Raw genomic sequence first — 57,671 nt, forward strand, 5'->3', positions numbered from 1 at the left:
GCATGCCCGCGACCACGATCCCCACCGCCACCACCGACACGACCACCGTCACGTCCATCCAGATGCTCTTGCGCCATTTCGACTCGACCCGCTGGGTCATCGCACTCCCCCTCCACCCCGACCATGCACACGTTACCCATTCGGCAACTTGGGTATTGCCCGGTCCGGAATGGGTTGCTAGAGTCGAACATGCATTCGAATGACCTTGGGGGAGGTTGGCTGTGGGGGCATTACTTCTCGAGGAATTACGCGCATTCACGGCGCGGTTGCAATGTGCCGAGGCGGCGAGTGGCGATGCGGGATTGGGCATCGATCTGCTCGACGCGATCGAGACGTTGAAGTCGGTCGGGTGCGCGGCGCAGGCGGTGATCACCGACGACGTCGCCACGTCTATCCGCGCGGACCGCAAGGCTGCCGGGTTGCCGCGGGCGGATTGGGACCGCGGCATTACCTCGCAGATTGCGTTGGCGCGCAGGGAATCCCCGAACCGCGGCGGTCGGCATCTCGGGTTCGCGCAGGCGTTGGTGCACGAGATGCCGCACACCCTAGCCCTGTTGCAGACCGGCCGGCTGAACGAATGGCGAGCCACCCTGCTCGTGCGGGAGACGGCGTGCCTGTCGGCGACGGATCGGGGCATCGTGGACCGTCGGTTGTGTTCGGACCCGGCCACTCTCGACGGGGTCGGCGACCGGGGTCTGATCGCGCGGGCGAAAGCGTTGGCGGTCGAACTCGACGCCGCGGCGGTTGTAGCCCGGCATCGCAAGGCGGTGTCCGAGCGTCGGGTCACGACACGGCCTGCGCCGGATTCGATGGCCTACCTCAGTGTGTTGATGCCGGTGGAGCAAGCAGTGTGCCTCCAGGCCACGCTGGGTCGAGATGCCGACAGCCTGATTGCCACCGGGAACAGCGGCGGTCGGACTCGCAATCAGCTGATGGTGGACCTGTTGTTCGAGCGCGGCAGCGGAGCATCCGTAGCATCGGGTGTGCCGGTGGCGGTGAATCTGGTGCTCTCGGACGAGACACTCCTCGCCGGTGGGCACGAGGCCGCGCAGTTGCAGGGGTTCGGGCCGGTGCCGGCGGGGATTGCCCGGCAGCTGGTGGCCGAGGCCGTCGATCGTGGCACCGAGACGTCGCTGCGGCGGGTGTATTCGTGCCCCCAGTCGGGGGCGTTGACCGCGATGGAGTCCCGGTCGCGCACGTTCCCGAAGGGCCTGCGACAGCTGATCGACCTGCGGGATCGGACGTGCCGCACCCCGTGGTGTGATGCGCCGATCCGGCATCACGACCACATCCGCTCACGCCGAAAGCACGGGGCAACCAGCGTGCACAACGGGTCCGGGCTCTGCGTGGCCTGCAACTACGCGAAGGAAGCACCGGGTTGGACCGCCCGCCCGATACAGCGGCCCGGCGGCACCCACCTCCTCGACCTCGGCACCCCGACCGGGCACCACTACCGATCGGCGGCCCCGCCGCTCCCGTCCGCGGCACGACAGTCGGAGGTCGAGGCGGTACTGATCGCACGCCTGCGTGCGTCGTGACAGCGCGATCACGCCTGGACGACGCCGACCACCGGGGCGTAATCACATGGCGGCAATGCCCGGCTGGTGTTGTCGAGGATGCTCCCGAAGACGACGAACACGATTGTGCCCCTGCCTGTCTCGAGGGTATTGGACAGCGTGACGATGTAGTCGGCCGGCCGCTCCTGATACAGCGGCGCTCGCCCCGACTGCATGGTGGTGAGGTTCAGCCAGGCGACCTCGACGAGGTCGCCCTGCAGTGGCGACGACATTGCCGTGTTCATCCCGCTGAAGAAGACATTGACCTTCCCCGGCGGAATGACTGGGACAGGAAGGTTCTCGTCGACGGCGGGGCCTGCTATCGCGCGAGCGATACCGACCGAATCGTTCTGCTCACCGAAGCCGGCAGGGAGGCAGTCGGCTGCGGTGGTGTCGTACAGGAACGGCTGGGCGGTGCCCTCGACGAGATGAACCGATCGGGGGAAGTAGTTGTAGCGCGGTGTACCGGCGGCGATGCGCCCGATGGTGGTCGTGATCGACTGCGCGGTGCGGGTGCTGATCGGCAGGGCGGCCGATTGGAGGGCGGCTCGCACTGCCGCCACGTCGCCGAGCGGCGGGGGCACGGCGCGCGCTTCACCGGCCGCCATGGAGACGAGCACACCGACACACGCCGCAAGTCCTGCAATTCGTCCACGCATGAATGGATGCTAGCGGCCATAGGGACTTGCCGAATCAGCTTCGTGAACGCCCGGCAAGTGCCAGGCTTGAGGTCATGGACAGCATCAACTCGATGGGTGACCGGTAATGGCCCGCCCGGTACGCGTCGTCGTGCTCGGCGCCGGCTCGTGGGGGACGACGGTGGCAGGTCTCGCCGCCCACAACACACCGACCCTGCTGTGGGCGCGGAACTCGGATACGGCCGACGAGATCAACAACGAGCACCGCAACTCCCGCTACCTCGGCGACCGCCCGCTCCCCGACTCCATGCGCTCCACAGCCGACATCGTCGAAGCGGCCCATGAAGCCGACGTTCTCGTGGTTGGGGTGCCGTCGCACGCGGTCCGCAGCACCCTCGCCCAGATCGCCAACGAGGTGCGGGCGTGGGTGCCGGTGCTGTCGCTGGCGAAGGGGCTGGAGCCGGGAACACGGCTGCGACCCACCGAGGTGATCGCCGAGTGCCTGCCCGGGCATCCGGTCGGGCTTCTCGCGGGCCCGAATATTGCGCGGGAGATCGTGGACGGACTGGCGGCCGCGTCGGTCGTGGCCACCCAGGACGTTCGGGTGGCCACCGCGTTGCAGCCGTTGTTCGCGTCCGCCGTGTTCCGGGTGTACCGGAACACCGATGTGCTGGGCTGCGAACTCGGTGGCGTGCTGAAGAACATCGTGGCGATCGCCTCGGGAATGGCCGACGGGCTGGATGTCGGCGACAACACGCGCGCGATGGTCCTGGCGCGAGGGTTGGCCGAGATGACCCGGCTGGGTGAGGCGATGGGCGCGAACCCGCGGACGTTCGCGGGACTCACCGGGGTCGGAGACCTGATCGCCACCTGTATGAGCCCGAGTTCGCGTAACCGGCGGGTGGGCGAGTACATCGCCCGCGGCATGACGGTCGACGAGGCGGTCGCCAAGTTGGGGCAGGTGGCCGAGGGCGTGAAGACGGCCCCCACCGTGATGGAACTGGCCCGCGACTACAACGTGGAGATGCCCATTGCCGCCGAGGTCGAGGCGGTGGTCGCGGGTCGGCAGACGCCGGAAGGCGCCTATCGTGGCCTGCGGAAAGTCGCTGCCGGCGGAGAACACGAGGTGGCATGACCGCACGACTGCAACCGGCAGTAGCACTATCTAGACGTTTCTAAGCAATCTCCTAGAAAACTGGGGCAGACTCCTGAATGGAGGCACCCCAGCAAGCAGCGTCGTGCGGGGACGTATGCGTGAGAGAAGTCAGCATGAGTTCACCGACCTCGGTTGGTCCCGGAGACTCGTCGGCGCGCGCGTTCCCCCTGTCACCCGCGCAAGCGGGGATGTGGCTCGCGCAGCACGTCGATCCCGCAGTTCCGGTGTCGGTCGCCCAGTACGTCGACATCCACGGCGACCTGGACCGGAGCGCCCTGACAGACGCGTGTGTCCGCGCGGCCGCCGAATTCGAATCGTTTTTCCTGAAGGTCTCCGAGATCGACGGGCAACCGCTGCAATGGGTGGACCCGAGCCTGGACGCCTCCGTCGGCTACCTCGACTTCCGGGACACGCCGGACCCGGAGGCGTCGGCGCACGCGTGGATGCGCACCGAGACCGCCGATCCGATCGACATCCAGCGTGACCGTCTGACCGTCTCGTTCCTTCTCCACGTCGGACACGACCATTACTTCTGGTATTCGCGCGCCCACCACATCGCGATGGACGGTTTCGGGTCCGTCACGATGCTCTACCGGATCGCCGCGCTCTACACCGCCGCGGTGCACGGACTGCCACCACCCGCGAGCAGTCCGGTCGGTCTGCGGCGCATCCACGAACTCGAGACCGACTACCGCACCTCCGCCCGCCGGGAATCCGACCGGGACTACTGGACAGAAACGATGCGTGGTGTCACCCACGCGAGCACCCTCGCGCGCGGCTCCGCGCCGCCGACCGCCGGTTCCCGGCACGTCGGCGCAACGTTGACCACCGAGGTCGTCGATCAACTCGAGAAGAGCGCGGCAGCGCACGGCGTCAATCCTGCGACGCTCACCGTCTGTGCGGTCGCGGGCTATCTGGCGCGAATGACCGGCGAGGACGACGTCACGCTCAGCCTGCCGGTGTCCGCACGCACGACCGCGGCGCTGCGCCGGTCCGGCGGCATGGTGTCCAACGTGGTGCCGCTGCGCATCACGTCCGCGGGGACCGGGACTGTCGGCGATCTGGTGTCCCGCACGCGCCTCGTGATGTCGGGGGCCCTGCGGCATCAGCGGTACCGGCACGAGGACATTCGCGCAGACCTGGGAAGCGCACTGTCCGGGCCGCGACTGTTCGGCCCCGCCGTCAACATCATGCTGTTCCCCGAAGAGTTGGAACTCGGTTCGCTACGCAGCCAATTGCATGTGCTGTCTTCGGGTCCGATCGAAGACCTCCTGGTGAATCTGTACCGGTACGGTCCCCGCGGACGTGTGCACCTCGATTTCAAGGCGAACCCGAGACTGTATTCGCAGGACGAGCTCGAGGGGCACCATACGAGATTCCTGTGGTACTTCCGGCACTTCCTCGACGCCGATGCCGCCCACCCGATCGGTGAACTCCCGGTCCTCACGGAGAACGAAACCGCGGCACTGGTCCCCTTCCCCGGACCGCCCGACAGCGTGCCCGTCACGCTCGCCGACGTGTTTCGCGCCTCTGCGTCACAGCATCCGGACGCGACCGCCGTCGTCAGCGCCGGCCGCGAGATCACCTACCGCGAACTCGACGGGCGATCGGATCGGATCGCTGCGATGCTGGCACGGCTCGGCGTCGGGTCCGGCGACATGGTCGCGGTGGCTTTGCCGCGGTCCTCCGACTACGTCTGCGCGGTCTGGGCCGTCGCGAAGACGGGGGCGGCATTCCTGCCGGTGGATCCGACCTACCCGGTCGCCCGTGTTCGGCACATGCTCGACGACTCCCACGCGGCAGTCGGGTTGACGTCCACCGAATACACGAACACGCTGCCGGACAGCATCGAGTGGTTACTGCGCGACGAGTCGGGCGGCTCGACCGCCGACGATGTGCCCACGCCGACAACGCGACTCGACGACGCCGCCTACCTCATCTACACATCCGGATCCACCGGAGTTCCCAAGGGAGTCGTGGTCACCCACCGCGGGATCGCCAATCTGGTCTCCGCGCAGCGCACCCGACTCGACCTCGACAGCGCGGCAAGGGTTCTGCATGTCGCATCACCGAGCTTCGACGCCTCCGTCTTCGAGATGCTGATGGCCTTCGGCTCCGGTGCTGCGCTCGTCATCGCCTCACCCGCAGTGTTCGGTGGATCCCCTCTCGCACGGCTGATGACCACCGAACGCGTCACCCACGCGGTGATCACCCCGTCGGTCCTGGCGTCGATGGACCCCGGGGAGGTCGGAGGCCTGCGCACACTCGTCGTCGCGGGTGAGAAGTGTCCGCCGGAACTGGTGTCTCGGTGGGCATCCCGATGCCGGATGATCGACGCGTACGGTCCGGCGGAGACTACCGTCATGGCGACCGTCAGCAAACCCCTCGCCGATGAGGAACCCGTCACCATCGGCCGGCCGATCCGCGGAATAAGGGCCGTGGTCCTCGACCACCGGCTCCGCCCGGTCCCCGCCGGTGTGGTCGGCGAGCTGTACGTCGCGGGGACCGCCCTGGCCCGCGGGTACCACCGCAGGGTTCGGCGGACGTCGGAACGGTTCGTCGCCGACCCGTACGGACCAGCGGGCACCCGCATGTACCGCACCGGCGACACGGTCCGCTGGACCCGGGACCACGAACTCGAGTACCTCGGACGCAGCGACGAACAGGTGAACCTCCGGGGTCTGCGCGTCGAGCCCGGCGAGATCGACGCGACACTCCGCCGGCATCCGGCGGTTCGATTCGCCGTCACCGTGATTCGCTCGCAGACGGCCGGCGATCAGCTCGTGTCGTATGTGGTGGGCGCCGACACCCTGGCCGAGCAGGAGCTGCTGTCGTTCCTCACCGCCGAACTGCCACCGCATCTGGTGCCGGCCGTCGTCGTCGTGCTCCCCGACATTCCGTTGACCCCGTCGGGCAAGCTGGACCGCACTGCCCTCCCCGAGCACAGCCTCCCGTCACGTTCCCGGACCGCCCCCAGAAGCGAGCGCGAACGCACACTCCACGGCCTGTACGCCGACGTTCTCGGGACGTCCGATTTCGGTATGGACGAGTCGTTCTTCGCGCTCGGCGGCGACAGCATCATGGCGATCCAATTGGCCTCCCGGGCGAGGAGTGCGGGAATTTCGTTCACTCCGCGCGACGTTTTCGAGCAGCGCACGATCTCCCGTCTCGGCCACGTAGCGGGGAGCGACCTCGACAGACCGGTCATCGCGGAACTGCCGGGCGGCGGGGTCGGCGACATGCCGCTCACCCCGGCGGCCCGATTTCTCCTCGACCGGGCGGGCGTCATCGACCGGTACGCACAGGCGGTGGCGGTGGAACTGCCACGGGGCATGGACACGGAGAGGTTGCACACGGTGATCGGCGCCGTCGCCGACCGGCACGACGCACTGCGGGCGCGCCTCGTGCGCGGCTCGGACGGGACGGCGTTCCTCACCGTGAGCCCGGCAGGCGCACCGCTGCCGGCGGGCACGATCCTGCGGGTCCCGCTGCCCGACCACGCCGACCCGGCGCAGCGTACGCGGGACGAACACGAGGCCGCAGTCCGCCGGTTGAATCCTGCTGCGGGCGTGATGGTGCAGTGCGTCTGGCTCGATCCCGGACCGGAAGACACCACGCGCCGCGGGCGGCTCCTCCTCGTCGCCCATCACCTGGTGATCGACGGCGTCTCGTGGCGAATCCTGATCGGCGACCTCGCGGCAGCGTGGGCGCAGGTGGAGGCGGGGATATCGCCTACCCTGGCACCGATCGGCACCTCCCTGCGCCGGTGGTCGCACGGCCTGATCGAGGAGGCGCAGCGGCCGGGCCGCAGGTCCGAGCTGCCGTTCTGGCGTGAGATGACCGCGTACGAGGATTCGCCGCTCGGCACCCGCCCCCTCGACGCGCGGCGTGACGTGAATTCCACCGTGGATCGGGTCCACACGGAAGTGTCTGCGGACGTCACGCACTCGTTGCTCACCGGCCTCCCGGCCGCCTTCCGCTGTGAGGTCAACGACGCACTGCTCACCGCGCTCACCCTCGCCCTCGCGCAATGGCAGCGCCGGCGGGGACGACCGGCCACCGCGCCGGTGATCCGGCTCGAGGGGCACGGCCGCGAGGAAGCGGTGCTCCCCGGCGCCGACCTTTCCCGCACCGTCGGGTGGTTCACCAGCATCTTCCCGGTTCGCCTCGACCTCGGGGACGTCGACCTGGACGAGGCGTTCGCGGGCGGCCCTGCTGCAAGCACCGCGATCAAGTTGGTCAAGGAACAGTTGCGTGCGGTGCCCGACAAGGGCATCGGCTACGGGCTGTTGCGGTATCCGGGGGACGACCTCGGCCAGGTCGCCTTCAACTACCTCGGCCGGCTCGATAACGCTGAGACAGAACATGATTGGCGCCCGGTGCGGGATGACACCGCCGTGTTCTCGTCGGCGGAACCGTCGATGCCGGCCACCGCGCTGACCGACATCACCGCGTTCACCACCCACGGCGTCCTCGACGCCACTTTCGCATACCCGGCGGGTGCGATTGCGTCCGAGGACGTGCGGGCGCTGGCCGATCTGTGGGCGCAGGCGCTGACAGCCCTCGCCGCGGTGGCGCGTTCTCCGCACGCCGGTGGACTCACGCCGTCCGATCTGCCGCTCGTCGCCGTGGACCGCAACGACATCGACGAGTGGGAGCGGGACCATCCGGGTCTGCTCGACGTATGGCCGCTGACGCCGTTGCAGTCGGGCCTGCTGTTCCACGCGGCACTCGCGGGTACGGATGCCGATCCGTATGCGATGCAGGTGATCCTGACCCTGTCCGGACACCTCGATCAGGATCGGCTCCGGCGCGCATGCGGCGCGGTGCTCGCGGGGCACGCGAACCTGCGCACCGCGTTCGTGCGCGACAGTCGCGGCGTCCCGGTGCAACTCGTGCTCGACGACGTGCCGCTGCGGTGGCGGCACGTCGACCTCACGGGCGTCACAGAGGATCCCGAGGACATCCTGCGCGACGACCGCACCACCCGCTTCGACATGTCTGCCCCACCGCTGATTCGGTTCACCCTGCTGTCGCGAGGGCCTAACCGCGCCGACCTGGCGATCACCGCCCACCACATCGTGCTGGACGGCTGGTCCATGCCGTTGCTGGTGCGCGAACTCTTCACCGCCTACCAACGCGACGATGTCCGCACCGAGCCGCCGGATTCGAGCCCGTACCGCGACTACCTGGAATGGCTGGCGACGAAGGACACCGAGGCCTCGGCGCGGGCGTGGGTCGCGGCTCTCGACGGCATCACCGAGCCCGCCGCGTCGGCCGAACCCACCCCCACCACGTCCGAGGCGGTGCTGGAGCTGAGCGAGGAGGACACCCGAAAGCTGACCGCGCGAGCGACCGAGCTCGGCGTCACGCTGAGCACGATCGTGCAGGCGGCCTGGGGAATCGTTCTCGGGCAGGCGACCGCCCGGGACGACGTCGTGATCGGCGCGACCGTCTCCGGCAGGCCCGCGGACGTCGCCGGGGTGGAGAGTGCGGTGGGATTGTTCGTCAACACCGTGCCCGTGCGGATCCCGCTGGTCCCCGATACCGACACCGCCATGCTGCTCACCCGCCTGCAGGCCGACCATGTGCGCCTCCTGGACCATCACCATCTGGGCCTGGCGGACATCCAGCAGGCAGTCGGCGTGGCGCCGCTGTTCGACACGCTGGTCGCGTTCGAGTCGTACCCCGTGGACCGCACCGCGCTGCCGGAACCCGTCGACGGACTCACACTGGACGAGGTCCGCGCACACGATGCGTCGCACTACGCCGTGACGCTGGCGGTGACAGTCTCCCGGACCCTCCGGTTGACGGCGAAGTGCCGGTCACGCCGGTACGACGAGAAAGCCCTGCTCGCCCGCGTCGGGCGCGTCCTCGAGTGCATCAACGGGGATCCGCACGTCGTCCTCGGCAGGCTCGACCTCCTCGGCGATCAGGAGCGCGAGCGGGTGCTGCGCACCTGGAACGCGACGGACGCACCGGTACCCTCGCAGACCCTGGTGGACCTGTTCGACGCGCAGGCCGAGCGTTCCCCGGAGGCCGTCGCGGTGGTCTTCGGCCCGGATCGACTGACGTACGCGGAGTTCGACGCACGGGTGAATCGACTCGCCCGGTATCTCGTCGCGAAGGGAATCGGACCGGAAACCGTCGTCGGTGTCGCGGTACCCCGCTCGATCCAGCTTCTCGTGGCGCTGCACGCGGTATTGAAAGCCGGCGGCGCCTACCTGCCGATGGACCCCGAGCACCCGCTCGGACGAACGGCACTCGTCATCGACTCGGCCTCACCCGCGCTGGTCCTCACGTCCGATTCCCGCAATCGCACGGTCCCGGACGGAGTCGCCGTCGTGGATCTCGATCTGTTGGACCTCACCGGGTACGACCCCCGATCTATCACGGATTCCGAGCGACGCGCACCGCTGCATCCGGCGAACGCCGCGTACGTCATCTACACGTCCGGTTCCACGGGCCGGCCCAAGGGCGTGACGGTGACCCACGAGATGATGGTGAACCAGTTCCGCTGGGCGCAGACGCTGACACCGCTCGACGGTTCCGATGCGGTATTGCACAAGACGCCTCTCACGTTCGACATTTCCGCGTGGGAACTGCTGTGGCCCTTGCACACCGGTGCACGGGTGGTGATCGCCGCACCCGACGGTCACCGCGATCCCCGCTACCTCGCACGGATCGTCGCGCAGGAGTCGATCACGACTCTCCATGTCGTGCCGTCGATGCTCGACGCCTTTCTGGAGCAGTGCGGGCCGCGGGAACTCGCCCCGCTGCGCCGCGTGTACTCGGCGGGTGAACCCCTGTCCGCGGCGACGGCATCGCGATTCGAGGGACGCAGTCCCGCCGCGCTGTACAACTGGTACGGCCCGTGCGAGGCGGCGGCGGCGACCTCGGAGTCGGTCGACGGCAAGGAGTTCGGCACCGCGGTCGCCATCGGCCGTCCCATTCACAACATACGTACGTATGTACTCGACAGCCGGCTCCGGCCGGCGCCGATCGGGACAAGGGGCGAGTTGTACCTTGCCGGTGCGTACTTGGCGCGCGGGTATGCCGGACGCCCCGACCTGACCGCCGAACGCTTCGTCGCTGATCCCTTCGGCGGAACCGGTGGACGGATGTACCGCACCGGCGACGTGGTGCGGTGGAATCAGTCGGGCCGGCTCGAGTATCTCGGGCGCACCGACTTCCAGATCAAACTCCGCGGCCAGCGCATCGAACCCGGCGAGATCGAGTCCGCGCTCACGTCCGACCCGGCGGTGACTCACGCGGCGGTCACGGTGCACCGTGACGCGGAAGCGGGAGATCGGCTGATCGCCTATGTCGTAGCCGCGGACGGTGTGCCGCCGGATGAGCGCCGGATCGTCGACCGTCTCGCCGGTCTGCTCCCGGACTACATGATTCCCTCCGCCGTCGTCCCGCTCGCGGCACTACCACTCACCACCAGTGGAAAGCTGGATCGCGCCGCCCTACCGGAACCGACCTCCGCGACCTCCTCTTTCGACCCGCCCGTCACCCCCACCGAGGACGTGGTCGCGTTCGTGTTCGCGGAGGTCACCGGCACCGGCGGGGTGGGCAGGCACGACAACTTCTTTGCGGCGGGCGGAAACTCGCTGACCGCGGCGCAAGCCGTCGCCCGCGTCGGAGCGGCGCTGGGAATCTCCGTCGACGTCCGCGCACTGTTCGACCACCCGACGGTCGCGGACCTGTCGGAGTATCTCGCGAAGCGAAGGCACCAGACCGGGCGGGCGCCCCTCGTCCCCCGCGCCCCGACCGCCCACGTGCCGCTGTCCCTGGCACAGCAGCGACTGTGGTTCCTGAACCGGCTCGACGGACGCTCGGCGACCGACAGCATTCCCGTCGTGCTCCGCCTCACCGGCACGCTCGACGAATCGGCACTGTGTGCGGCGGTGGGTGACGTGATGGAACGACACGAACCCCTGCGCACCGTCTATCCCGAGCACGACGGGGTCCCCTGCCAGCATGTTCTCCCCACCTCCGCGGTGCCGCCGTGCACGGTGCGGACGACGACGGACCCGATCGGCCGGGTCCGCGGCCTGCTGTCGACCGGATTCGACCTCACCGCCGAACCCCCGGTTCGCACCGAACTTCTCGCGGTGAGCGCCGACGAATGGGTGCTGGCCCTCGTCGTCCATCACATCAGTGCGGACGGGTTCTCGCTGGGACCGCTCGCCCGGGATGTGATGGCCGCATATCGCGCCCGGGCGCAGGGCAACTCGCCGGTCTGGATGCCCCTTCCCGTCCGTTACGCCGACTACGCCCTCTGGCAGCGTGAACTGCAGGACGGGCAGCGCGGACTGGCGTATTGGACGCAGACCCTGTCCGGGTTGCCCGAACTGCTCCCCCTGCCGTTCGACCGTGCGCGCCCGCCCGTCACGACGCACCGGGGCGCGAGCATCGAGTTCATTCTCGACGCCGAGATTCATCGGCGGATTCGTGCTCTCGCGCGTACTCACGTCGCCACTCCGTTCATGGTGGTGCATGCGGCGCTGGCCGTCCTCGCGGCCAGACTCGGCGACACGTCGGACATCGTCGTCGGCACGCCGATCGCGGGTCGCGGGCCCCGCGCACTCGACGATCTCGTCGGGATGTTCGTCAATACACTGGTGCTCCGGACAGACGTCCCGCTGCACACCACGTTCGCCGACATGATCGGCCGCGTGCGGGACGTCGATCTGGCCGCGTACGCCCATGCGGACGTCTCGTTCGAGGAGGTTGTGCAGGCGGTCGCGCCCGCTCGGTCCCGCAGTCGTAATCCGCTGTTCCAGCTGGCGCTCGCCTATCACAACACGGCGCCGGTCGTGATCGACCTGCCGGAGATCTCCGCCGACATCGTCGAGATCGAGACGCACACCGCGAAATTCGACCTCCAGCTCACGGTAACCGAATCAGTGGACGACGCAGGCGCCCCGGGACCGATATCGTGCGTTTTCACCTACGCCACCGATCTGTTCGACGACGACACGGTCTCGGGAGTCGCGGACCGGTTCCAGCGCCTTCTGCGGGCCGCGCTCGCACACCCGTCCGCCGTGATCGGCGACATCGACGTGCGGGACGTCGCGGAACAGCAGGCGCAGCATCACGGACCGCCTTCGGTGCCTCAGCGCACCCTGCCCGACCTGATGTCCGCTGCCGCCCGGCAGAATCCGGGGGAATCGGCGCTGACGGCGGACGGCCGGTCGATGACGTATCGCGAACTCGACGCCGAATCGAATCGGCTCGCCCGCGCCCTGATGCGGCGCGGGGTGGGACCCGAGGCTCTCGTGGCCCTCGGGGTGCCGCGCTCGGTCCTGTCCGTCGTCTCCGTGTGGGCGGTCGCGAAGACGGGTGCCGCGTTCGTGCCCGTCGACCCGCACTACCCCGCCGCACGGGTCCGGTACCTGATGGACGACTCCGGCGCCGCCCTCGGGCTGACCACCGCCGCGGACCGCGAGGCCCTGTCGGACGGTGCGGACTGGCTGTTGCTCGACGACCCGGACTTCCGAACCGAATGTCGCGGCTACTCTTCGGCCCCGGTCACCGATGCCGACCGTGCTCGGCCGCTGGATGCGCGCCACCCCGCGTACGTGATCTACACATCCGGTTCGACGGGAAATCCCAAGGGAGTGGTGGTGACCCACACCGGTCTCGCCGACTTCACGGCGGAACAGCGGGAGCGGTATTCGGTGACGACGTCGTCGCGCACCCTGCACGCGTCGTCTCCCAGCTTCGACGGCTCGGTGCTGGAGATACTGCTCGCGCTCGGTGCGGGCGCCTGCATGGTGCTCGCACCACCGACAGTCCAGGCCGACGACCCGCTCACGGACCTGCTGGCCCGCGAGCGGGTCAGCCACGTGTTCACCACGCCGACGGTGCTGGCGACGGTCGACCCGCGCGGCCTGCACGACCTCCGGGTCGTCGTGGTGGGCGGCGAACCCTGCCCACCGGAACTCGTGGCGGTGTGGGCGGCGCAGGAGCAGATGTTCAACGGATACGGTCCGACCGAGACGACGGTCATGGCGAGTATCAGTGATCCCCTGGCGGCCGGCGGGCCGGTCACCATCGGCCGTCCGGTCCGCGGCGCCACCGTACTCCTGCTGGATTCGCGTCTGCATCCGGTTCCGACGGGAGTGGCCGGCGAACTCTACATCTGCGGTCCGGGCGTCGCCCGCGGCTATCATCGCAGGCCCGCGCTGACCGCCGCGCGCTTCGTCGCCTCCCCGTTCGGCACCTCCGGGGAGCGGATGTATCGGACGGGCGATGTCGGTCGGTGGCGTCGCGACGGGTCGATCGAGTATCTGCACCGCAACGACTCGCAGATCGAACTGCGCGGCGTCCGAATCGAACTCGGCGAGATCGAAGCCACCCTTCTCACCCATTCGACCGTGCGATTCGCGGCGACGGATGTGCGTGAACTGCGGGACGGCGTCGACGCACTCGTGTCGTACGTGATCCCGGCACGGAACGAGACGGTCGATCCGGATCAGCTGATCCGCTTCGCGGCGACGCGTCTGCCGACGACGCTGGTGCCCGCGATCGTGGTCGTGGTGGACGCCGTCCCGCTCACCGTGAACGGGAAACTGGACCGCTCGGCGCTGCCCGACCCCGTCCCTCCGGCGACCGAATTCGAGGCCCCGCACACGCCCGCCGAACGGGTGGTGGCCACAGTGTTCGCCGAGGTGCTCGGACTCGACCTCGTGGGTCGTGAGGCCAACTTCTTCGCCGTGGGCGGCAGTTCCCTGTCCGCCACGCGCGCCGCGTCCCGGATCGGTGCCGCACTGCACACGACGGTGCCGGTGCGCGCGGTGTTCGACTCGCCGACCGTCTCGGCGCTCGCGGCATCTGTCACCGAGCAGACCGACGGCGCGACGCACGTCGCACTCACCGTGCGTCCGCGCCCGGCCCGCGTGCCGCTGTCGCCTGCGCAGCAACGCCTGTGGTTCCTCGCCCGCCTCGCACCCGGCTCCCCCGAATACACCATCCCGATGGCGTTGCGGCTGACCGGGGCACTCGACGTCGCCGCGCTCACCGCGGCCGTCGCAGACGTGGTGGGCCGTCACGAACCGCTGCGCACCGTGTATCCCGACAGTGACGGCGTGGCCTATCAGCAGTTGATCCCGGTGTCGCGGGCCGCTCCCACACTCCGACCGATACCCGTGTCCCGCGGTGACGTCGCCGCGCGGGTTGCGACGTTCGCGTCGAAGGGTTTCGCCCTGGGCGCCGAACCGCCGATCCGTGCCCGGCTGTTCGCCCCGGCCCCCGACGAATGGGTGCTCGCCGTCATGGTCCATCACATCAGCACGGACGGGTTCTCGGTGCCGGTGCTCGTCCGCGACGTGATGACCGCCTACGCGGCGCGGGTCTCGGGCGAGGCACCGCGGTGGCCCGAGTTACCGGTCCAGTACACGGATTACACCCTGTGGCAGCACGAGTTGCTGGGCGACCGCGACGACCCGCAGTCCGTTGCCGCCCAGCAACTGTCGTACTGGAAGGACACGTTGACGGGTGCGCCGGAACAACTGTCCCTCCCTGCAGACCGGCCGCATCCCGCCATTGCGTCGCACCGCGGCGGAACAGTCGAATTCGCGCTCGACGACGTGCTCTATCGCGCGGTCGAGCACACCGCTACGGCCCTTGCCGTCACCCCGTTCATGGTCGTGCACGCGGTATTCGCGGTGTTGCTCGCGAGGCTCAGCGGATCCACCGACATCGTGATCGGCACTCCCGTCGCGGGACGCGGGGATCAAGCCCTCGACGACCTGGTGGGCATGTTCGTCAACAACCTGGTCCTGCGCACCGACGTGATTCCCGCGGAAAGCTTCGCGGAACTGCTCGGCCGCGTGCGAGAGGTCGACCTGGACGCGTTCGCGCACTCCACCGTTCCGTTCGAAACCGTGGTCGAGGTGCTCGATCCCGCCCGGTCACGTGCACGCAATCCACTGTTTCAGGTGGCCCTGGCGTTCCAGAACCTCGACCACACCCCGCTCACCCTGCCCGGACTGCGGGTGTCGGCGATGACTCCCCCTACCCGGTCGGCCCGATTCGACCTGCAACTCACCGTGACCGCCGATCCGGACCCGTCGACGGAACGCACCCGGCGTGCGGCGGTGTTCACGTACGCCACCGACCTGTTCGACCACCACACCGTCGCGGACATCGGCGAACGGTTCATCCGGATGTTGAGCGAGGCCGTCGCACAACCGGATACGTCCGTCGGCGACCTCGCCCTCCTCGATCCGGACCCGGACGTCCCCACCGCCGCGCCGTCCTCCGGCGAGACTCTCGTCGATCTGTTCGAGCGGCAGGTCGCCGGTTCACCTGACGCGACCGCACTCGTCTCCGGAGATCGTGCGCTCACCTACCGTGAACTCGACGAGCACGTGAATCGACTGGCCCGCCACCTGATCGGCGCCGGCGTCGGCCCGGAGTCCATGGTGGGACTGGCGATTCGCCGCTCGGTCGAACTCCTCGTCGGAATGTATGCCGTCGCCAAGGCGGGCGGGGCGTACGTGCCGATCGACCCCGATCAGCCCGCGCAGCGCAATGCCCAGGTCATCCGGTCCTCGGACACACGCGTCGTCCTCACCACCGAGCGCGACCGGTTCGACCTCTCCGACGTCCTGCCCACGGAGACACAGCTCGTCGTCATCGACCGGGTGGACCTGTCCGGCGTCGATCCGTCGCCGATCTCCGACCTGGACCGGATCGCTCCCCTGCGGGCGCAGAACCCCGCGTACGCGATCCACACGTCGGGCTCGACGGGCACCCCCAAGGGGGTCGTCGTGACTCATGCGGCCGTCGTGAGCTTCCTGAGCTGGCGCCAGGACACCGACCCGCTCAGCGCGGACGACACGGTGATGCTCAAGTTGCAGTACACGTTCGACGCCTCGGTCCGCGAGTTCTGGTGGCCGCTGATCGCCGGTGCGCGGCTGGTGATCGCTCGACCGGACGGCCACCGCGACCCGCGGCATCTCGCCGAGCTGATCGGACGGCACCGGGTGACCGCGGGATACTTCCTTCCCCTGATGCTGGCCGAGATCCTCGCGATCCCCGACGCAGACCTCACGTCACTGCGGCAGGTGTCCTGTGGCGGGGAGGTCCTGCCTCCCGGCACGGCACACAGTTTCCACGCGCGGTGCCCGGATGCCGTGCTGTACAACGAGTACGGCCCGACCGAGACGGCGGTCGCTGTGACCCGCACGGTCGTCGGCACGGAGGCCGCGACCGTCTCGATCGGTGTGCCGCAGAAGGGCGTCGGCGTGCTCGTGCTGGATTCGCGGCTGCATCCGGTGCCCGTCGGCGTTCCGGGTGAGCTCTACCTCGCCGGTGCCCAGTTGGCGCGCGGCTATCTCGGGCAGCCGGGGGTGACAGCCGCCCGATTCCCCGCCAATCCGTGGGGACCGCCCGGTCAGCGGATGTACCGGACAGGCGACGTGGTGAGTCGCCGCAGAGACGGGACGATCGACTATCTCGGCCGGCGCGATCTCCAGGTGAAGATCCGCGGTCAGCGCGTCGAACTGGAGGAGATCGAGACGGCGCTGCGACGCCATGCTGCCGTCGCGCAGTCCGCGGCGGCCGTGTACGAATCAGCCGGCACGGGGGCCCGGCTGGTCGGCTACGTGGTGCCGCGTCCGGACATGGTGGTGGACACCCGTGCCGTGTCGGCGGAACTGGCACAGCGGCTGCCTCGCTACATGGTGCCCAACCAGGTCGTGGTGCTGGAGGCGCTACCGTCCACACCCCACGGCAAGCTGGATCGACGGGCGCTTCCGGATCCGGGGGTGCCGCGGGCGCAGCGGTTCCGTCCCCCGACGACCCGCACCGAGAAACTGGTCACCGCGGTGTTCGCGGACGTTCTCGGCACGGGTCTGGTGGGGCTGGACGACAATTTCTTCGAACTGGGCGGCAACTCGCTGTCCGCGACCAGGGCGGCGTCGCGGCTGCACGCCACGACTCGGGTCGAGGTCCGCCTCGAATGGTTCTTCGCCGACGCGACCGCGGAGAGCATCGCCGCGCGAATCTCGTCGAGTTTCGCGGCGGCCTCCGACGCTTCCGCCGGACTCGGGGTGTTGCTGCCGCTGCACCCGGACGGTGGACGGGAGCCGCTGTTCTGCATCCATCCGGCCATCGGGTTGGCCTGGTGCTATGCGGGATTGAGTGCGCATCTCGGCCCCGACCGCCCCGTCTGGGGGGTGCAGTCGCCCGCCGTGACCGTGCCCGGCGAACGGTTTTCGTCGATCACGCAGCGGGCCCATCGATATGTGGAGGAGATTCGCCGTGTGCAGCCGCGGGGGCCGTATCACCTGCTCGGGTACTCGGTGGGCGGCGTGATCGCGCACGCGATGGCCGTCGAGTTGCGCTCGCTCGGCGAGGAGGTGCGTGTGCTCGCGATGATCGACAGCTACGCGGCGGCGGAGCGGGACACCCCGGCACCGACGCTGCCGGAACTGCTCACGGAATTCGGCGGCGGGGCGTCGGAGCACCTCGGGCCGGAGCAGCTGACCCGGTTGTACGAGGACTACGTCGACGTCGTCGACGCTGCCGCCGACTTCGTACCGGGACACTTCGACGGCGACCTGGCGTTCTTCGGCGCTGCCAGGAACGGATCCCAGCCCGCTCCGGCGAGCGCAACGTGGCGGCCGTGGATCGATGGGGACGTCATCGCACACACCGTCGACCGCCCACACACCCGGATGACCGACCCGGAGGCGCTGGCCGTCATCGGACCGATCCTGGCCGAATACCTGGCGGGCGCCTCAGCCACCGACGGGACGGAGAATCCACCAGCCACCCAGTGCGAGGCAGCTCAGCGTTACGAGTAGGGACAGACCCACCCAGACGATGCCGGGAACGCGGGTGAGCCGCGCCAGCTGATCCGCATCCGACTCCGGTGCTGCGCCGCGGGCGCGTTGCCGCTGCAGTTCGAGGACCGGACGCGGCGCGGCGACGAGCATGAACAGGGTGATCAGATACGCCGCGGCCACCTGCTGGTCCTGCGTCCCGAACCACACGAGTCCGAACAGCAGCGCCCCGACCACCGTCAGGGAGAACAACCCGTACAGGTTTCGGACGAGGATCAGCATGGCCGCAAGAGCGACGACACCGATCCACAGCACCGCGACCGCGTGCTGGGTGCCCAGCACCCAGGCCGCACCGAGCCCCAGAACGGCAGGACCCACGTAGCCGGCGAACGTCATGAGGACCACACCGAGCCCGGTCGGTTTGCCGGACGAGATGGCGACACCCGACGTGTCCGAGTGCAGCCGCACCCCCTTCAGCGTTCGACCGAACAGCAGGGCGACCACCAGATGCGCGCCCTCGTGCACGATGGTCACCACGTTGCGGGTGACTCGCCAGGCGTGCGGTTCGAGGACGAGTATCACCGCCACCACCGCCGTGACCTGAACGATCCAGGGAGCCGGCGCGGGGCTGACGGCGCTCATGCGCTCCCACAGCGATTGAATTCCATTCATCGGCGCCGAGTGTACGGCGACCGGCTGCTCACTCCCTGCGTGCCAGCTGTGGAATCAATCCGCCCGCGAGCACGTCGTCGACCTGACGTGGGGACAGCCGATGACGCACCGGGATCTCCACGTCACGGGTCGAGTCGAACAGGGTCAGGTGGGGGCCGGAACGAATGGCCTCCCGAACCCCGTCGAGAACAAGCACGTCGTCCTGCCGAATCGTGTCGTAGTCGTCCGGGTTCTCGAATTCGAGCGCGAGGACACCGAAGTTGGCGAGGTTCTGCCAGTGGATACGGGCGAACGAGGTGGCGATCACCGCGTGCAACCCGAGGTAGCGCGGGGTGATCGCGGCGTGCTCACGCGAGGACCCCTGCCCGTAGTTGTCACCGCCGACGATGAAATGCCCGGTGGTCTTCGCCGTCTTCTCCGCGCGCGCCGGATAGGTCTCGTCCACCTGGGTGAAGGTGAACCGGGACAGCTTGGGAATGTTGGAGCGGAACGGCAGGGCCCGCGCCCCGGCCGGAGAGATCTCGTCGGTGGAGATGTTGTCACCGACCTTGAGAAGCACCGGTGCCTCGATGCGGTCGGGCAGGGGCGGAAACTCGGGCAGGGACGAGATGTTGGGACCCTTCACGAGTTCGACGAGCCGAGCCTCCTCCTCGGGCAGCGGAGCCACCAGCATGGCCGTGTTGACGGTGGCCTCGTCCGGAAGTGTGATCTCCGGGTACGGCATCCCCACTTTCTCCGCCCAGTCCCGCGGGTCGGTGATCACCCCGGTGAGAGCCGACGCCGCCGCCGTCTCGGGTGAACACAGCCACACGGAATCCTCACGGGTGCCCGAACGCCCCGGGAAATTGCGGGGCATCGTCCGGAGGGAATTCCGGCCGGTCGCCGGCGCCTGGCCCATGCCGATGCAGCCCATGCACCCGGATTGATGAATTCGCGCGCCTGCCACGACGAGCGCGAGCGTGGCGCCCATCTTCGTCAGATCGGAAAGGATCTCCCGCGAACTCGGATTGACGTCGAAGCTCACGCTCGGGTCGGTCTGCCTCCCCGACACCATGGCCGCAGCGATCGCGAAATCGCGCAGCCCGGGATTGGCGGACGACCCGATCACCACCTGGCTGACGTCCTCACCGGCGACCTCCCGGACGGGCACCACGTTTCCCGGCGAAGACGGTTTCGCGATCAGCGGCTCGATCGTCGACAGGTCGAGGTGTTCGTGCACGTCGTATTCCGCGCCTGCATCGGCGAGCAGTTCCACGAAGTCGGCTTCCCTGCCCTCGGCGCGCAGGAAATCGCGGACGGCGTCGTCGGCGGGAAAGATGGACGTCGTGGCGCCCAGTTCGGCGCCCATGTTCGCGATCACGTGACGATCCATCGCCGTCAACGTTGCGAGCCCCTCACCGTGGTATTCGATGATTCTGTTGAGCCCACCCTTGACCCCGTGGCGGCGGAGCATCTCGAGGATGACGTCCTTCGCCGAACTCCAGTCGGGGAGCCTGCCGGTCAACTCCACACCCCAGATCTGAGGCATCCGCAGGTGCAGGGGCTGACCCGCGATCGCCATGGCGACCTCGAGCCCACCGACGCCGATCGCGAGCATGCCCAGCGATCCCGCCGCCGGTGTGTGCGAGTCGGAACCGACCATGGTCTTGCCGGGAACACCGAAGCGCTGCATGTGGGTGGGATGAGAGACCCCGTTGCCCGGCTTCGAGAACCACAACCCGTACCGCAGCGCGGCGGTGCGGAGGAACTCGTGGTCCTCGGCGTTCTTCTCGTCGGTCTGCAGCAGATTGTGGTCGACGTATTGCGCGCTCAACTCGGTCTTGATGCGATCGAGGTGGAGCGCCTCGAGTTCCTGCATCACCAGGGTTCCGGTGGCGTCCTGGGTGAGGGTCTGGTCGATCCGGATCGAGATCTCCTCGCCCGGTTCCATCCGGCCGTCGAGGAGGTGTGCACCGATGACCTTGCGGGCGACAGTGTCCGACATCGCTGATCCCTTCGTCGTACCTCCAGGATGCGCCGGAGTCACGGCGAGGGCCAGCGCCCCGAACACGTCCGGCACTCGACAGGACAATCTTCGGCTATCTAGGTAAATTCGTAGAGAAAGCTAGATTCCGCTAGTCGTTCTGCGCCCGCAGATACTTGCCGAAGTGCGGCACGGTGAATCCGATCGACCCGCGCTCGGCCGAATAGATCAGGCCCTTCTTGATCAGCCCGTCCCGCGCCGGTGACAGCGACGCGGGTTTGCGGCCGAGCTCGGAGGCGATCGCCGACGTGGCGACCGGTCCGTCGTCCCCGGAGAGGTCGGCCATCGCCCGCATGTACTCCCGCTCGGCAGGCGTCGCGCGCTCGTACCGCGACCCGAAGAACCCGACCGCGAGTTCCTCCTCCGCGGTGGGGGCGGCCACCCGCACGTCCTCCTCGGTGATCGGGCTGGCCGCGGCCACGTCCCACGTCGCCTTGCCGTAGGCCTGGACAAAATAGGGGTAGCCGTCGGCCGCGGCGTACAACGCGTCGAGCGCCTCGTCCGTGAACTTCACGTCCTCCCGCTCGGCGGGCGCGATCAATGCCCGATCGGCCGACACCCGGTCCAGCCGGTCGATGCGGTGATAGCTGAACAGCCGCTCCGAGTAACTCTTGGACGCCGACAGCACCGCGGGCAGGTGCGGCAGGCCGGCTCCGACCACGATCAGCGGCGCCGCGTCCTGGCTGAGCTCGTGGCACGCCCCGCACACCGCCGAGACGTCCGCGGCGCCGAGGTCCTGCATCTCGTCGATGAACAGTGCGATCCCGACCCCGACGTCGCGGGCCAGGGACGACGCGTCGAGCAGCAGTTCCACCAGGTCGATCTCGATGTCGCCGGAATCTGCGCGACCCTTCACCGCGGGGGCGTCGATGCCCGGCTGCCACCGCTCCCGCATGCCCTTGTCGGCCGTCGCCCGCAGGGCGAACGACTTCAGGACGCCGAGAAACTCCTCCACCCGGTCGGGGTCGCGATGCGAGCCCGCGATCTCCCGAACCGCCATGTGCAACGCCGACGACAGCGGCCGCCGCAGATCCTGATCCGGGCGGGCCTCGATCTTCCCCGTGCCCCACCGCCGCGAGATGGCGGCCGACCGCAGGTGGTTCAACAGGACCGTCTTCCCGACGCCGCGCAGACCCGTGAGCATCACGCTGCGTTCCGGGCGACCGCGCGCGATCCGCTCGAGCACCACGTCGAACGCGTCGAGCTGCCTGGTTCGGCCCGCGAGCTCCGGCGGGCGTTGCCCCGCGCCGGGCGCATAGGGGTTACGGACAGGGTCCATGGCCACGAAGGTAACAACCTCTGTTGCCGAATCTGCGCTCATCTAGCGCGTGTCCTAGATCCCACTATGAAGTCCTAGCCGGGGTGGTGACTTCCGCACCCTTCGGTGCCTATCGACGATCGCGCGTTCCCCCGAGGCTGGATGCAGCACCAGGAACAGGGAGAACACCATGATCGAGTTGGACGCCAGAGCCGAGTTGGAACGCCTCGCGCCGCACGCAGCGACGGGCGATGAGAACGCCGTCGAAGAGGTTCTCCGCATCGCGCACCCACTCGTGCACCGCTACTGCACGAGCAGGCTCGAGTCGGTGGATCACCCGCACGCCACCGCCGACGACGTCACCCAGGATGTGTGCCTCGCGTTGATGAGTTCCCTGCGGACGTACGAGAATCAGGGGAAGTCGCTGCTGTCGTTCATCTTCGGCATCGCCGCGCACAAGGTGTCCGACGCGCGGCGCCGCGCCACCCGGTTGTCCGCACCGACCACCGCGCGCGGCGCTGCCGCACATCATGTGGTGGACGTCGAGGACGGCCCCGAGCATCACGTCCTGCGCCGCGAACTGCGCGGCGAGATGGGCCAGCTCGTCGAGACCCTTCCGGTCCGGCACCAGCAGATCCTCTTCATGCGCGTCATCGTGGGAATGTCGGCCGAGCAGACCGCACGGGTCCTGGACACCACTCCGGGCGCCGTCCGTGTCGCCCAGCACCGGGCGCTGAGCCACCTGCGGGCGAGGATCGGGAACGGGCCTGCCCGCTGAGAGTTCCCGCCCGGTCGTTGCCAATTGCGGGGGCCGAGTGGTCCGATGGATTCATGAGCGCACCCGACACGGTCCTGGTCGCTATCGGAACGAAGAAGGGCCTGTGGCTGGCCACCAGCCGCGACCGCGCCACCTGGGCGTTGTCAGGCCCGCACTTCCTGATGAACGAGATTCCGAGTATCGGGATCGACACGCGGGCCGGCCGCACCCGCATTCTGGTCGGGGTCCGATCCGAGCACTGGGGTCCCACCGTCGCGCACTCCGACGACCTGGGTGCCACCTGGACCGAACCGGACCACGGCGCCATCCGCTTCGGCGACGGTGACGGCGCCGCGCTCGAGCGAGTGTGGCAGCTCCGGCCCGACACGGACGACCGTCCGGGCGTCGTGTGGGCGGGGTGCGAACCCATCTCGGTGTGGCGGTCGGTCGACGGCGGCGAGCATTTCGACCTCGAACGTGGGCTGTGGGACCATCCGCACCGCCTCGAGTGGGGAGCCGGATATGGCGGTGCCGCAGCACATTCCGTCGTCCCTCATCCGCAGGACGAGAACACGGTGCATGTCGCGATGAGCACCGGAGGTGTCTACCGCACCACGGACGGGGGCGCGTCCTGGGAGCCACGCAACACCGGGATCACTGCCTACTTCCTGCCGGACCCGAACCCGGAGTTCGGCCAGTGCGTCCACAAGATCGCCCGTGACGCCGTCGTTCCCGACCGGTTGTACGCCCAGAACCATCACGGCGTCTACCGCTCCGACGACAGCGGCGACACGTGGAAATCGATCGCGGACGGACTGCCGACGGACTTCGGGTTCGTGATGCTCACCCATCCCCGCCGGGAGGGAACCATCTGGGTCGTTCCGATCGAGGCGGACGGCAAACGGATCCCACCCGACGGCCGGCTGGCCGCCTACCGGAGCGAGGACGCCGGGAACAGCTGGACCCGCCTCGACAGCGGGCTGCCGGAACGCGACTACAACGTGGTGCTTCGCGATGCCGCCGCAGTGGACACCGCCGAGCCGGTCGGGGTGTATTTCGGCACGCGCGGCGGCGAGGTCTACGGGAGCGCCGACGAGGGTGCCTCGTTCGGCACGGTCGCGGCGCATCTGCCCGACGTCCTGTGTGTGCGGGCCGCGGTGGTCGCGTCATGAGCGGGGGCGTCACCGTGCGGGTTCCGCGGGCACTGGCGTCGATCGTCGGCGGTGAACGCTCCGTGCACGTTCCCCTCGACGCCGCCTCGACGGTGTCCCACGTGCTCGACGTCCTCGCGGGCGAGTTCCCGATTCTCGGCCGGCGGATTCGCGACGAAACCGGCGCCCTGCGGCGGTACGTCAATGTCTACGTGGACGGCGAGGACGTCCGGCTCCTCGGCGGCGTCGGCACCGAGGTGACGCCCGGGCAGGAACTGCAGATTCTGCAGTCCGTGGCCGGCGGCTGAGCGCGACTACTCCGCAAGCTCCATCGCCACTGCCCGGGTGGGCGCTCCGTCCCCGGCCTCCAGGGCGATCGGCAGGAGGCTGAGGAGCGGGTCGGGGAAGTCGATCCGGTCGAGCCGGCACAGATTCTCGCCGATCACTCCGCCGGCGTCGGCGATCAGATGGTGAACCGGGTATCCGGCGTCGGCGTGGTCCTCGTCCGGAGTCTCGTCGATGCTCGGGGCGTCGAGGCAGAACGTCCGCACTCCCCGGTCGAGCAGCAGTGCGCACGCCTCGGGGTCGAGGAATGGATGTGTGTAGTAGGCATCCGTTCCGTAGTGGCGAGACCACCCGGTATGGAACACGGCGATGTCGCCCGGCCCGACGTCGCCCGCCCGGGACATGATCAGTTCGCGGGTAATCCGCTGCCGCGCAACGAGCTCGCGCAGGTCGAACACGACGCCGCGGCCGACGAACAGCTCCGGTGCCAGCCGGTCGACGGTCGCGGCCCCCGCCTTCAGATGCGCCGGGGCGTCGACATGAGTCCCGGACTGCGAACCGATCCTGACGTCCAGCACGTTGTAGCCGTCGCGTTCGAGAGTGCAGTGCCGGATCAGCGTCGGCACCGGGTCGCCGGGATACACCTGCATCCCCGGCCCGATCGTGTGTGACAGATCCACGATTTTCCGCACGTGTGGCATCGCTCGATTGTCCGGCCTCGGGGTCACGCGTACCGCGATATGCTCGATGACGAGCGAAGAGGTGGTGGAATGACCGATTTTGACCCGCTCGCCACCCAGCGTGAGTCGGTGTCGAAAACACTCGCAACCGAGCTGTCCGCGGTCGGTCTCGAGGACGCCAGGGAGATCGGGCACGGTGGGTTCGGGGTGGTCTATCGGTGTGCCCAACCGGAACTCGATCGAACCGTGGCGGTCAAGGTCCTCACCGCGGCACTCGATGCCGAGAACCTCGAACGGTTCCTGCGGGAGCAGCGCGCCATGGGCCGGCTGAGCGGCCACCCGCACATCGTCAACATCATGCAGGTCGGGACGACCGACACCGGCCGGCCGTACATCGTGATGCAGTTCCATCCCCACGATTCGCTGGACGCGCAGATCCGCAGGCGCGGGCCCATCCCCTGGAGCGACGCCCTGCGGGTCGGGGTGAAACTTGCCGGTGCGCTCGAAACCGCGCACCGGGTGGGCATCCTGCACCGGGACGTCAAACCGGGAAACATCCTGCTGACGGAGTACGGCGAACCGCAGCTCACCGATTTCGGGATCGCGCGGATGTCGGGGGCGTTCGAGACGACTGCGGGCACCGTCACCGGCTCCCCCGCATTTACCGCACCCGAGGTGCTGTCGGGGCGGACCCCGACCGCCGCCTCCGACGTGTACAGCCTCGGTGCGACCCTGTTCAGCGCGATCACCGGGCACGCGGCTTTCGAACGGCACAACGGCGAGGAGGTGATCGCGCAGTTCCTGCGCATCACCACCCAACCCGTCCCGGACCTGCGGACCGAGGGTTTCCCCGAGGACCTCAGCGCCGTGATCCAGCGGGCGATGTCCGGTAAACCGGAGGATCGCCCCGCGTCCGCCGCCGCATTCGGGGACGAACTGCGGGAGGTCGAACGCCACCACGGATTGGCTGTGGACGAGATGGCGATGCCCGTCGACGCCGGGGTGCACCACGTCGAGGATTCCTCGCCCGGGGCGGTCTCGACCATCTCCGGTCCGTTCCGGACGTCCACGACGGGACGGGCGCGCTACGCGTCGACGCCACCGCCCGCGCCGGCCACCCGGTTCCGGCCGCCCGCCGCGACCCGCCAGCTCGTCGAGCGGAACCGGCTGATCGACCTGCTGCGGGCCGGACGCCGGCGCCTGCTGACCGTGATCCACGGCCCCACCGGATTCGGCAAGAGCACTCTGGCCGCCCAGTGGCGGAACGTCCTCGCCGACGAGGGGGTGGCCGTCGCGTGGCTCACCGTCGACAACGACGACGACAACGTGGTCTGGTTCGTCGCGCACCTCATCGAGGCGATCCGCCGCGTGCGTCCCAACCTGGCCAAGGAACTCGGCCAGGTCCTCGAGGAGCACGACGACGAGGCCGAACGCTACGTGCTCACCTCGCTCGTCAACCAGATCCACGAGAGCGGCGAACGGATCGCCCTGATCATCGACGACTGGCAGCGCGTGTCCGAGCCCGCGACGATCGCCGCCCTGGAGTTCCTCCTCGACAACGGCTGCCACCACCTGCAGGTCGTGGTGACGAGCCGAACCAGGGCCGGGCTGCCGATGAGCCGCATGCGCGTCAAGGACGAACTCGTCGAAATCGACTACTCCGAACTGCGTTTCGACGATTCCGAAGCCCGATCGTTCCTCGTCGACCTCGGTGGCCTGCCCCTCGACAGTGAGGACGTCACCGAGCTCCGCGACTCCACCGACGGATGGGTGGCGGCTCTCCAACTGGCGTCGCTTTCACTGCGCGGGCGAGCGGACCCCTCCGAGCTGATCGCCGGACTGTCCGGCCGTCACCACGCGATCGGCGAATTTCTCGCCGAGAACGTCCTCGACACCCTCGAACCCGAGATGCTCGACTTCCTGCTGGCCACCTCGATCACCGAGCGCACGTGCGGCAGCCTCGCCGGCGCCCTCGCGCACACCGCCCGTGGGCAGGCGATGCTCGAGGCCGCCGAGGACCGGGACCTGTTCCTGCGCCACATCGACGACGAGCGGACGTGGTTCCGGTACCACACCCTGTTCGCGGAGTTCCTGCGCCGCCGGCTCGAACGCGACCAACCCGACCGCGTCCGGGAACTGCACCGCATCGCGTCCCGCTGGTTCTGCGACCACAGCCTGCTCCGCGAGGCCGTCGACCACGCCATCGCCGGCGGCGAAGAGCAGCGCGCCGTGGAACTCGTCGAGGCCGACGGACTGATACTGCTCGAGCAGTCCCAGGCGGCGACGTTGTCGGCGGTGGTCGACAAGCTGCCACCGGCTCTCGTCGCCGCGAGCGCCCGGCTGCAGGTCACGACGGCGTGGGCGCACGCGATGGCGAACCGGACCATGGCCGCCGAACGCGCGCTCGAGCGAGCCGAATGGGCACTCGAACACAGCGGCGCGAGCGCGAGCGACACGGCGGATCTGCGGGCGGAGGCGGGCGTCGTCCGTGCGGTGGCCGAACTGCGCAACGACCGCAGCGACCGGATCGACGAACTCGCCGCCGACTGCCTGGCGCGGCCGGAGGCCATGTCCCCGTGGGTGGTGTGCGCCGCTTTCAACGTCACGACGTTCGCCGCCGTGTACCGCTTCGACTTCGCGGAGGTGCGCAGGATCCAGGAGGTGGCCCGGCCCTACTACGAGCGGAACACCGGACCGCACAACGTCGTTCACGGTCAGAGCTATCTGGGTGTCGCATCCTACGAGCAGCTCGACGTCGACGACGCCGTCGACCGTTTCCGGCGGGCCCGCCGAGCCGGACGGAAACTGGGCGGGCCGCGAGCGCCGTCCGCCCGGCTCGCGGGGTCGCTGCTCGGTGAGGTGCTCTACGAACGCGGGGACGTCGAAGAAGCCGAACGTCTCCTCGACGACGGTTACACCCTCGCCGTCGAGACCGGTGGGGTGGACTTCAAGGTCGCCCGCTTCGTCACCGGCGCTCACGTCAAGGCGCTCCGGGGTGACCGTGAGGAGGCGACGACACGCCTGCACGCCGGACTCGAGGTGGCCCAGACCTACTCCCTCGCCCGCCTGCGGGCCCGCATCGAGAACGAACGCCGGCGGCTCGGCATCACCCCGCATCCCTCACTGGGGGCGCCGGACCCGATCCGGCACGACGACCGGCGGCGCCCGGTGTCGGGCATCGACGAGATCGTCGCGCAGGTCGAGGAGACCACCGCGATCCGGATGCTGCTCGCCACCGGGGCACGCGAGAACATCGAGCTGGCGTGCACCTGGGCTCAGGAGTGGACCGATCGGCTGGCCGGCACCGGCCGCAACCGCGCCTACCTGCTGGCCGAGCGCCTCCGGGTGGCGTGCCTCGCCGCCGCGGGCCGCGACGAGGAGGCGAAGCAGGCCCTCGCCTCCATCGCCTCGATCTGCGCGGCACGTGGACTCCACCGCGTGCTTCCCGACGGCGGACCCTTCGTCGTAGCTCTGGTCGCGGATCTCCGCGCAGATCAGCTGGCGGGAGAGTGGCGGCCGGACTGGGCGACGGTGCCCTCCGACTTTCTCGAGGAGCTACAGAACGCGACCGCTCCGTACACGATGTGACCCGCTGTCAGGACGGCGTGGGCGCCTCCTCCAGGATCAGTCCCGCGGCGCGCAGGTCATCCCAGAATTCGGCCGGGATCGGGTGTTCGAGCCAGGCCGCGTTCTGGCGCAGCTGCTCGCAATTCCGTGCGCCCAGCAGAAGTTCCCGCACCGCGGGATGCGCGGCCGCGAACTGAATCGAAGCGGCCGCCAACGGAACCCGATGACGCTCGCAGAACGTCTCGATGTCGCGCACCCGGCTCAGCACCGCTTCGGATGCGGGCTGGTAGTTGAACTTGGCGCCGGGCACCGCGCCGGTGGCCAGGATGCCCGAATTGAACACACCGCCGAGGACGATCGCGACGTCGCGCTCCACCGCGAGCGGCAGCAGGTCCTTCACCGGATCCTGCTCGAGCAGTGTGTATCTCCCCGCGAGGAGGATGCAGTCGAGATCGACGTGTTCGAGGGCGTCGACGCAGACGTCGGCCTCGTTGACCCCGACGCCGATCGCCCGGACCACGCCCTCCTCCCGTAACCGGATCAGCGCGGGGAACGCACCCTCGAGCGCTTCCGCGAACCGCGCGGGCTGGGCGTCGCCGTGCGTGTACCGGTCGACGTCGTGCACGTAGAGGATGTCGAATCTGTCCTGGCACATGCGCTGCAGGCTGTCCTCCACCTGCCGCAGGACAGCGTCGTACGAGTAGTCGAAGTCGGCCCGGAACGGCGGGGTGTTCACCCAGATTCCGGTGTCGAACGACCCACGGCGCGCGGGCGTCAGCGTGCGCCCCACCTTCGTGGACAACACGTAGTCGTCGCGGTCCCTCGTCAGCAGTGCATGGCCCACTCGGTGCTCGGACAGCCCGTGCCCGTACATGGGTGCGGTGTCGAACGAACGCACCCCCATGTCCCACGCCTCGGCGATCTGCGCCTGCGCCTCCGCCTCGGGGACCGGCCGGAAGATGTTGCCGATGGGCGCACCGCCGTAGCCGAGCAGGGTCACGTCGAACCCTGCGCGCCCGAACGTCCGAGTGTCGTTCACCTTCATGGATTCTCGCTTCCGTTGCCGAGGAACAGGGTGCTCGGGTCGCGCATCACGGCGTCCATCTCGCGAAGGCACACGACCGTGATCGCCGCGACGACCAGCTCCGAATAGAACTGGTCGTGGAACCACTTGTCGCCGCTGTACGCCACGACCAGCCCGCCCTCGCCCACCGCGCTGCCACCCCACTTGGTCCAACCGTGCTGGTACAGGTAGGGATGCAGTTGCTGAACGGCGTGCGACGGCAGGCCGGTGGTCCAGCTGATCCGCGCTTTCGACTCGGCAATCGCGTCGTACGGCCCGGCCCAGTCCTTCTTCTCACCCCAGCTACAGCGGAAGACGACGGGCAACTCCGCGTCGGCGGTGGGGGCGACGCCTGGCCGGAGCACGACGAGATGCCCCGGAGATCCGTGGGAGAGGTTCTCGATCGACGGCCGAGCCAGCTCGACGGCCTCCCGAGCCACGTCCTCGGTCAGTCCGGAAAAATTGGTCATCCGGTCATCCTTACCCCACGGATCAGATCGATCGCCTTCTCGGCGATCATCACCGTGGGAGCCTGGGTGTTGGAACTGACGATGCGCGGCATGACGGACGAGTCGACCACCCGCAGACCCTCGATGCCCATCACCTTCAATTCCGGTGAGACCACGGCGTCGTCGCCGACACCCATCGCGCACGTGCCGACCGGGTGGTACGAGGTGCGGCCGTACGCGCGAACGAACTTCACGTAGTCGTCCTTCGTGTTCACCGACAGACCACCGGCCAGATGTTCCGCCTTGATGTGCCGCGCCATCGACGACTGCGCCATGATCTCGCGGCTCTGCCGGAGCCCCTCGATGCTCGACTCCAGGTCGAAGTCGGTGGCGAGGAAGTTCGGGTCGATCAGCGGCTGGGCGGTGGGATCGTTCGACCTGATCTTCACCGAGCCGCGGCTCTCCGGCCGCAGTGAGTACGAGTTCAGGGTGCAGCCGTAGCCGGGACGGACCGCGGCGACACCGGCCTCGACGCCGGCGGCGGGCAGGAAGTGGAACTGCAGATCCGGAATCGACTCCCCCGCGTGCCCGAAACTGAACCCACCGGCCTCGACGACGGTCGACGCCAACGGGCCCCGCCGGAAGGCCGCGTACTCGAGTCCCGCCTTCGCCGTGGCCGGACGCATCAGGTTCAGTCGGTCGAGGCTCTGGTATTCACGGAGTTCGTAGATGACGTCGAGATCGCAGTGGTCGTGCAGGTTCCGGCCGACACCGGGAAGGGCATGGGCCACCTCGACATTCGCGTCGCGAAGGTCGTCGGGATGACCGATCCCCGACAGTTGCAGGATCTTGGGCGATCCGAACGCGCCCGCCGCAACCAGCACCTCGCGGGACGCGCGGAACGTCTCCACACCGTGCGGGGTCAGCACCTCGATCCCGGTGGCGCGTCCGCCGTCGAGCAGAACCCGCGACACAGCGACGTTCTCCCGCACCGTCAGGTTGGGCCGCTTCCTGGCGGGTGCGAGGTACGCGACCGCGGCGCTGCACCGGCGGGCGTTCTTCGTGGTCGTCTGGTAGAGGCCGACACCGTACTGGTGCTCACCGTTGAAGTCGCCGTTGAACGGCAGCCCGAATTCCTGACCCGCCTGGACGAACGACTTCGACAGCGGTTGAGGATTGACGGGATCGGAGACGCCGAGCGGCCCGTCGGTGCCGTGGTACGGCGCCGACAGTCGTTCGTTGTCCTCGGACCGGAGGAAGTACTTCTGGATCTCCTCGAACGACCATCCCGCGCAGCCGTACTTCAGTGCCCACTCGTCGTAGTCCTCGTGCGCGCCGCGGGTGAACACCTGGGCGTTGATCGAGCCGCCACCGCCGATGACCTTGCCCTGGGCGAGGGGGATGACCCGGTCGTTGCAGTGTTTCTGGGGGACGCTCGAGAAGCCCCAGTCGTACTTGCTCGCGGTGAGTTTCGCGAATCCTGCGGGCACGTGGATGAACGGATGCCGGTCGTTGCCGCCGGCCTCGAGCAGGAGGACCCGGACCGTCGGATCCTCGGTCAGCCGTCCGGCCAGCACGCAGCCCGCGGTGCCGCCGCCCGCGATGACGTAGTCGTAGGTGGCACTCATCGGTTGCCTCCGGTCCAGTTCGGGAACACACGCTTGCGCGGTCCGGTGCGGATCTGAATGGTCTTGACGTCGGTGAACTCGTCGAAGCCGGCCTGCCCCATCTCGCGGCCGAACCCGCTCTGCTTCATGCCGCCGGCAGGCAGCTGCGGGGCGCCGTCGATGGTGGTGTTCACCCACACGCGGCCGCTGCGCATCTCCTTCGCCACCCGCAGCGCCTTGTCGATGTTCTTGGTCCAGATCGACCCGGCAAGTCCGTATTCCGTGGCGTTGGCGAGCCGGATGGCGTGGTCGACGTCGCTGAACCGGGTGACGGTGAGCACGGGACCGAAGATCTCCTCCTGGAAGGCGGCGGACTCCTCGGCCACGCCGTCGAGGATCGTGGGAGCGACGAAATGCCCGCTCCCCCAGGTCTCGCCGCCCAGCCGGTCACCGCCGGTCAGGACGGTCGCGCCGTCCCGCCGCGCCGCGTCGATGTGCCCGAGCACCTTCTCGAGGTGGCCGGCGTCGATCATCGGTCCCAGTTCGCTCGCGTCGTCGAGCGGTCCGCCCACCGTGATGCGCGCGGCGGCGTCGACGAGGCGGGCGAGGAACGCGTCCGCGATCGAGTCCTGGACCAGGAGCCGGGCACCCGACACGCAGCACTCACCCTGATTGAAGAACACCCCGAACAGGACGCCGTCGAGTGCGTCGTCGAGGTCGGCGTCGTCGAACACCACGCTGGCGGCCTTGCCGCCCAGTTCCATCGACAGTCGTTTGACGCTGCCCGCCGAGGCCTCCACGATGCGCTTGCCGGTGGCGGTGCTCCCGGTGAACGACAGGATGTCGACCAGGCTGCTCTCCGCGAGCGGGGCACCGACCTCGGCCCCCGCGCCCGTCACCACGTTCACCACGCCGTCGGGGACCCCGGCCTCGGTGAGCAACCGGGCCAGCTCGACGGCGGTGCCGGACGTGAACTCGGACGGCTTCACCACCGCCGTGCAGCCCGCGCCGAGCGCGAACGGCAACTTCTGCGCGAGCAGGAGCAGCGGGAAGTTCCACGGGATGATCATGCCCACCACGCCGGCGGGCTCCCGGACCACCATGGCGGTGCAGTCGTCGCCGAGCGCCGTGTGGGCCTCACCGTGCATCGTCATGGCCAGCGCCGCGGCGTACTCGAACAACTCGATGCTCGCCCCGACGTCGCCGCGGGCCAGAGTGATCGGTTTGCCCGACTCCTCCGCGTCGATCCGGGCGAGACGTTCCTCGTGTTCGCGCATCAGCCCCGCGCAGCGCAGCAGCGCCCGGCCGCGTTCCATCGCGGTCCAGTGCGGCCACTCGCCGTCGTCGAAGGCCTCCCGCGCGACCGCGACGGCCAGGGCCGCGTCGGCGCGGGTGCCCGCGGTGAACGTGGCGACGACGCGGCCGTCGGCCGGGCTGACCCGTTCGATGATGTTCTCCGACGGGGGCACGCTGCGCCCGCCGATGAAGTGTCCGTAGCTGCGGATCTGTGTTGCTTCGACTGTCGACATCTTTGGCAGTTCCTCGTCAGTGTTCGTGGATCAGGACACCACGCAGGTTGAGCCCCGCGTGCATGTCCACGTATGCGTCGTTGACCTGGTCCAGGCTGTAGCGCCGGGTGATCAGTTCGTCCAGCTTCAGTCGTCCCGACTTGTAGTAGTCCAGCAGGGCCGGGATGTCCCGGGTCGGGTTGCAGTTGCCGAACAGGACTCCGCGCAGATGCTTGGCGTAGACCACCAGTTCGAGCGGGCTGATCGGGATCCCGGGTCCGTTCTGGCCGATCGACACGACGGCGACGGTTCCCTCCTTGCGGACGGCGCCGAACGCGTCGGCGATCAGTTGTCCGTCCACCACGCCGACGGTGACGACGGCGCTGTCGGCGCCCTGCCCGTTGGTGACCGAGCGGACGAACGGCATGGCCTCGTCGATCGACGCGTACGCGTGGGTGGCACCGAGTTCGAGTGCTCGTTCGCGTTTGAACGCGACCGGATCGACCGCGACGACGTGCGCGGCACCGGCGTGGTGGGCACCCTGCACCGCATTGATGCCCACACCGCCGACCCCGACGACCAGCGTCGTGTCCCGGGGACGGACACCCGCACCGTTCACGGCGGAACCCCACCCGGTGGCGACCCCGCACGAGACGAGGCAGGCCACGTCGAACGGGATGCCGTCGTCGATCTTGACGGCCTGGGCCTGCGAGGTGACGAGGTAGTTCGCGAACGTGCCGAGGCGCTGCATGGCGCCGATCGGCCGCCCTGACTGCGTGGCGAACCGCGCCGTTCCGTCGAGCATGAAACCAGCCTCCATACCGGCCCCCGTGTCGCAGATATATTGCATCCCCTGCGCGCACCAGGCGCAAGTTCCGCAGGCCGGGAGGTAGGCGGTGGCGACGTGATCGCCGACGGCGAGCCGGGTGACACCGGGCCCGACCGCATCGATCACACCGGCACCCTCGTGTCCGCCGACCAGCGGCAGCGTATTGGGGATGTCACCGGTGACGAGGTGATCGTCGGAGTGGCACAGTCCGGACGCCATCACCTTGATCCGCACCTCGCCGGGACCGGGCCCCGCGAGGACGAGGTCGTCGACCTCCCACTTGCCGCCCACTTCGGAAATCACCGCACCGCGTGCCGTCGTACTCATCGTTCTCCTTCGAATCTCACACTGACACAGAGTCTTACTTGATGATCGAGAGCCGGCTGCGGTCGAGGGTCACGGCGACCGCGACGATGACGACCGCGCCGTACACGATCTGCTGGAAACTGGGGTCGATGCCGGCCACCGAGCCGCCGACCCGGAGAACGGTGACCACCAGGGCGCCGACGAGCACCCGCCAAGCTCCGCCGATTCCACCGGTGATGGCACAGCCGCCGACCAGCACGGCCGCGATGGCAGGTAGGAGCAGCGAATCCGCGAGTTGCGGTGCGGCGCTCTGCTGCTGGGCCGACAATACGACACCCGCTGCGCCCGCGAAGAATCCGGACAGGGCGAATGCTCCGATCCGGACGACCCGGGTTCGGACGCCGCTCATCATCGCGGCCTTCTCCCCCAGTCCGACGAGGTGAAAGACGTTGCCCCGCGGCGAGAACCGCATCGCGCAGAATACCGCGGCCACCGCCGCCACACCGGCCCACACCGCCATGGGGAGACCGAGCATCGTCCATGAACTGAGCCAGAAGATCGCGTCGTAGCCTTCGCTGATGTAGATGGTGGTCGACCCGGATGCCACGAGCGCGACCGCACCCCAGAACCCCAGCGCCCCGAGCGAGACGACGAACGACGGGACCTGCCCGAACACGATAAGCAGACCGGTCAGCGCACCGATCAGAGTGAGCGCCACGAGGGTGACGACGACGGCGAGCGGTCCGAGGGAGCCGATCACCGTCGCCAGGATCACCGTGGCGAGCGACGCCAGCGCCGCCACCGACAGGTCGATGCCGCCGGTGAGGATGACGAACATCTGGCCCAGCCCGAGCAGCAGAATCGGGACCGCCTGCGCCGAGACCACCGCGAGGGCGTTCATCGACAGGAAGTTCGGTTCGGCGAGAGCGACGAGCAGAACGAGCGCGACCAGCACGACCGACGGGCCTGCCAGCCGCAACCGGTCCCGCGTGGTCCGGGACACCGCCTGCGCCGCACCCTCGGGTGCGCGCATCTCGGCGGAAGTCCTCTCGATGGAAGTTCTTGTTGCCACGGCGATCACATCATCTTCTCGAGGAGTTGGAGTTTGCTGGGCGGGTTTCCGGGCGGCGAGTCGAACGCGCCGGTGATCTCGCCGTCCCGCATCACGATCACGCGGTGGCCGAGGCCGATCGCCTCGTCCAGGGTGTCGGCGATCACCAGAATCGCCACTCCCCTGTCGGAGAGGTCCCGGAAGACGGCGTAGAGGTCTTCTTTCGCGCCGATGTCGAGGCCGCGGGTGGGGTGGTCGAGAACCAGTACCTTCAGGCCGTCGCCCAGGATCCACTTGGCCACCACGGCCTTCTGCTGGTTGCCGCCCGACAGTCGCGCGATGTCGGCGTCGGGGTCCGCGGGCCGGATGCCGAGTTTCTCGATCCAGCCGCGGGCGGTCTCCTCCACCCGGGCACCCGAGGAGATCCGGCCACCGCCGGCCTTCACCGGATGCACCGTCGCGATGTTCTGCGCGACGGTCGCGCCCGCGATCATGCCTTCGACGCGACGCTCGGCGGGAACGTATGCGACACCGGACCGCACGGCGTCCGCGGGTGATCCGGGGGCCGACCGCTGTCCGTCGATCTCGACGGTTCCGGAGTCGATGGGGACGGCGCCGAAGACGGCGCGGGCCACCTCCTCGCGCCCGGAGTCGACCACGCCCACCACCGACACGATCTCGCCGGCGTGGACGTTCAGCGACACGTCCTTCGCCTTGCCGCCGCAGGTGAGGTTGCGGACCGACAGAGTCGGCGTGCCCGTCCGGGGAACGGCCTGCTTGCGCTCCGACGAGTAGATCTCCTCGGCCGCGCCCTTGCCTATCATCAGCTGGTACAGCTCGGATTCGGTTGCCGCCGAGGCGATCCGCTCACCGACCACCTTGCCGTCGCGCAGCACGTACACGCGGTCGGAGAAGCGGAGGACCTCGTCGAGACGGTGGGAGACGAAGATGACGGAACCGCGTTCCTTGAGGGCGGCGACCCGGCGATGGAGCACCTCGACGTCCTCGGGTTCGAGCACCGACGTCGGTTCGTCGAGGATGAGCAGCGGCGGGTGTTCCACCTGCCTGCCGCCGACGGCCCGAGCCACCTCCACCATCTGGCGCTGGGCGAACCCCAGCGTCTCGGTCAGGGCGCCCGGGTCGACCGTCGACTCCACCACCGACAACATTTCCTGGGCGCGGGCCCTGATCTTCCGTCGGCGGAGGAACCCGGCGCGGGCGGTGTCGCCCTCGTGTCCGAGGATCAGGTTCTGGCCGACGGTGAGGTTCGGCAGCAGCGACTGCTCCTGATGCACCACCCCGATCCCGTGGTCGGCGGCGTCGGCCGGGCTTCCGAAGCTCACGTCGCGCCCGCCCAGCACCATCCGGCCGCCGTCCTGGCGGTGGACTCCCGCGAGGATCTTGAGCAGCGTCGACTTTCCAGCGCCGTTCTCGCCGATCAGCCCCACGACCTCGTTCGGAGCGATGGACAGGCTCACGTCGTCGAGGACGGTGTTGGGTCCGAATTTCTTCGTGACATTGCGGAGTTCCAGGAGAGATGTCATTTCACGACCCTCAATCGACTGCGGGCGGGCCACCCGGTGGCGATCACCGCGACCACGATGATGAGACCCTGCGCGCCCTGCTGGATGTACGGGCTGGCGCCCGACAGGAGAAGTCCGTTGCCGAGGACCACGAGGAGCAGCACACCCACCAGGGAATGCAGGGGTCCGCCGCGACCGCCGCTCAGGAGGGTGCCGCCGACGACCACCGCGGACAGGGTGAGGAAGAGGCTTCCCGATCCGACGCTCACGTCGCCGACGCCGAGCCGGATGGTGGCCAGCACGCCGCCGAGCCCGGACAGCAGTCCGGCCACGGCGAACAGGATGATCTTGGTGCGCCCGACCGGGACGCCCGCCAGGCGGCTGGTCGCCTCGTCGCCGCCGATGGCGTAGGTGTGCATGCCGAGCCGGGTTCCCTTGCACAGCAGCACTGTCACGGCCACGGCGGCGAGCGCGAACACCACGACGACGGGAAGCCCGAGCCAGTGGCCGCCTGCCCAGGCCGCGAGAGACGGGTCCGCGAGCTGTGGGGTGGCGGTGCCGAAGAGCACGGTGGCGGCACCGAGCCCGACGAACCAGGTCCCCAGGGTGACGAGGAAGGACGGCACCCGGACGACGACGTGCAGCACGCCGTTGACCACTCCGAAGAGCAGACCGACCCCCAGCGCCAGCAGGACCGCGAGAAGTCCCAGGTCGTTGCCGTTGACGCTGTTCGCCGCGAGCAGGACGAACGTCAGCCCGCTGGCCGCCATCACGCCCTCGATCGACAGGTCCACGCCGCCCACCAGGACAACCAGCGTGGCGCCCATTGCGAGGACCACGGGAATCGCGGCCTGCTCCACGATCGCCATCGCGTTGCTCGCCGTCGCGAAGCCGGGAGCCAGCGCGGCGAAGACGGCGCACAGTCCCAGCAGGGCGGCGAGCGGGCCGGCGGTGGAGAGCAACCGGCGCACGCGTGGTCGTGTGCTGCGCACGGGCGCAACGGGTTCTGCGGGGGTCGTCACCTCCCCGGTCACTTCAGTCGTCGACATCGTCACTCCTTCGGAAGATTGTGTGGTTCGTGAATCGTGAGCGGGGGTTATCGGGCCACCGGGCCGGTGATGCGGGAGAACGGATCCTGCACGGACCGCACGATCTCCTCGTCACTCGGCACTGCGAGGAACTGGTCGACGTTGGCCGCGGTGATCAGCGACTGGTCGACGAAGAACTCGCGGTTCTCCCGGGGCAGCGACTCGACGTCGAGTGCACCGGCCATGGCCTGGTAGCAGATGGCGAGTCCCATCGCCCCGTTGAAGTAGGGGTCGGTCGTGTAGGTGGAGACCAGTTCCCCGTTGGCGATGGCGTCCAGGCCTTCCGGGGTGGCGTCCGCGGCGCTGGCGATCTTGATCTCACCCGCGCGGCCCGCCTCGCGGACCGCCTGGAGGGCGCCCAGTGCCATGGAATCCGTTGCGGCCCAAATGCCGTTCACCTGGTCGCCGTACTTGTTGAGGAGGGTCTGCGTGGTGGTGTAGGCCTTGTTGCGGTCGAAGTCGGCAGGCTGGTCGTCGAGCAGGGTGACCCCGGACTGTCCGTCCATGGCCTGCTGGAACCCCTGGAACCGGGTCTGGCTGATCTCGTTGGCGAGCAAACCCTGCAGCGCGATCACGCCGCCGGTGCCGCCGAGCGAATCGACGAGGGCTTTGCCCGTGTCGGCCCCCTGTTGGACGCCGTCGTAGGCGACGTAGGACGCCCATCCGTTCCCGACGTCCCAGGGGTGGAGGTCCGCGGGCTTGCTCCACTGGGTGACCGCGCAGCCACCACTGTTCTGCACGGCGCGCACGATCGCGGGGGTGTCGGCGCTCGTGTTCGGGTTGATGTTGAGCAGGACGGTCTTGCCTGCCGCGAGCACCGACTGCAACTGCGACAGCGCGTTCTGCGAGTCGCCGCCGTAGACGATCACCTTCAGTTCGATCCCCAGCGATTCGGCGTACGCGCGGCTGCCCTGCACCCACGCGGCCTCGTACGGGTTGGTCAGCGACCGGACCTCGGAGACCATCACCATGTCGCCCCGGTCGACGGCAGCCCCGTCCCGCTCGATCTGTTCCGATCCCGTCGAGCAGGCGATGGCGGAGCTCGCCATGACGGAGACTGCCGCGGCAACGCCGACGGCCCGGGCTGCCGCCCTGATTGATCGTTGCGTCCGTGTCATCGTTCGTCCACTTCCTGAAAAAGAATGTAAACGCTTTCTTACCGTGATCGGCGTCACAAGTCAAGCACTGCATGGTGTGGTCAAGAGTCATCCGGATCGACCGGACAGGTGAGAAATCGGTTACAAAATGCTGGTGAGCCGGGCGGCGGCGACCGCTCCGGCCACCCGGCACCACATCGCGGGTGCGGCGAGTGCCGATTCGGAGCTCCCCGCCAGGTCGGACAGTGAGATCCCGATGCCGGGTGGCGCCGCCGCGAGGCGGCCTGCGACGACCACCGATCGGGTCGCGGTCTCCGCGCACCGTTCCAGCACGGAACCGACGAGTTTGCCGGACAGCGACGTCGCATCGAATTGACCTTCACCGGTGACCACGACGTCGGCGCGGCCGAACTCGGCGCTCAGCCCGGTGAGGTCCGCGATGCGGGCGGCGCCCGGCACCAGCCGGCCGCCCCAGGCCGACAGTCCGAATCCAGTGCCTCCCGCCGCTCCCGCGCCGGGTTCGTCGGGACTGCACGGCAGTCGTGCGCCGAGGCAGGCGGCGAACGTCGCGAGCGCGCGATCGAGGCGGTCGCGCTCCGCGGGGTCGGCACCCTTCTGCGGCCCGAAGACGTGCGCCGCCCCCTGTGGGCCGCACAGGACGGCCGTCGTGTCCGTCAGCAGTTCGACGCCGCCGGGTGGGGGCTCGATCAGCGAGCCAACGTCGATCGAGTCGAGAGCGGCCAGGCCGTCGCCCCCGTCGGGGATCTCGCGGCCGTCGCGGTCCAGGAGCTTCGCGCCGAGCGCCCGCAGGGCGCCCGCACCGCCGTCGGTGGACGCGGAACCGCCGAGTCCGACCAGCAGTGCCTTCGCGCCGTCCGCCAGTGCGGCGGCGATCACCTGTCCCAGACCGGTCGTCGACGCTCCCCCTGGATCCGGCGAGTCCATCAGCGGCAGCCCACTCATCTGGGCCAGCTCGACCACCGCCGTGCCGTCCCGGAGCAGCAGCCAGCGTCCGGTCGCCGGACGTCCGTCGGGGCCTCGAACCCCCGGCACCTCACGCCACACGCCGGTGTCGTGGCAGGACGCGACGGCGTCCACCGTGCCTTCGCCGCCGTCCGCCTGCGGGAGCAGGACCAGCTCGTCGTTCGGCCGGACCGTCGACCAGCCGGCTGCCAGAGCCGCCGCCACCTCCGTCGCGGTCAGTGAGCCCTTGAACGAATCCGGGGCGACCGCCACCCGCATCGAGCCGGCGTCAGTCGACGTCATCGGGGTGGGGTCCCGTGCGCTGATCGCGATTCAGAGCGGAAATCGCGTCCATCTCCGCGGCGGACAGCCGGAAGTCGAACACATTCACGTTCTGCCGAATCCTGTGCACCGCAAAAGATTTGGGCAGTGGAATCGTCCCGATCTGCAAATGCCAGCGGAGCACGATCTGCGCGACCGACACACGGTGCCGGGCGGCGAGCGCCGCCAGGAGTGCGTGGTCGTTCAGGTGCCCCCTCGCCAGCGGCGCCCACGCCTGGGTGCGGACGCCCATCGACCGGTGCAGATCCGTCAGCGCGGACTGCGTGAGCAGCGGGTGCAGTTCGATCTGATTGACCGCCGGGGTGATCGTCGCGATCTCCGCGAGCCGCTCGAGCTGTTCGGACTGGAAGTTCGACACGCCGATCGCCCGCACCCGTCCGTCGTAGTACAGCTTTTCGAGTGCCCGCCACGTCTCCAGGTACTGTCCGCGGCTCGGTGCCGGCCAGTGGATCAGGCACAGGTCGATGCGGCCGAGTTTCGCCGCACTCGCCTCGAACGCGTCCAGTGTCCGCTGGTAACCCTGGTCCTCGTTGGAGATCTTGGTGGTCACGAAGATCTCGTCCCGATCGACGTCAGCCCGGGCCAGCGCCGCGCCGAGAGAGGCCTCGTTGCCGTACATCGGGGCCGTGTCGAACGCGCGGTAGCCGGCGGACAGCGCGTGCGACACCGTGGAACCCATGTCCTCGTCGGGGATCGTGAAGAGGCCGAACCCGAGCGCGGGCATCGTGATGTCGTTGTTCAACGTGACCGAGGGAACGGTCGCCAGGCTCGTCATGTGATCGAGTACCCGCCGTCGACGGGCAGGACCACCCCGGTGACGTACCGCGCGGCATCGGAGACCAGGAACAGCACGACGTCCGCGACGTCGTCGCCGTCGGCGAACCGTTGCAACGGGATACGGCTCAGCTTCTGGGCGCGGAAGCCTTCCTGCCCCAGCACGTCCGCTGTCATCGGGGTTTCGATGTAGCCCGGCGACACGGTGTTGACGCGCACGCCGTGGGGGCCGAGTTCCACGGCCAGTCCCTTGCCGAGCTGCGTCAGTGCGGCCTTCGTCGCACCGTAGGGAACGATGCCGGGGACAGCGCGATCCGCGGACAGCGACGCGATGTTCACGATGCTGCCGCGGGCGTCGACGAGCGACTTTGCCGCCTGCCTCGTCAGCCGGTAGGCCGCCGACAGGTTGACGTCGAGGAGGCGTTCCCACCCGTCCTCGTCCACGTCGATCGCCGTAGTCCGCAACTGGATCCCGGCCGCGTTGATCAGGATGTCGAGGCGCCCCGACAGCTGCTGGGCAAGGTCGACGGCGCGCGCACCGAACTCGGGGTCGGTGAGGTCGCCGCAGAGGCCGTGCCCGCCGAACTCCGCGGCGACGTCGGTGACCTTCGGGTCGGCGTCCGCCGCGACCACGAGTGCTCCGCTGCGGGCGAGGGCGCGGGCGATCGCCGAACCGATGCCGCCTGCCGCACCGGTCACGATGGCGGTCTTCCCCGACAGATCGACCGAGTTGGTGGGTTGTGCAACGCTGCTCATGCCGCGGCTCCCTTCAGTACTGCCCGGCTGATGATGAGCCGCTGCATTTCGCTGGTGCCTTCGTAGATCTTCGTGATGCGGGCGTCGCGGTAGAGGCGCTCGACCTCGTATCCGCGGATGAAGCCGTTGCCGCCGAACACCTGCACGGCGGCGTCGGCGTGGCGCACGCATCCCTCGGACGCGTAGAGCTTGGCCATCGAGCAGAGCGTCTCGGCGTCCGCCGCGCCCGTGTCGAGCGCCCGCGCCGCCTCGACCGACAGCGCGGTGCCGGCCCGCAGTTCGGTGGCGACGGTGGCGAGGGAGAAGGAGATGCCCTGGTTGGCGGAGATCGGCTTGCCGAACTGGCTGCGGTCGAGGGACTGCCGGGTGGCGGCGTCCAGCGCGGCGCGGCTGATGCCGAGGCTCAGGCCCGAGATGCCGAGACGGCCCTTGGCCAGCACCTTCATCATGTAACCGAACGCCTTGCCTTCCTCGCCGAGGAGGGCGTCGGCCGACAGTGGGACGGAGTCGAACACCAGCCCGCCGACCTGCGAGGCCCGCTGGCCCATCTTGTGTTCGTGGTAGGCCCGGCTGACGCCGGGCTGGTCGACGTCCACCAGGAAGACGGAGATGCCGCCGCGCTTCCCCAGTTCGGGGTCGGTGACGGCGAGGACGACCGCGAAGTCCGCGACGGGGGCGTTGTGGATGTAGATCTTCTCACCGGTGAGCACCCAGCCGTCGCCGTCCCGCACCGCCCGTGTGGTGATCGATCCGAGGTCGGATCCGGATCCCGGCTCGGTGAGCGCGTAGGCGCAGCGCTTCTCGGCGGAGAGCATCGGGCGCAGGTACTGCTCCTGCTGCTCGGGTGTGCCGTAGTTGCCGAGCAGGCTGCCGAGGATCTCCACGAGGCCGCACTGGTCGGCCACCGACGCGTACCCGTAGGACAGGGACTCCATGACGAACAGGTAGTCGAGGGCGGTGCCGCCGAAGCCACCGAACTTCTCGGGCACGGTGATGCCGAAGAGCCCGATCTTGCCCATCTCCCGGTAGATCTCTTCGGGGAATCGTTCGGTCTCGTCCAGTTCGGTGGCGACCGGACGGATCCGTTCGTCGACGAACTCGCCGACGAGCTTGCGTTCGTCGGCGCCGAGCACCGACGAGGGAATGACGCTGTTTCCGGTTGACATGTAGTTCTCCTCAGATGTGTACGGCGACGGGGGCGAACAACCCCGCGTCCATCAGGCGTGGGTTCGTGATGATCGGACGGAATCCCATGTGCGGCAGAATGTCCCGATCGATGTCGATGCCGGGTGCGATCTCGACGAGTTCGAGGCCGTCCCGGGTGAGGGCGAAGATGGCGCGTTCGGTGACATAGACCGCCTCACGTCCCTCGCGGACGGCGAGAGCACCGGAGTAGGTGACCTGATCGACACGGTCGACGAACTTCGGCACCGAGCCTTCGCGCCGGATCACCAGTTCTCCTCCGACGATCTCGACGTCCAGGCCGCGGGCGGTGAACGTTCCGCAGAACACGGCGCGCGGCGAGTTCTGGGAGATGTCGATGAACCCGCCCGGTCCGACGATTCCGCCGCCGATCTTGCTGACGTTGACGGCGCCGGTGGAGTCGACCTCGGCCATGCCGAGGCAGCTGACGTCGAGCATTCCGCCCGAGAACAAGTCGAACTGGGTGGTCGACGAATGCACGACCTTCGGTCCTCGCGCGGCCCCGAACAGATCGCCGGAGACGGGGATGCCGTCGATCAGCCCCTGCTCGATGGCCAGGGTGATGTCGTCCAGCCGATCCTGTTCGGCGAGCGCGTCCACGACCAGCGCGGACACCCCGAAACCGACGTTCAGGACGTCACCGTCCCGGACCTCGGCGGCGGCCCGCCGGGCGATCAGCATGCGGATCGGGTCGTGGTTCGTGGCACCGAAACCGGAGTTCGCCGCGTCGCCGGAGAGTTCCGGGTCGAATTCGCCCGCGTACGTCTGCCATTGGGTCGGCGCGTGGACGACGTCGTCCACCAGGACCGCCGGGATGTGCACGAGCCGCGGATCGATCGGCCGGTCCAGCAGGTTCTTCACCTGCACGATGACCCGGCCGCCGCTCGCCTTCGCCGCCTGAGCGACGGCCAGCGCGTCGAGCTGGGCCGCCTCGCCCGAGCACGTGACGTTCCCGGACGGGTCGATGGAATCGCCGCGGACGATGGCCACGTCGACGGGAAACGGCTTGTAGCGCAGGTACTCGCGGCCGTCCAGAGTCAGGAGTTCGACGAGGTCCTCGGTGGCGGACGGCGTGAACTTGCCCCCGCCGTGCCGTGGGTCGACGAAGGTGTCGAGACCGGTCGCGGTGATGAGGCCCGGCCGGCGCGCACCGATCTCCCGCAGCAGCTGACTGATCGCGCCGCCGGGCCACGCGTACGCCTCGATCTCGTCGTTGCGAACGAGGTCGATCATGGTCGGCGACCACGTCCAGTGCCCGCCGATGACCCGCTTGACCATGCCCTTGTGCGCGAGGTGGTTGGTTCCGCGGCTCACCCGGTCGCCGATGCCGAGGGCGTGCACGATCGTGAGTTCCCTCGGCGATCCGGTCGCGAGGAAGCACTCCTCCAGTGCCTTCAGGACGGTGTCCGGTTCGAGGATCCCGCCGCCCGAACCGGTGAGGGCGATGGTCGCTCCTGGCGCGATGTCGCTCACGGCTCGTGTCGCGGTGGTCAGTGTCCAGCGCCTCGAGGCGGCACCCGTTCCAGGCTGTGTCATATCCGCTCCTGTAAATGCTTACATTCTGCCAATCGGCCCATTAACGCTATGGACCTCGGTGATTGACACAGTATATTGTGAGCTGCACAACATCAAGAAAACGATTACAGGAGATTTCATGGCTTCGATCCTGCTGCCCGATCGCCACGGTTCGCCCACGACTCTCGCGTTGAACGCACCCGCCCGGCTGGACACCCGGTCCACGCCGCCGAGCAGCAGGGCGGTGTACGCGGCCTCGCACGTGGTGGCCGATCCGCTACGGGCGTCCGCGGAGAATGCCGCGGATCAGATCGACTGGGACGCCACCCTGCAACTGCGCCGCGACCTGTGGTCGCTGGGGCTCGGGGTGGCCGAGTCGATGGACACCGCCCAGCGCGGCATGGGGCTCGACTGGGCCGGTGCCCGGGAACTCGCCGTCCGCACGCTCACCGACGCGAATGCGGTCGGCGGGAAGGTTGTCGTGGGCGTGGCCACCGATCAACTGAAGACCGACACCCCCACGCTCGACGAGATCCGCGACGCCTACCTCGAGCAGGTCGAGGCGATCGAGTCCGCCGGCGGCGAGGTGGTGCTGATGGCGAGTCGGCACCTCGCCCGCGCCGCCACCGGCCCCGACGACTACCTCGCCGTGTACGACGCGGTGCTGTCGGCGGCCACCCGCCCGGTCGTCCTCCATTGGCTGGGCTCGGTGTTCGACCCCGCCCTCGACGGGTACTGGGGCTTCTCGGAGCCGGTTGCCGCGATGGACACCGTCCTGCAGATCATCACCACACATCACGAGCGCGTACGCGGCATCAAGGTCTCCCTGCTCGACCCCGCGCTCGAGATCGCCCTGCGCAACCGGATGCCCGACGACGTTCGGGTGTTCACCGGCGACGACTACAACTACGTCGACCTGATCGCCGGCGACGGCACCCACACCAGCGACGCCCTGCTGGGTGCGTTCGCCGCGCTCGGCCCGTTCGCCTCCGCCGCGTTCGCCCGGCTGGACGACGGCGACGAGCAGGGGTTCCGGAACATCCTGGGCCCCACAGAAACCCTGAGCCGACTCCTGTTCGCCGCCCCGACGCAGTACTACAAGGTCGGCGTCGCGTGGTTGGCGTACCTGAACGGCAAGCAGGACCACTTCCGGATGATCGGCGGCTTCGAAACCGGCCGCAGCCTCACCCATCTGGCCGCACTGATCCGCGCGGCCGACGCGATCGGCCTGTTCACCGATCCCGACTTCACCGCCGCACGGGCCTCGGCATACTTCGCTGTGCACGGAATCCGCTGACATGGACCTCGCGCAGTGCAGTCTCAACTCCGTCACCGTCAAGGGTGCCGGCTTCACCGAGGTCGCCGAACTCGCCGAGCAGTGGGGGTTCGGCGGAGTCGGCCTGTGGCGGGACGTCCTCGACGGCGTGGACCTGGCGGGCGCGTCGGCCCGGCTCAAACGGTCGGGGCTGCGCGTCACCAGCGTTTGCCGGGGCGGCATGTTCCCGCAACCGACCGCCCGGCTGCTGCGAGAAGCCATGGACGACAACCGGGTGGCGGTCGATCAGGCCCATGCCCTCGGCGCCGACTGCCTCGTGCTGGTCTGCGGCGCCGCTCACGGCGACCTGGCCGGCGCGCGGCGGCAGGTCCACGACGGCATCGCCGAACTCGAGCCGTACGCCCGGGCGGCGGGGGTGCGGCTCGCGGTCGAGCCGATGCACCCGATGATGGCGTCCAGCCGGTCGGTAATCACCTCACTCGGCGAGGCCAACGACCTGGTCGAGGCGATCGGATCCGACATCGTCGGGATCGCGCTCGACTCGTATCACGTGTGGTGGGACGCGGCGCTGCCGCAGCAGATCACAAGGGCAGGCGAACGCCTGTTCTCGGTGCAATTGGCCGATTGGGTCACCCCGATCCACGGCGAACTCAGCAGCCGCGGCATGCCCGGCGAAGGGTGCATCGACATGACCGGATTCGTCGCCGACTGCCGGAACGCCGGCGGCTACTCCGGGCTCGTGGAGGTCGAGATCCTCAGCGACCGCTGGTGGGCCGCAGACCCGAAGGACGCGGTCCACGCCGCGGCGAACGGCCTCGCCGCCGTCTGAAACCCGGCTCAGCTCGAGGCGGGCCCCGTCGACTCGCGAATGACGACGTCGGCGGGGATCAGCGGCGGAGACGTGGTGGTCTCGTTGTTCAGGGCCGCGCGCATCAGCGACCACGCCTGGTCACCCAGGTCGATCTTCGGGCTGACCACCGTGGTCAGGCGCGGCGCCAGGTGACGTGCCATGTCGATGTCGTCGAAGCCGGTGACCGAAATGTCCTCGGGGACGCGGAGTCCGCGCTCACGCAGTTTCGAGATGACGCCCAGCGCCGTCAGGTCGTTGAAGCAGACGAGAGCGGTCGGCTCGTGCGTGAGCGCTTCTTCCACCACGTCGTAACCACCCTCGATGGTGCCGTCCGACGGCACCGCCGTCGCCTCGATCCCGAGCACCTTCGCCATCTCGATGGCCCGCCACCGTTCGCGGTTCTGCCAGGCCAGATCCGAGCCCTTCACGTAGACGATCCGGCGATGGCCGAGCTTCGCGAGATGCCCGCACAGCTGCATCATGGGGGTGAAGTTGTCGACGGCGACCATGGGGAGATCGACTTCCAGCTCGACCCGGTTGACGAGCAGGACGGGCGTCGACTGCTTGGCGAGTTCCTTCAGGCCACTCGTCGGAATCCTCGACGAGAGCAGCACGAGGCCGTCGACCTGGCCGAGCAGGTCGAGTGCGGTGGCGAGTTCGTCGGCCGCGTCACCGGAGTAGTCGGCGACGAGCATGCGGTATCCGTCGGCGGTGGCGCCGTGGTGCATCTGCTTGACGACGTCGAAGAAGTACGCGTTGGCCAGGTCCGGCAGGATCACGCCCATGTTCCGCAGCGACCCGAGGACGAGTCCGCGGGCGGCGGTGCTGGGCCGGTAGGACAGCTCGTCGGCGACCTTGTGGACCCGGGCCGCGAGATCCGGGGTCACCGACGAGCTGCCGCTCATGACACGGGAGACGGTGGCGATCGAGACCCCGGCCGCCTTCGCTACGGTGTTGATCGTGACGCGACGGCTCGCGGGCACTCGGGTCTGATCAGCCATCGCTGCCTCTACATCTCTCGTCGCCATTGCTACCGTCTACCACCTCGGCGGGTGGAAACGCTTACAGCGTATCGCGAAGACGGCCCCGGATCACGCGGACGCTCACTCCTTGCGCAACAAGGCGCGCGTCCCGAGCAGTTTCCGCGAGGTCAGCAGCACCTTGACGTGCTTGCTGCCGTTCGATTCGAGTTCCTCGACCGCGCGACCGAACTCGTCCAGCGGGAACGTCGCGGTGTGCAGCGGTGACGCGTCCACCTTCCCCGATTCGAGGAGTTCGGCCGCGTCGACGAAGTCCTGCCGGACGTAGTTCCGGCAGGCCACGACGGACAGTTCGCGGGCGTAGAGCGCGCTGTAGTCAAGGGTCAGTTCGTGCCCCGGTTTCGCGGACGCGATTGCCACGTACCGGCCGCCCGGCGCGAGGACCCGCAGCGCCAGCCGAGACGAGTCCTCGGTGCACACCGTGTCGTAGACGAGATCGACCGAATCCGTCCGGTCCCGGAGCCAGCCCTCGAGCGCGGCCCCCGAGCCGGTCGTGAAGTCGCTCATCCCGCACGCCAGGGCAGGCTGCTCCCGTTCGGTGTAGCGATCGACACCGAATACCCGGACGCCTCGGCTCCGGGCCACCAGCGTCGTCGCGAGACCGATCGCACCGGTCCCGATGACCAGCGCGGTGTCCCCCTCGGACGCGCCGCCGCGCCGGACCACATGAACTCCGACGGCAAGCGGTTCCACGAGGGCCCCGAAACGCTCCAGCACCGAGTCGCTCACCGGCACACACTGCGTCTCGGGAACGACGAACTCCTCACTGAAACACCCGCGCGGGTCGGACAGGCCGAACACCCGGATGCTCGGGCAGTTGTTGATCCGGCCGTCGCGGCAGGCGCGGCATCGGCCGCATCCCGTGGTCGGGTAGACCATCACCGGCTGACCGACCGTGAGACTCGTGCCCGGACCCACCCGCGCCACACGTCCCGCGCATTCGTGGCCGAGCACCGTCGGATAGGCGGCGACGGCGTTCCGGCCACGCAGGTGCGACAGGTCGCCGCCGCAGATCCCGGCCGAGTCGAGAGCGACGAGCACCTCCCCCTCGCCGGGCGCCGCGACGTCGCCGTGGTCGAGCCGGTAGTCGTTCGGGCCGTCGACCCGAATACTCAAGACTGACATGTGCTTTCCCTTTCCTCGGAGACAGTGACCGGCATCGTGCCGGCCGCGGCGGACCGGTAGGCGGCGTCGATCACCGCTTGCACGGGCAGCCCGGACCGGGCGACAGACAGCGGCGCCGCGCCGGACGCCCAACTGGTGAAGACGTCGTCGTACAGCGACCGGAACCACGCCGTCATGGACAGCGGGTCCGGGCCGGACGCGTCGACGGACCCGCCGACGACCGGGCGGACGCTGTCGTCGATCTGGACGAGCGAATCCCCCACCAGCCGTATCTGTCCCGCGTCGCCGTAGAGGTGAATCGTCTCGGCTCCGCCCGGCCACGCGGCCGTGCTCGCCGTCACCGACGCCGCATGGGTGCCGTGGTCGATCAGGAGGTGCATCGTGTCCTCGGCCTCGAGCCGGCCTCGGCTGGTGGAAGCCGCGGCCACGACACTGCGCGCCGGGCCGGCCAGCGACAGATACAGGTCGAGGGTGTGGATGGCCTGGGTGATCAGCACTCCGCCGCCGTCGCGGTCCCAGGTCCCGCGTCCGGCCTCGGCGTAGTAGGAGTCGGGGCGCCACAGCGGGACGGTGACGGTCGCCGAGCGGAGGGTGCCGATCGCGCCGTCCGACAGTAGATGCCGGGCGCGACGCGCCGCCTCCTTGTAGCGGTGTTGCAGCGTGACCGCGGCCCGCACACCGGACCGCTCGGCGACGTCGACGATCGCCTGCGCTTCGTGCAACGAGTCCGCCAGCGGTTTGTCGATTACCAGGTTCAGGCCGCGCTCGGCCAGTGCCGACGCGACGGCCAGGTGACTCGACGGCGGTGTGACCACCACCGCCGTGTCGGCGTCCAGGGCTACGGCCGCGTCGAGGCTCGGGAGTATCCGTGCCTCCGGTGCCAGCCGGCGTGCCGCCGCCGCCCGCGTCTCGTCGCGCGTCACCACACCGACCACGTCGGCGCCGACAGCCCGGAGTGCCGTGAGATGCGCGGCGCTCGCGAGTCCGGCGCCGATCACCACGACGCGACGGGTCACGATGCGGCCTCGACGGACGTGCGCGAACCCACGCTCCGGCCGAGGGTCTCGGGAAGCAGGGCGATGCCGATCAGCCCGACCACGCTCAAGCCCATGAGGTAGCTCGCGACGAGCCAGGGCGTTCCGCCCGCGACCGCGACGAGGGCGGTGGCGACCAGCGGGATCGTGCCGCCGACCACGGCGGCCGGGATCTCCCGGGAGATCGCGATGCCGCTCCACCGGATCTTGGTGGGGAACAGTTCGGAGAGCAGCGCACCGCCCGGACCGGATGTCGTGCCCTGGACGAGGCAGATGCCGAGGATCAGCGCCAGTCCGACCATCCACGGTGACCGGGTGTCGAGCATCATGAACATCGGGAACGGAAAGACGATGCCGAAGACGGCGCCGGACAACAGGACCGGCTTGCGGCCGACTTTGTCGGCCAGGCGGCCGAACCCGATGATGACGGGAATGGCGCAGAACTCGGCGACGATCAATCCGATCAGGGCCTGGGTGGAATCGACGCCGAGGGTCTTGGTCACGAACGAGAGCGCGAAGACCTGCATGACGTAGGCCCACGGAATCACGAAGCTGAACAGGGCGAGTCCGCACAGGATCTGCCGCCAGTGGTTGCGGACCGCCTCGACCAGCGGTGCACGGTCGACCTCGCCGTGCTGGGCGGCCTCCTTGAACACGGCGGTCTCGTTCACCTTCAGCCGCAGATAGCCGGCCACCAGGACGATGACGGCGCTGGCCAGGAACGGAATACGCCAGCCCCAGGACAGGAACTGGTCGTCGGGCATCAGCGTGAGCAGCGCGAAGATCATGGTGGCGCCGCCGGTGCCGACGTAGATCGCGGCTCCCGGATAGGCGCTGGAGAGAGCGCGGCGGGAGCTGTCCGTGGATTCGGTGACCATCGTGATCGCCCCGGCGAACTCGGCGCCCGCGCCGGCGCCCTGGAACAGGCGAAGCACGATGAGGAGGATCGGCGCCCAGATGCCAATCGCGTCCGCGGTGGGCAGCGCACCGATCAGCGTCGTCGAGGCGCCCATGACGAGCAGTGTCATGAGGAGCATCGGCTTGCGGCCCAGCCGGTCGCCGAAGTGCGCGAACACCAGCCCACCGATCGGGCGGGCGCCGAGCCCGACGGCGAACGTCCCGAAGGCGGCCATCGTGCCGGCGAGAGATCCCGCCCCGGGGAAGTAGAGCGGCCCGAAGACGAGGGCAGCGGCGAGACCGTAGAGCGTGAAGTCGTACCACTCGATCACGGTTCCCGCCGCGCTCGCCTTGATCACCCGGCGGCGCTGCTGCCCTGCCGACCCGTGCGGCACCGCGGTCGACCGCTCGGTGCCGAGTTCGGTCATGCCCATCGAGAACTCCTGACTGTGAAGGGAAACTGCCGGAACCCGACTACTATGACCCACGTCACCAAATTTGTAAACGCTTTCTCGGCTAAGCGGGTTGATTCCCGTTTCCACAGTTCACAGCAATATGCTCGGCGAATGTCCGCTAGGACCGGTCAGATACCGCTTTCATTCATGGCGGCGGGCCGCGACCGGCCCCGCCGTCAGGCGGGACCCATGTCAGCCGATCGCCAGTGCTCGGGGCGGAGATGGATGGCGACCTGTTCGCCGAGTTCGGCCCGGGCGAAATCGAGGTAGGCGTCGACCTTCTCCGGCGCGAGGTAGCGCTCGGTGACCTCCCGCAGCATGTCGTCGGTTCCCGGGACGGTGCGCGTCACCGCGCCCTCGACGGAGACGTACCGGACGGTGGGGTCGACGCGTTCGACCATCATGGTGAATCGCCCGGCCGCCTCGATGAGGCGCGCCTTCTCCGAACCGGCGCCGGTCAGTACCCACAGATCACCCCCCGGGGCGTACTGATACCAGATCGGGACCGTCAGAGGTCCGCGGTTCTCACCGGCGGAAACCGACAGCGCCGCGATGTGCGGCTCGGACAGGAACTGTTCGCGCTCGGACACAGACAATGGCATGACCTCGACGATAGGAGCCACCACCGACAGATTCCGGGGCCCCGCACCGGCGCGGCGGACCGATTGAATGGAACCTGGCGGTTCGAAACGGTTAGATGGGACCTGAGGTTCCGGACAGTGCAGCGTCGTACGTCGAAGTGAACGGAGACAAAGATGCCAGGCCCAGTCGCGAGATTGGCACCCCAATCAGTCCTCACTCCGCCCAGCCCTGCCTCCCTGTTCCTGGTGCTCGTCGCCGGGGACTCCGACGACGCCCGCACGACGGTGTGCGATGTGATCTCCGGGATCGACGGACCGCTCAAGGCGGTGGGATTCCGCGAACTCGCCGGCTCGCTGTCCTGCGTGGTCGGTATCGGTGCGCAGTTCTGGGACCGCGTGAGCTCGTCGTCCAAGCCGGCGCACCTGCATCCGTTCGTCCCGCTGTCCGGGCCGGTCCACAGCGCGCCCTCCACGCGGGGTGACGTCCTGTTCCACATCAAGGCCGCCCGCAAGGACCTGTGCTTCGAACTGGGCCGCCAGATCGTCTCCGCGCTGGGCTCCGCCGCCACCGTGGTCGACGAGGTGCACGGCTTCCGCTATTTCGACTCCCGCGACCTCCTCGGATTCGTCGACGGCACCGAGAATCCCACCGACGACGACGCCGCGGACGCCGCACTGATCGGCGACGAAGATCCCGACTTCCGGGGCGGCAGTTACGTGATCGTGCAGAAGTACCTGCACGACATGAGCGCGTGGAGCACGCTGAGCACCGAGGAACAGGAACGGGTCATCGGGCGCACCAAGCTCGAGAACGTCGAACTCGACGACGACGTCCAGCCCGTCAATTCGCACGTCACCCTCAACACCATCGTCGACGACGACGGCGTCGAGCACGACATCCTCCGCGACAACATGGCTTTCGGCAGCCTCGGCGAGGCTGAATACGGCACCTACTTCATCGGGTACGCCAAGGATCCCGCCGTCACCGAGCTGATGTTGCGACGCATGTTTCTCGGCGAACCGCCCGGCAACTACGACCGCATCCTCGACTTCTCCACGGCGGCCACCGGCACGTTGTTCTTCGTGCCGAGCCGGGATGTGCTCGAATCGCTCGGCGACGAGCCGGCCGACGCGGAGTCGGCACCCGAAGACCCGGTCGGGCCCGCCGCGGCCGGCCCGTACGACCTGTCCCTGAAAATCGGTGGTCTCAAAGGAGTATCGCAATGAGTGATTCGAGCAATCTGCACCGCAACCTGGCACCCGTCACCGAGGTTGCCTGGCAGCAGATCGGCGAAGAGGCCGCCCGCACGTTCAAGCGGCACGTCGCCGGTCGACGCGTCGTCGACGTCGCGGGACCGTTCGGATACTCCTACTCGGCCCACAACCTCGGCCGGGTCACCCCGATCAAGACGTCGGACAGCAGGATCCGCGCACAGCAGCGGCAGGTGGACCCGCTCGTGGAACTCCGGTTCCCGTTCACCCTCAGCCGCGCCGAGGTCGACGACGTCGCCCGGGGTTCCCTCGATTCCGACTGGCAGCCCGTCAAGGACGCCGCGAAGGCCGTCGCGTTCGCGGAAGACCAGTCGATCTTCCAGGGATTCGACGAGGCGGGCATCCGCGGACTCGGACCGTCCAGCGACAACCCGGTTCTCAGTCTGCCGGAGGATCCGCTGCTCATCCCCGACGCCGTGGCGTCCGCGCTGTCGGCGCTGCGACTCGCCGGTGTCGAGGGACCGTATTCGGTGGTACTCGACGCCGACGCGTACACCGCGGTCAGCGAGACCCGCGACGAGGGACATCCCGTGTTCCACCACCTGCGTGACCTGGTCACCGGCGACATCATCTGGGCACCCGCCATCAGCGGTGGGTACGTGCTGTCCACTCGCGGTGGCGACAACCAGCTGACCCTCGGCACGGACCTGTCGATCGGCTACGACAGCCACACCGCCACCGACGTCACGCTCTACCTCGAAGAGACGTTCACGTTCGCCTCGCTCACCGCGGAGGCTGCGGTCGTCCTCGCACGCTGACCCCCGGCCGGGGTCGTCAACCGCCGAACAGCAGGTACAGCCCACCGAAGGTGTACGTCACCATCGTGAACAGCAGTGCCAGCTGCCCGGTCAGCTGATGACCCCGGGGCAGGAGCCTCACGGATTTGTCGTGTGCCGCAATCACTCCGAGGACGTGCCCCGCGAGGACGCACAGCACCTTGATCGACGCCGTCGCGGCCGGGTGCTCGGACAGCACGTACCAGACCTCCGCGTCGCCGAGTCCCAGCGGGTTCCATCCCCGACCCATCGGGTCGGCCAGCAGGATCACCGTCGCCTGACCCTTCTCCACGAGATACGTCAGGTAGTGGGCGAAGACGTAGCCGATGATGATCGGGATCAGCGAATGCGACAGCAGCCCAGGGAGGGCGGCGCGCTGCTCCGGCCGCAATCCGCCCGCGGCCCGCGAGGCCACCCAGAACGACACCCCGACGAAGCCGATGAACACCAGGAGCCCGGCGGTGCGCGCGAGAGTCGCGCCGATCGGGGAACCGATTCCGTCCACCAGCCGCGCCCACCACGGGAACGCCGAGAAACTGTCGAAGGCCGTGGATCCCAGCAGCGTTGCCATCAACGCGACGGAGCCGGCACGAACGGGCATCGATCCCAGGTGGTCCAGCGGATTGCGCAGCACGATCCGGCCGTCGTGCCGATCCCGGCTCAGTGGAGACAACCGCGACGCCAGCGTGCTGTACACCTCGAACGGATCGCCGCGCTCACACCAGCGCTCGCCGCAGGTGAAGGCCCCGGCCGTCGTGACCACGACGTACATCAGCAGCCAGGTACGCACGGCGGCAACGGAACCCGGGTCGCCGGAGGCGAGCTCGAGCCAGACGAAGGCGAACAGTCCCGCGACCGCGGGCCAGTACGCCCACGAGTTGCGGTACCGCGCAGTGCCTTCCGTCGGGGAGCGCCCGATCACCGCGCACACCGATCGGTGAAGCGTGCGGACCGGGGAGAGCACTCGCCACACCGGTCCGAACGCCAGCGACACCGCGACCAGTCCCACCCAGAGCAGCACGTAGAACACGCCCGGAAGGGCATTCTCCGAGGACTCCGAGGGTCCGAAGAACGCCGCGAGCGCCACCCACACCGCGAACACCAGACCGAACGCCGCCAGCACGTTCCGCGTGATCGGCGCGTCGGCGAACCGCGTCACCCAGCCGGGCAACCGGTGCCCGGGACTGTCCGGGTCCAGCTTCGGTGTGCGCCACGCGAACGCCAGGACCACGAAGGAGACGGTGAGCGCCCAGCTCGCCCCGATCAGCGCATACGTGAACGGGATCGGAAGGTCGGTGGATCCGCCGAGGCCGTGCGCGAGAACAACGGTCATGGACGCACGAGCAGGGTGGCCACCGTCGTACCCGCGTCGTGCAATTCCACCGCCACCTGGCCCGGAACGTCCACGGAGAACTGGGTTTCCTGGGTTCCGGGGTGAATCTCGAACGAATGCTCCGGCACGGCGTGCACGTGCAGTTCGTCGTCGGCGTCGCTCTCGATCCGCACGGTGACGGTCTCCCCCACCGCGGCCTCGATGCGCTCGTTGCTCGGTGTCACCGAACCGCCGTCGATCACGACGTCGATCACGACACCGTCCTCCGTTACCGGCGTGTCGCTGTCGCCTCCACAGCCCGACACCAGGGCGGCGACGACAGCAGGTACCACGACAACTCCGGCCAACCGCCTGATCACCTAATTCTCCTCGTCTTTCTCACTCGGGCCGTGTTTCGCGTTCTCGGCGTTCTCGGCCGCTTCCGCCTTGCGGTCCCGGACCGCCAGGTAGATGACCAGGCCGGCCACCAGGAACGCAGGGACGAACGCGGGAATCGCCAGCAGCACCGAGTGATCGGCGAGGTAGACGACGTCCGGGCCGTTCACCGGATTCATGTCACCGTCACGTCCTCGCGGGTGCCGGTGGCCGCCTGCCCCTGCGTGTACTTGCTGATCCGGCCCGCTCCCCAGGCCAGCGCGGTGATCAGCGCAAGAGTGCACACGAGCACGACCAGCGACGCGGCACCGAACAGCCAGGACGGGTGATCGAAGTTCCGCTCCCGCTGCAGGATGGTGATTTCCGGGACGAAGTCACGGGTCGAGGACGCGACGGCGGGGAGTTCCTCGGCTCCGATGCCCGGATCGCTGGGCAGGTAGATCGGGACGGCCGTCATCGTGCGCCCGTCCTGCACGCGCAGCAACGTCTTCCACGTTCCGTGGACCGGCACCGGTTCGTGTGTCCGGTAGGTGCCGGGCCCGGTGCGTTCGAGTCGGTCGACCGTGAATCCGTTGCCCAGTCCGGTGCCGCCCTGCCAGGACAGAATGGACACCCAGGCGGGATTGTCACTGGCGAGATCGGGTGGGTCGATGCGCACCTCCGCGTCGACCATCCGGCCGCCGTCCGGCGCGGCCTCCGTGAGAGCGATTGTCGCCGTGGCATTGTCCGGGACGGTCGCGACGAGTCCGTTGGCCGTGGCCCCGGCGATCACCACGACCGTGGCGACGACGATGGTGCGGCTGATCGCGGGACGCGGAAGTCCCTCGGATCGGAGCACCCGCCCGAGCAGGGCGCCGCAGGCCCCGGCCGCGATGCCCACGGGCACGGCCATGGCCAGCGCCTCCGGCCATATGCTGGTGGGCCAGGGGTAGATGTACACGGCGTCGATCCACAGCGACTCGAGCCACAGCCCGACCGTCGCGACGAGAAGTCCGCCGACGGCACCGAAGGCCACCCGATTCTTGATCAGCGGTGTCAGGGCGAGCAGCTCGATCAGCACCGCAGCGCCGAGGCACAGTTCGAACACGTTCGTGGGGGCGCCGAGAACCGGTCCCACCATCAGTGCCGTGATCGCACGCACGACGCCGGCCACCGCCACGGCCACGATCGCCGCGAAGGGTCCGAGAACGATGCGCGCCGCCACCAGGGTGAACGCGGCCGCGCCCGCGATCATCATCGGTTGCAGGACGAGGCGGAATTGTTCGACGCCGAAGTCGTATTCGATCTGGAAGACGGACAGGCCGATGAGCAGGCCACCGAACGTGCCGCACCGCAGGAACCAGATCAGCCTGCTGTCCTGCTTCGTGTCACCGGGGGTCGCCATCCGGCCCTCGTAGTCCAGGAGCAGGACGCCGATCAGCGACAGCCCCGCACCGCCGATCAGCATCAGGTGCGTCGGCCCCCACAGCGTGACGTCCTGACCGAAGATCCGGTGCCAGACGTCGTCGAGGGGAAACCCGATGAGGGCGTACAGCCCCGCCCCGGCCACCAGGACGCCGCCGACCGGGACGTACCAGGTGCGGGTGATCTTGATCGCCGCCGGACCGGGTTTCTCGTCGCGCGGCAGGATCATCGCCAGCATCCCGGTGATGAACAGCAGGAAGAGTCCGACGAGGATGAAGTAGTGCGCGGGGTTCGCGAGCGGCCCGTCGTCGCGGCCTCGCCCGATGTGCAGGCTGACGTCCCAGATGAAACCGAAGAACGCCGTCAGGATGGTCCCGACGAACGTCACCAGGGGCAGTGCCACCCACGGGGGCCGGTCGAGCGCGCGCGCCGCCGTGTCGGCGGTCGTCTGCAGCCACGTGATCTTGCGTGTGCGGTGCAGATATGCGATCCACAGCAGACCGACGGTGATGATCGCCGTCGCCACCGAGATTCCGATGATCTGATCGAACGCCGCACCGCCACCCTCTCCGCCCGATTGGGCAAGGATGGGTGAACTCGGAGTAACAGTAACTTGGCTCACGTGGTGATTA

General features: G+C 68.8%; 41 protein-coding genes (1 of these 41 cut by a window edge). 12 read left to right on the forward strand and 29 right to left on the reverse strand.

Going from position 1 to position 57,671, the window contains the following annotated elements; genetic code table 11:
- On the reverse strand, nt 1–100 hold the 5' end (the start) of the coding sequence (locus ACNJ7E_RS09365; protein ID WP_418339677.1) for a hypothetical protein. 1,178 nt of this gene lie to the left of the window's left edge; 100 of the gene's 1,278 nt are visible here — the first part of the coding sequence; the start codon lies at nt 98–100; its stop codon lies off the left edge, out of view.
- A gap of 121 nt (nt 101–221) precedes the next feature.
- On the opposite strand from ACNJ7E_RS09365, the gene ACNJ7E_RS09370 reads away from it, so the two are divergent.
- Entirely contained in the window at nt 222–1,538 is a 1,317-nt protein-coding gene (locus ACNJ7E_RS09370; protein ID WP_418339678.1) for an HNH endonuclease, read from the forward strand.
- 8 nt (nt 1,539–1,546) lie between these two features.
- On the opposite strand, the gene ACNJ7E_RS09375 is transcribed toward ACNJ7E_RS09370, so the two are convergent.
- Nucleotides 1,547–2,215, reverse strand: coding sequence for an Rv1157c family protein (locus ACNJ7E_RS09375; RefSeq protein WP_418339679.1), 669 nt, complete (start codon nt 2,213–2,215; stop codon nt 1,547–1,549).
- A gap of 106 nt (nt 2,216–2,321) precedes the next feature.
- Here ACNJ7E_RS09375 and ACNJ7E_RS09380 point away from each other — a divergent pair, with 106 nt between their 5' ends.
- Together ACNJ7E_RS09380 and ACNJ7E_RS09385 are read left to right on the forward strand one after the other, a co-directional pair.
- On the forward strand, nt 2,322–3,329 hold the full coding sequence (locus ACNJ7E_RS09380) for an NAD(P)H-dependent glycerol-3-phosphate dehydrogenase (protein WP_105415523.1): 1,008 nt from the start codon (nt 2,322–2,324) through the stop codon (nt 3,327–3,329).
- Between the two features lie 134 nt (nt 3,330–3,463).
- Entirely contained in the window at nt 3,464–18,175 is a 14,712-nt protein-coding gene (locus ACNJ7E_RS09385; RefSeq protein WP_418339680.1) for a non-ribosomal peptide synthetase, read from the forward strand.
- Here ACNJ7E_RS09385 and ACNJ7E_RS09390 read toward each other — a convergent pair.
- The 3 genes from ACNJ7E_RS09390 to ACNJ7E_RS09400 all read right to left on the reverse strand — a co-directional run bounded on the left by ACNJ7E_RS09390 (nt 18,110) and on the right by ACNJ7E_RS09400 (nt 22,128).
- A complete protein-coding gene (locus tag ACNJ7E_RS09390; protein ID WP_280780458.1) occupies nt 18,110–18,826 on the reverse strand; it encodes a M50 family metallopeptidase in 717 nt (238 codons plus the stop codon). The genes ACNJ7E_RS09385 and ACNJ7E_RS09390 overlap by 66 nt on opposite strands.
- Nucleotides 18,827–18,854: 28 nt before the next feature.
- Complete coding sequence (locus tag ACNJ7E_RS09395) at nt 18,855–20,810, reverse strand: aconitate hydratase (RefSeq protein ID WP_280780459.1); 1,956 nt, start codon at nt 20,808–20,810, stop codon at nt 18,855–18,857.
- 130 nt (nt 20,811–20,940) lie between these two features.
- A complete protein-coding gene (locus tag ACNJ7E_RS09400; protein WP_029539211.1) occupies nt 20,941–22,128 on the reverse strand; it encodes a DUF8462 domain-containing protein in 1,188 nt (395 codons plus the stop codon).
- 169 nt (nt 22,129–22,297) lie between these two features.
- Here ACNJ7E_RS09400 and shbA point away from each other — a divergent pair, with 169 nt between their 5' ends.
- The 3 genes from shbA to ACNJ7E_RS09415 are packed head-to-tail and all read left to right on the forward strand — an operon-like array spanning nt 22,298 to nt 24,323.
- The gene (gene shbA, locus ACNJ7E_RS09405) at nt 22,298–22,885 is read left to right on the forward strand and encodes an RNA polymerase sigma factor ShbA (RefSeq protein ID WP_280780460.1); all 588 of its coding nucleotides are present in this window, start codon (nt 22,298–22,300) and stop codon (nt 22,883–22,885) included.
- Between the two features lie 53 nt (nt 22,886–22,938).
- Nucleotides 22,939–24,036 (forward strand): WD40/YVTN/BNR-like repeat-containing protein, encoded by a 1,098-nt coding sequence (locus ACNJ7E_RS09410; RefSeq protein ID WP_418339681.1) that lies wholly within the window; start codon nt 22,939–22,941, stop codon nt 24,034–24,036.
- Complete coding sequence (locus ACNJ7E_RS09415; protein WP_280780462.1) at nt 24,033–24,323, forward strand: MoaD/ThiS family protein; 291 nt, start codon at nt 24,033–24,035, stop codon at nt 24,321–24,323. The genes ACNJ7E_RS09410 and ACNJ7E_RS09415 overlap by 4 nt, the downstream gene beginning before the upstream one ends.
- Nucleotides 24,324–24,329: 6 nt before the next feature.
- On the opposite strand, the gene ACNJ7E_RS09420 is transcribed toward ACNJ7E_RS09415, so the two are convergent.
- Nucleotides 24,330–25,001, reverse strand: a complete 672-nt coding sequence (locus tag ACNJ7E_RS09420) for a cyclase family protein (RefSeq protein WP_280780463.1) — start codon at nt 24,999–25,001, stop codon at nt 24,330–24,332.
- Nucleotides 25,002–25,070: 69 nt separating this feature from the next.
- On the opposite strand from ACNJ7E_RS09420, the gene ACNJ7E_RS09425 reads away from it, so the two are divergent.
- On the forward strand, nt 25,071–28,568 hold the full coding sequence (locus tag ACNJ7E_RS09425) for a serine/threonine-protein kinase (protein WP_283333811.1): 3,498 nt from the start codon (nt 25,071–25,073) through the stop codon (nt 28,566–28,568).
- A gap of 7 nt (nt 28,569–28,575) precedes the next feature.
- Here the strand turns inward: ACNJ7E_RS09425 and ACNJ7E_RS09430 are convergent, their stop codons facing one another.
- From ACNJ7E_RS09430 to ACNJ7E_RS09470, 9 genes are read right to left on the reverse strand one after another with little or no spacing between them, the layout of a single operon-like run.
- Nucleotides 28,576–29,592: an aldo/keto reductase gene (locus tag ACNJ7E_RS09430; protein WP_418339682.1), complete on the reverse strand. Its 1,017-nt coding sequence runs from the start codon at nt 29,590–29,592 to the stop codon at nt 28,576–28,578.
- Nucleotides 29,589–30,080: a hypothetical protein gene (locus ACNJ7E_RS09435; RefSeq protein ID WP_280780466.1), complete on the reverse strand. Its 492-nt coding sequence runs from the start codon at nt 30,078–30,080 to the stop codon at nt 29,589–29,591. Before ACNJ7E_RS09435 ends, ACNJ7E_RS09430 begins: the two co-directional genes overlap by 4 nt.
- On the reverse strand, nt 30,077–31,687 hold the full coding sequence (locus ACNJ7E_RS09440; RefSeq protein WP_418339683.1) for a GMC family oxidoreductase: 1,611 nt from the start codon (nt 31,685–31,687) through the stop codon (nt 30,077–30,079). Before ACNJ7E_RS09440 ends, ACNJ7E_RS09435 begins: the two co-directional genes overlap by 4 nt.
- Nucleotides 31,684–33,195, reverse strand: a complete 1,512-nt coding sequence (locus ACNJ7E_RS09445; protein ID WP_418339684.1) for an aldehyde dehydrogenase family protein — start codon at nt 33,193–33,195, stop codon at nt 31,684–31,686. Before ACNJ7E_RS09445 ends, ACNJ7E_RS09440 begins: the two co-directional genes overlap by 4 nt.
- A gap of 16 nt (nt 33,196–33,211) precedes the next feature.
- Nucleotides 33,212–34,330, reverse strand: a complete 1,119-nt coding sequence (locus ACNJ7E_RS09450) for a Zn-dependent alcohol dehydrogenase (protein WP_418339685.1) — start codon at nt 34,328–34,330, stop codon at nt 33,212–33,214.
- Nucleotides 34,331–34,364: 34 nt separating this feature from the next.
- On the reverse strand, nt 34,365–35,342 hold the full coding sequence (locus ACNJ7E_RS09455; protein ID WP_418339686.1) for an ABC transporter permease: 978 nt from the start codon (nt 35,340–35,342) through the stop codon (nt 34,365–34,367).
- A gap of 44 nt (nt 35,343–35,386) precedes the next feature.
- The gene (locus ACNJ7E_RS09460; RefSeq protein WP_418339687.1) at nt 35,387–36,904 is read right to left on the reverse strand and encodes a sugar ABC transporter ATP-binding protein; all 1,518 of its coding nucleotides are present in this window, start codon (nt 36,902–36,904) and stop codon (nt 35,387–35,389) included.
- A complete protein-coding gene (locus ACNJ7E_RS09465) occupies nt 36,901–37,932 on the reverse strand; it encodes an ABC transporter permease (protein WP_418339688.1) in 1,032 nt (343 codons plus the stop codon). Before ACNJ7E_RS09465 ends, ACNJ7E_RS09460 begins: the two co-directional genes overlap by 4 nt.
- 47 nt (nt 37,933–37,979) lie before the next feature.
- On the reverse strand, nt 37,980–39,020 hold the full coding sequence (locus tag ACNJ7E_RS09470) for a sugar ABC transporter substrate-binding protein (RefSeq protein ID WP_378468424.1): 1,041 nt from the start codon (nt 39,018–39,020) through the stop codon (nt 37,980–37,982).
- Between ACNJ7E_RS09470 and ACNJ7E_RS09475 the strand changes: the two genes are divergently transcribed.
- Entirely contained in the window at nt 39,019–39,201 is a 183-nt protein-coding gene (locus tag ACNJ7E_RS09475; protein WP_418339689.1) for a hypothetical protein, read from the forward strand. The two genes, ACNJ7E_RS09470 and ACNJ7E_RS09475, sit on opposite strands and share 2 nt — an antisense overlap.
- 8 nt (nt 39,202–39,209) lie before the next feature.
- On the opposite strand, the gene ACNJ7E_RS09480 is transcribed toward ACNJ7E_RS09475, so the two are convergent.
- From ACNJ7E_RS09480 to ACNJ7E_RS09500, 5 genes are read right to left on the reverse strand one after another with little or no spacing between them, the layout of a single operon-like run.
- Nucleotides 39,210–40,334, reverse strand: a complete 1,125-nt coding sequence (locus ACNJ7E_RS09480; protein WP_280780474.1) for a glycerate kinase family protein — start codon at nt 40,332–40,334, stop codon at nt 39,210–39,212.
- The gene (locus ACNJ7E_RS09485; protein ID WP_418339690.1) at nt 40,321–41,148 is read right to left on the reverse strand and encodes an aldo/keto reductase; all 828 of its coding nucleotides are present in this window, start codon (nt 41,146–41,148) and stop codon (nt 40,321–40,323) included. Before ACNJ7E_RS09485 ends, ACNJ7E_RS09480 begins: the two co-directional genes overlap by 14 nt.
- Entirely contained in the window at nt 41,145–41,903 is a 759-nt protein-coding gene (locus ACNJ7E_RS09490; RefSeq protein WP_418339691.1) for an SDR family NAD(P)-dependent oxidoreductase, read from the reverse strand. Before ACNJ7E_RS09490 ends, ACNJ7E_RS09485 begins: the two co-directional genes overlap by 4 nt.
- Nucleotides 41,900–43,069 carry an acyl-CoA dehydrogenase family protein gene (locus tag ACNJ7E_RS09495; RefSeq protein ID WP_418339692.1) on the reverse strand — a complete coding sequence of 390 codons (1,170 nt, stop codon included), beginning with the start codon at nt 43,067–43,069 and terminating at the stop codon, nt 41,900–41,902. Before ACNJ7E_RS09495 ends, ACNJ7E_RS09490 begins: the two co-directional genes overlap by 4 nt.
- A 10-nt stretch (nt 43,070–43,079) precedes the next feature.
- Nucleotides 43,080–44,642: a CoA-transferase gene (locus ACNJ7E_RS09500; RefSeq protein WP_418339693.1), complete on the reverse strand. Its 1,563-nt coding sequence runs from the start codon at nt 44,640–44,642 to the stop codon at nt 43,080–43,082.
- Nucleotides 44,643–44,760: 118 nt separating this feature from the next.
- On the opposite strand from ACNJ7E_RS09500, the gene ACNJ7E_RS09505 reads away from it, so the two are divergent.
- Nucleotides 44,761–45,918, forward strand: coding sequence for a dihydrodipicolinate synthase family protein (locus ACNJ7E_RS09505; RefSeq protein WP_280780479.1), 1,158 nt, complete (start codon nt 44,761–44,763; stop codon nt 45,916–45,918).
- A gap of 1 nt (nt 45,919) precedes the next feature.
- Nucleotides 45,920–46,726 carry a sugar phosphate isomerase/epimerase family protein gene (locus tag ACNJ7E_RS09510; RefSeq protein ID WP_418339694.1) on the forward strand — a complete coding sequence of 269 codons (807 nt, stop codon included), beginning with the start codon at nt 45,920–45,922 and terminating at the stop codon, nt 46,724–46,726.
- Nucleotides 46,727–46,734: 8 nt separating this feature from the next.
- On the opposite strand, the gene ACNJ7E_RS09515 is transcribed toward ACNJ7E_RS09510, so the two are convergent.
- The 5 genes from ACNJ7E_RS09515 to ACNJ7E_RS09535 form a co-directional block, all read right to left on the reverse strand.
- Complete coding sequence (locus ACNJ7E_RS09515) at nt 46,735–47,748, reverse strand: LacI family DNA-binding transcriptional regulator (protein ID WP_005251307.1); 1,014 nt, start codon at nt 47,746–47,748, stop codon at nt 46,735–46,737.
- Nucleotides 47,749–47,850: 102 nt separating this feature from the next.
- Nucleotides 47,851–48,903, reverse strand: coding sequence for an alcohol dehydrogenase catalytic domain-containing protein (locus ACNJ7E_RS09520; RefSeq protein WP_418339760.1), 1,053 nt, complete (start codon nt 48,901–48,903; stop codon nt 47,851–47,853).
- Nucleotides 48,900–49,928 carry a Gfo/Idh/MocA family protein gene (locus ACNJ7E_RS09525; protein WP_418339695.1) on the reverse strand — a complete coding sequence of 343 codons (1,029 nt, stop codon included), beginning with the start codon at nt 49,926–49,928 and terminating at the stop codon, nt 48,900–48,902. The genes ACNJ7E_RS09520 and ACNJ7E_RS09525 overlap by 4 nt, the downstream gene beginning before the upstream one ends.
- The gene (locus ACNJ7E_RS09530; RefSeq protein ID WP_280780483.1) at nt 49,925–51,277 is read right to left on the reverse strand and encodes an MFS transporter; all 1,353 of its coding nucleotides are present in this window, start codon (nt 51,275–51,277) and stop codon (nt 49,925–49,927) included. The genes ACNJ7E_RS09525 and ACNJ7E_RS09530 overlap by 4 nt, the downstream gene beginning before the upstream one ends.
- 197 nt (nt 51,278–51,474) lie before the next feature.
- Nucleotides 51,475–51,900: a pyridoxamine 5'-phosphate oxidase family protein gene (locus ACNJ7E_RS09535; RefSeq protein WP_005251302.1), complete on the reverse strand. Its 426-nt coding sequence runs from the start codon at nt 51,898–51,900 to the stop codon at nt 51,475–51,477.
- A 153-nt stretch (nt 51,901–52,053) separates the two neighbouring features.
- On the opposite strand from ACNJ7E_RS09535, the gene ACNJ7E_RS09540 reads away from it, so the two are divergent.
- Together ACNJ7E_RS09540 and ACNJ7E_RS09545 are read left to right on the forward strand one after the other, a co-directional pair.
- Nucleotides 52,054–53,106 carry a Dyp-type peroxidase gene (locus tag ACNJ7E_RS09540; RefSeq protein WP_418339696.1) on the forward strand — a complete coding sequence of 351 codons (1,053 nt, stop codon included), beginning with the start codon at nt 52,054–52,056 and terminating at the stop codon, nt 53,104–53,106.
- A complete protein-coding gene (locus ACNJ7E_RS09545) occupies nt 53,103–53,909 on the forward strand; it encodes a family 1 encapsulin nanocompartment shell protein (protein ID WP_005251300.1) in 807 nt (268 codons plus the stop codon). The genes ACNJ7E_RS09540 and ACNJ7E_RS09545 overlap by 4 nt, the downstream gene beginning before the upstream one ends.
- Nucleotides 53,910–53,925: 16 nt before the next feature.
- On the opposite strand, the gene ACNJ7E_RS09550 is transcribed toward ACNJ7E_RS09545, so the two are convergent.
- From ACNJ7E_RS09550 to ACNJ7E_RS09565, 4 genes are read right to left on the reverse strand one after another with little or no spacing between them, the layout of a single operon-like run.
- Nucleotides 53,926–55,260, reverse strand: coding sequence for a hypothetical protein (locus ACNJ7E_RS09550; RefSeq protein ID WP_418339697.1), 1,335 nt, complete (start codon nt 55,258–55,260; stop codon nt 53,926–53,928).
- The gene (locus tag ACNJ7E_RS09555; protein ID WP_418339698.1) at nt 55,257–55,619 is read right to left on the reverse strand and encodes a hypothetical protein; all 363 of its coding nucleotides are present in this window, start codon (nt 55,617–55,619) and stop codon (nt 55,257–55,259) included. The genes ACNJ7E_RS09550 and ACNJ7E_RS09555 overlap by 4 nt, the downstream gene beginning before the upstream one ends.
- The gene (locus ACNJ7E_RS09560) at nt 55,620–55,814 is read right to left on the reverse strand and encodes a hypothetical protein (RefSeq protein ID WP_280780487.1); all 195 of its coding nucleotides are present in this window, start codon (nt 55,812–55,814) and stop codon (nt 55,620–55,622) included.
- Complete coding sequence (locus ACNJ7E_RS09565; protein ID WP_280780488.1) at nt 55,811–57,661, reverse strand: hypothetical protein; 1,851 nt, start codon at nt 57,659–57,661, stop codon at nt 55,811–55,813. The genes ACNJ7E_RS09560 and ACNJ7E_RS09565 overlap by 4 nt, the downstream gene beginning before the upstream one ends.
- Between the last annotated feature and the right edge of the window lie 10 nt (nt 57,662–57,671).

The sequence above is a fragment of the Rhodococcus mengyinensis genome (assembly GCF_048381435.1).
GTDB lineage: Bacteria > Actinomycetota > Actinomycetes > Mycobacteriales > Mycobacteriaceae > Rhodococcus_F > Rhodococcus_F opacus_D.

Bases quoted from the DNA above. Each gene is read 5' to 3' on its own strand.
- ACNJ7E_RS09430 (WP_418339682.1), bottom strand. From the start codon at position 29,592: ATGAAGGTGAACGACACTCGGACGTTCGGGCGCGCAGGGTTCGACGTG.
- ACNJ7E_RS09435 (WP_280780466.1), bottom strand. From the start codon at position 30,080: ATGACCAATTTTTCCGGACTGACCGAGGACGTGGCTCGGGAGGCCGTC.
- ACNJ7E_RS09475 (WP_418339689.1), top strand. From the start codon at position 39,019: ATGACGGAGACTGCCGCGGCAACGCCGACGGCCCGGGCTGCCGCCCTG.
- ACNJ7E_RS09375 (WP_418339679.1), bottom strand. From the start codon at position 2,215: ATGCGTGGACGAATTGCAGGACTTGCGGCGTGTGTCGGTGTGCTCGTC.
- ACNJ7E_RS09380 (WP_105415523.1), top strand. From the start codon at position 2,322: ATGGCCCGCCCGGTACGCGTCGTCGTGCTCGGCGCCGGCTCGTGGGGG.
- ACNJ7E_RS09545 (WP_005251300.1), top strand. From the start codon at position 53,103: ATGAGTGATTCGAGCAATCTGCACCGCAACCTGGCACCCGTCACCGAG.
- ACNJ7E_RS09460 (WP_418339687.1), bottom strand. From the start codon at position 36,904: ATGACATCTCTCCTGGAACTCCGCAATGTCACGAAGAAATTCGGACCC.
- ACNJ7E_RS09480 (WP_280780474.1), bottom strand. From the start codon at position 40,334: ATGACGTCGACTGACGCCGGCTCGATGCGGGTGGCGGTCGCCCCGGAT.
- ACNJ7E_RS09490 (WP_418339691.1), bottom strand. From the start codon at position 41,903: ATGAGCAGCGTTGCACAACCCACCAACTCGGTCGATCTGTCGGGGAAG.
- ACNJ7E_RS09425 (WP_283333811.1), top strand. From the start codon at position 25,071: ATGACCGATTTTGACCCGCTCGCCACCCAGCGTGAGTCGGTGTCGAAA.
- ACNJ7E_RS09515 (WP_005251307.1), bottom strand. From the start codon at position 47,748: ATGGCTGATCAGACCCGAGTGCCCGCGAGCCGTCGCGTCACGATCAAC.
- ACNJ7E_RS09535 (WP_005251302.1), bottom strand. From the start codon at position 51,900: ATGCCATTGTCTGTGTCCGAGCGCGAACAGTTCCTGTCCGAGCCGCAC.
- ACNJ7E_RS09410 (WP_418339681.1), top strand. From the start codon at position 22,939: ATGAGCGCACCCGACACGGTCCTGGTCGCTATCGGAACGAAGAAGGGC.
- ACNJ7E_RS09455 (WP_418339686.1), bottom strand. From the start codon at position 35,342: ATGCGCGCACCCGAGGGTGCGGCGCAGGCGGTGTCCCGGACCACGCGG.
- ACNJ7E_RS09530 (WP_280780483.1), bottom strand. From the start codon at position 51,277: ATGGGCATGACCGAACTCGGCACCGAGCGGTCGACCGCGGTGCCGCAC.
- ACNJ7E_RS09390 (WP_280780458.1), bottom strand. From the start codon at position 18,826: ATGAATGGAATTCAATCGCTGTGGGAGCGCATGAGCGCCGTCAGCCCC.
- ACNJ7E_RS09415 (WP_280780462.1), top strand. From the start codon at position 24,033: ATGAGCGGGGGCGTCACCGTGCGGGTTCCGCGGGCACTGGCGTCGATC.
- ACNJ7E_RS09510 (WP_418339694.1), top strand. From the start codon at position 45,920: ATGGACCTCGCGCAGTGCAGTCTCAACTCCGTCACCGTCAAGGGTGCC.
- ACNJ7E_RS09445 (WP_418339684.1), bottom strand. From the start codon at position 33,195: ATGTCGACAGTCGAAGCAACACAGATCCGCAGCTACGGACACTTCATC.
- ACNJ7E_RS09400 (WP_029539211.1), bottom strand. From the start codon at position 22,128: ATGGACCCTGTCCGTAACCCCTATGCGCCCGGCGCGGGGCAACGCCCG.
- shbA (WP_280780460.1), top strand. From the start codon at position 22,298: ATGATCGAGTTGGACGCCAGAGCCGAGTTGGAACGCCTCGCGCCGCAC.
- ACNJ7E_RS09465 (WP_418339688.1), bottom strand. From the start codon at position 37,932: ATGTCGACGACTGAAGTGACCGGGGAGGTGACGACCCCCGCAGAACCC.
- ACNJ7E_RS09560 (WP_280780487.1), bottom strand. From the start codon at position 55,814: ATGAATCCGGTGAACGGCCCGGACGTCGTCTACCTCGCCGATCACTCG.
- ACNJ7E_RS09505 (WP_280780479.1), top strand. From the start codon at position 44,761: ATGGCTTCGATCCTGCTGCCCGATCGCCACGGTTCGCCCACGACTCTC.
- ACNJ7E_RS09500 (WP_418339693.1), bottom strand. From the start codon at position 44,642: ATGACACAGCCTGGAACGGGTGCCGCCTCGAGGCGCTGGACACTGACC.
- ACNJ7E_RS09440 (WP_418339683.1), bottom strand. From the start codon at position 31,687: ATGAGTGCCACCTACGACTACGTCATCGCGGGCGGCGGCACCGCGGGC.
- ACNJ7E_RS09385 (WP_418339680.1), top strand. From the start codon at position 3,464: ATGAGTTCACCGACCTCGGTTGGTCCCGGAGACTCGTCGGCGCGCGCG.
- ACNJ7E_RS09550 (WP_418339697.1), bottom strand. From the start codon at position 55,260: ATGACCGTTGTTCTCGCGCACGGCCTCGGCGGATCCACCGACCTTCCG.
- ACNJ7E_RS09395 (WP_280780459.1), bottom strand. From the start codon at position 20,810: ATGTCGGACACTGTCGCCCGCAAGGTCATCGGTGCACACCTCCTCGAC.
- ACNJ7E_RS09495 (WP_418339692.1), bottom strand. From the start codon at position 43,069: ATGTCAACCGGAAACAGCGTCATTCCCTCGTCGGTGCTCGGCGCCGAC.
- ACNJ7E_RS09470 (WP_378468424.1), bottom strand. From the start codon at position 39,020: ATGGCGAGCTCCGCCATCGCCTGCTCGACGGGATCGGAACAGATCGAG.
- ACNJ7E_RS09540 (WP_418339696.1), top strand. From the start codon at position 52,054: ATGCCAGGCCCAGTCGCGAGATTGGCACCCCAATCAGTCCTCACTCCG.
- ACNJ7E_RS09485 (WP_418339690.1), bottom strand. From the start codon at position 41,148: ATGACGAGCCTGGCGACCGTTCCCTCGGTCACGTTGAACAACGACATC.
- ACNJ7E_RS09420 (WP_280780463.1), bottom strand. From the start codon at position 25,001: ATGCCACACGTGCGGAAAATCGTGGATCTGTCACACACGATCGGGCCG.
- ACNJ7E_RS09450 (WP_418339685.1), bottom strand. From the start codon at position 34,330: ATGAGTACGACGGCACGCGGTGCGGTGATTTCCGAAGTGGGCGGCAAG.